Origin of the sequence: Mycobacterium sp. ACS4054 (genome assembly GCF_001667275.1) — a bacterium.
Taxonomy (GTDB): Bacteria; Actinomycetota; Actinomycetes; order Mycobacteriales; family Mycobacteriaceae; genus Mycobacterium.
On sequence record NZ_LZHV01000042.1, the window covers coordinates 1 to 57,671 of the forward strand.

Annotated in this window: 53 protein-coding genes and 1 pseudogene (1 of these 54 running past the window's edge); 16 read left to right on the forward strand and 38 right to left on the reverse strand. The window is 69.7% G+C overall.

Annotated features, from left to right (window positions below):
• Positions 1-172, forward strand: a pseudogene (locus A5730_RS11120) (6-phosphogluconolactonase); the annotation flags it as partial.
• Between the two features lie 26 nt (positions 173-198).
• Positions 199-597, forward strand: a complete 399-nt coding sequence (locus tag A5730_RS11125; protein WP_067899698.1) for an ATPase — start codon at positions 199-201, stop codon at positions 595-597.
• Positions 598-600: 3 nt separating this feature from the next.
• Here A5730_RS11125 and A5730_RS11130 read toward each other — a convergent pair whose 3' ends face one another.
• From A5730_RS11130 to A5730_RS11180, 11 genes are all read right to left on the reverse strand, one after another.
• A complete protein-coding gene (locus A5730_RS11130) occupies positions 601-1,413 on the reverse strand; it encodes a DUF1206 domain-containing protein (protein WP_067899701.1) in 813 nt (270 codons plus the stop codon).
• 16 nt (positions 1,414-1,429) lie between these two features.
• The gene (ppc, locus tag A5730_RS11135) at positions 1,430-4,237 is read right to left on the reverse strand and encodes a phosphoenolpyruvate carboxylase (RefSeq protein WP_067899704.1); all 2,808 of its coding nucleotides are present in this window, start codon (positions 4,235-4,237) and stop codon (positions 1,430-1,432) included.
• A gap of 45 nt (positions 4,238-4,282) precedes the next feature.
• Positions 4,283-4,516, reverse strand: a complete 234-nt coding sequence (secG, locus tag A5730_RS11140; protein ID WP_040624202.1) for a preprotein translocase subunit SecG — start codon at positions 4,514-4,516, stop codon at positions 4,283-4,285.
• 50 nt (positions 4,517-4,566) lie between these two features.
• Entirely contained in the window at positions 4,567-6,006 is a 1,440-nt protein-coding gene (locus tag A5730_RS11145; RefSeq protein WP_067899709.1) for an MFS transporter, read from the reverse strand.
• Entirely contained in the window at positions 6,003-6,569 is a 567-nt protein-coding gene (locus tag A5730_RS11150) for a PadR family transcriptional regulator (RefSeq protein WP_067899712.1), read from the reverse strand. The genes A5730_RS11145 and A5730_RS11150 overlap by 4 nt, the downstream gene beginning before the upstream one ends.
• A 74-nt stretch (positions 6,570-6,643) precedes the next feature.
• Complete coding sequence (gene tpiA, locus A5730_RS11155; protein WP_067899714.1) at positions 6,644-7,429, reverse strand: triose-phosphate isomerase; 786 nt, start codon at positions 7,427-7,429, stop codon at positions 6,644-6,646.
• Complete coding sequence (gene pgk, locus A5730_RS11160; protein ID WP_067899717.1) at positions 7,426-8,664, reverse strand: phosphoglycerate kinase; 1,239 nt, start codon at positions 8,662-8,664, stop codon at positions 7,426-7,428. Before pgk ends, tpiA begins: the two co-directional genes overlap by 4 nt.
• A gap of 2 nt (positions 8,665-8,666) precedes the next feature.
• Positions 8,667-9,686, reverse strand: coding sequence for a type I glyceraldehyde-3-phosphate dehydrogenase (gene gap, locus A5730_RS11165; RefSeq protein ID WP_067899720.1), 1,020 nt, complete (start codon positions 9,684-9,686; stop codon positions 8,667-8,669).
• Positions 9,687-9,798: 112 nt separating this feature from the next.
• Positions 9,799-11,226, reverse strand: coding sequence for an NAD(P)/FAD-dependent oxidoreductase (locus tag A5730_RS11170; RefSeq protein WP_067899725.1), 1,428 nt, complete (start codon positions 11,224-11,226; stop codon positions 9,799-9,801).
• The gene (locus A5730_RS11175) at positions 11,223-12,989 is read right to left on the reverse strand and encodes a DUF3556 domain-containing protein (protein WP_067899729.1); all 1,767 of its coding nucleotides are present in this window, start codon (positions 12,987-12,989) and stop codon (positions 11,223-11,225) included. The genes A5730_RS11170 and A5730_RS11175 overlap by 4 nt, the downstream gene beginning before the upstream one ends.
• Positions 12,990-13,140: 151 nt before the next feature.
• On the reverse strand, positions 13,141-13,593 hold the full coding sequence (locus A5730_RS11180; protein ID WP_067899733.1) for a hypothetical protein: 453 nt from the start codon (positions 13,591-13,593) through the stop codon (positions 13,141-13,143).
• 270 nt (positions 13,594-13,863) lie between these two features.
• Between A5730_RS11180 and A5730_RS11185 the strand changes: the two genes are divergently transcribed.
• The 4 genes from A5730_RS11185 (at position 13,864) to A5730_RS11200 (ending at position 18,505) form a co-directional block, all read left to right on the forward strand.
• Positions 13,864-14,604, forward strand: coding sequence for a lysophospholipid acyltransferase family protein (locus tag A5730_RS11185; protein ID WP_231994674.1), 741 nt, complete (start codon positions 13,864-13,866; stop codon positions 14,602-14,604).
• Positions 14,605-14,619: 15 nt separating this feature from the next.
• The gene (gene fadD12 / locus A5730_RS11190; RefSeq protein WP_156745770.1) at positions 14,620-16,227 is read left to right on the forward strand and encodes an acyl-CoA ligase FadD12; all 1,608 of its coding nucleotides are present in this window, start codon (positions 14,620-14,622) and stop codon (positions 16,225-16,227) included.
• A complete protein-coding gene (locus tag A5730_RS11195) occupies positions 16,227-17,498 on the forward strand; it encodes an alpha/beta hydrolase (protein ID WP_067899742.1) in 1,272 nt (423 codons plus the stop codon). The genes fadD12 and A5730_RS11195 overlap by 1 nt, the downstream gene beginning before the upstream one ends.
• 155 nt (positions 17,499-17,653) lie before the next feature.
• A complete protein-coding gene (locus A5730_RS11200) occupies positions 17,654-18,505 on the forward strand; it encodes a DUF559 domain-containing protein (RefSeq protein WP_067899745.1) in 852 nt (283 codons plus the stop codon).
• Positions 18,506-18,559: 54 nt separating this feature from the next.
• Here A5730_RS11200 and A5730_RS11205 read toward each other — a convergent pair whose 3' ends face one another.
• The 9 genes from A5730_RS11205 to uvrC form a co-directional block, all read right to left on the reverse strand.
• Positions 18,560-19,951, reverse strand: coding sequence for a wax ester/triacylglycerol synthase family O-acyltransferase (locus A5730_RS11205; protein ID WP_067899747.1), 1,392 nt, complete (start codon positions 19,949-19,951; stop codon positions 18,560-18,562).
• Between the two features lie 252 nt (positions 19,952-20,203).
• The gene (locus tag A5730_RS11210; RefSeq protein WP_231994670.1) at positions 20,204-21,235 is read right to left on the reverse strand and encodes a PPE family protein; all 1,032 of its coding nucleotides are present in this window, start codon (positions 21,233-21,235) and stop codon (positions 20,204-20,206) included.
• Positions 21,236-21,265: 30 nt separating this feature from the next.
• Entirely contained in the window at positions 21,266-21,610 is a 345-nt protein-coding gene (locus A5730_RS11215) for a DUF732 domain-containing protein (protein ID WP_067899751.1), read from the reverse strand.
• 36 nt (positions 21,611-21,646) lie between these two features.
• Positions 21,647-23,008 carry a PPE family protein gene (locus A5730_RS11220; RefSeq protein WP_067899754.1) on the reverse strand — a complete coding sequence of 454 codons (1,362 nt, stop codon included), beginning with the start codon at positions 23,006-23,008 and terminating at the stop codon, positions 21,647-21,649.
• 13 nt (positions 23,009-23,021) lie between these two features.
• Positions 23,022-24,287, reverse strand: coding sequence for a PPE family protein (locus A5730_RS11225; protein WP_067899965.1), 1,266 nt, complete (start codon positions 24,285-24,287; stop codon positions 23,022-23,024).
• Between the two features lie 870 nt (positions 24,288-25,157).
• On the reverse strand, positions 25,158-26,135 hold the full coding sequence (gene whiA / locus A5730_RS11230) for a DNA-binding protein WhiA (protein ID WP_102419857.1): 978 nt from the start codon (positions 26,133-26,135) through the stop codon (positions 25,158-25,160).
• On the reverse strand, positions 26,132-27,220 hold the full coding sequence (gene yvcK, locus A5730_RS11235; RefSeq protein ID WP_067899757.1) for a uridine diphosphate-N-acetylglucosamine-binding protein YvcK: 1,089 nt from the start codon (positions 27,218-27,220) through the stop codon (positions 26,132-26,134). The genes whiA and yvcK overlap by 4 nt, the downstream gene beginning before the upstream one ends.
• Positions 27,217-28,143 (reverse strand): RNase adapter RapZ, encoded by a 927-nt coding sequence (gene rapZ, locus A5730_RS11240; RefSeq protein ID WP_067899762.1) that lies wholly within the window; start codon positions 28,141-28,143, stop codon positions 27,217-27,219. Before rapZ ends, yvcK begins: the two co-directional genes overlap by 4 nt.
• A complete protein-coding gene (gene uvrC, locus A5730_RS11245; protein WP_067899765.1) occupies positions 28,133-30,082 on the reverse strand; it encodes an excinuclease ABC subunit UvrC in 1,950 nt (649 codons plus the stop codon). The genes rapZ and uvrC overlap by 11 nt, the downstream gene beginning before the upstream one ends.
• A 271-nt stretch (positions 30,083-30,353) precedes the next feature.
• Here uvrC and A5730_RS11250 point away from each other — a divergent pair, with 271 nt between their 5' ends.
• Positions 30,354-30,692 (forward strand): hemophore-related protein, encoded by a 339-nt coding sequence (locus A5730_RS11250; RefSeq protein WP_055403747.1) that lies wholly within the window; start codon positions 30,354-30,356, stop codon positions 30,690-30,692.
• 45 nt (positions 30,693-30,737) lie between these two features.
• On the opposite strand, the gene A5730_RS11255 is transcribed toward A5730_RS11250, so the two are convergent.
• Genes A5730_RS11255 through A5730_RS11265 form a run of 3 tightly spaced genes read right to left on the reverse strand, consistent with a single transcriptional unit; the run spans position 30,738 to position 33,005 of the window.
• Positions 30,738-31,199, reverse strand: coding sequence for a PH domain-containing protein (locus tag A5730_RS11255; RefSeq protein WP_067899768.1), 462 nt, complete (start codon positions 31,197-31,199; stop codon positions 30,738-30,740).
• Positions 31,196-31,678 (reverse strand): 6,7-dimethyl-8-ribityllumazine synthase, encoded by a 483-nt coding sequence (gene ribH / locus A5730_RS11260; RefSeq protein ID WP_055403745.1) that lies wholly within the window; start codon positions 31,676-31,678, stop codon positions 31,196-31,198. Before ribH ends, A5730_RS11255 begins: the two co-directional genes overlap by 4 nt.
• Before the next feature lie 49 nt (positions 31,679-31,727).
• Positions 31,728-33,005, reverse strand: a complete 1,278-nt coding sequence (locus A5730_RS11265; protein WP_055403744.1) for a bifunctional 3,4-dihydroxy-2-butanone-4-phosphate synthase/GTP cyclohydrolase II — start codon at positions 33,003-33,005, stop codon at positions 31,728-31,730.
• 198 nt (positions 33,006-33,203) lie between these two features.
• On the opposite strand from A5730_RS11265, the gene A5730_RS24680 reads away from it, so the two are divergent.
• Positions 33,204-33,479, forward strand: coding sequence for a hypothetical protein (locus A5730_RS24680; protein WP_231994671.1), 276 nt, complete (start codon positions 33,204-33,206; stop codon positions 33,477-33,479).
• A 26-nt stretch (positions 33,480-33,505) separates the two neighbouring features.
• On the opposite strand, the gene A5730_RS11270 is transcribed toward A5730_RS24680, so the two are convergent.
• Complete coding sequence (locus A5730_RS11270) at positions 33,506-34,096, reverse strand: riboflavin synthase (protein ID WP_067899771.1); 591 nt, start codon at positions 34,094-34,096, stop codon at positions 33,506-33,508.
• Positions 34,097-34,225: 129 nt separating this feature from the next.
• Here A5730_RS11270 and A5730_RS11275 point away from each other — a divergent pair, with 129 nt between their 5' ends.
• Positions 34,226-34,933 carry an LppX_LprAFG lipoprotein gene (locus A5730_RS11275; protein ID WP_067899775.1) on the forward strand — a complete coding sequence of 236 codons (708 nt, stop codon included), beginning with the start codon at positions 34,226-34,228 and terminating at the stop codon, positions 34,931-34,933.
• Entirely contained in the window at positions 34,930-36,486 is a 1,557-nt protein-coding gene (locus A5730_RS11280) for an MFS transporter (protein ID WP_067899780.1), read from the forward strand. The genes A5730_RS11275 and A5730_RS11280 overlap by 4 nt, the downstream gene beginning before the upstream one ends.
• A gap of 3 nt (positions 36,487-36,489) precedes the next feature.
• Here A5730_RS11280 and ribD read toward each other — a convergent pair whose 3' ends face one another.
• The 4 genes from ribD to fmt all read right to left on the reverse strand — a co-directional run bounded on the left by ribD (position 36,490) and on the right by fmt (position 40,581).
• Entirely contained in the window at positions 36,490-37,512 is a 1,023-nt protein-coding gene (gene ribD / locus A5730_RS11285; protein WP_067899783.1) for a bifunctional diaminohydroxyphosphoribosylaminopyrimidine deaminase/5-amino-6-(5-phosphoribosylamino)uracil reductase RibD, read from the reverse strand.
• Positions 37,509-38,198, reverse strand: a complete 690-nt coding sequence (rpe, locus tag A5730_RS11290) for a ribulose-phosphate 3-epimerase (protein ID WP_067899785.1) — start codon at positions 38,196-38,198, stop codon at positions 37,509-37,511. Before rpe ends, ribD begins: the two co-directional genes overlap by 4 nt.
• Positions 38,199-38,263: 65 nt before the next feature.
• Entirely contained in the window at positions 38,264-39,652 is a 1,389-nt protein-coding gene (locus tag A5730_RS11295; RefSeq protein WP_067899788.1) for an RsmB/NOP family class I SAM-dependent RNA methyltransferase, read from the reverse strand.
• The gene (gene fmt / locus A5730_RS11300) at positions 39,649-40,581 is read right to left on the reverse strand and encodes a methionyl-tRNA formyltransferase (protein ID WP_067899968.1); all 933 of its coding nucleotides are present in this window, start codon (positions 40,579-40,581) and stop codon (positions 39,649-39,651) included. The genes A5730_RS11295 and fmt overlap by 4 nt, the downstream gene beginning before the upstream one ends.
• 170 nt (positions 40,582-40,751) lie before the next feature.
• Between fmt and A5730_RS11305 the strand changes: the two genes are divergently transcribed.
• A complete protein-coding gene (locus A5730_RS11305; protein ID WP_067899791.1) occupies positions 40,752-41,564 on the forward strand; it encodes a class I SAM-dependent methyltransferase in 813 nt (270 codons plus the stop codon).
• Between the two features lie 6 nt (positions 41,565-41,570).
• On the opposite strand, the gene A5730_RS11310 is transcribed toward A5730_RS11305, so the two are convergent.
• The 3 genes from A5730_RS11310 to A5730_RS11320 form a co-directional block, all read right to left on the reverse strand.
• Complete coding sequence (locus A5730_RS11310; protein WP_067899793.1) at positions 41,571-42,059, reverse strand: MarR family winged helix-turn-helix transcriptional regulator; 489 nt, start codon at positions 42,057-42,059, stop codon at positions 41,571-41,573.
• A 127-nt stretch (positions 42,060-42,186) separates the two neighbouring features.
• Entirely contained in the window at positions 42,187-44,187 is a 2,001-nt protein-coding gene (locus A5730_RS11315; protein WP_231994672.1) for a primosomal protein N', read from the reverse strand.
• Between the two features lie 61 nt (positions 44,188-44,248).
• Entirely contained in the window at positions 44,249-44,983 is a 735-nt protein-coding gene (locus A5730_RS11320) for a lysoplasmalogenase (protein WP_067899797.1), read from the reverse strand.
• On the opposite strand from A5730_RS11320, the gene A5730_RS11325 reads away from it, so the two are divergent.
• The 4 genes from A5730_RS11325 to A5730_RS11340 all read left to right on the forward strand — a co-directional run bounded on the left by A5730_RS11325 (position 44,982) and on the right by A5730_RS11340 (position 49,073).
• Entirely contained in the window at positions 44,982-45,944 is a 963-nt protein-coding gene (locus A5730_RS11325; RefSeq protein WP_067899801.1) for an alpha/beta hydrolase, read from the forward strand. The two genes, A5730_RS11320 and A5730_RS11325, sit on opposite strands and share 2 nt — an antisense overlap.
• A gap of 22 nt (positions 45,945-45,966) precedes the next feature.
• The gene (locus A5730_RS11330) at positions 45,967-46,932 is read left to right on the forward strand and encodes an alpha/beta hydrolase (protein WP_067899804.1); all 966 of its coding nucleotides are present in this window, start codon (positions 45,967-45,969) and stop codon (positions 46,930-46,932) included.
• Between the two features lie 10 nt (positions 46,933-46,942).
• The gene (locus A5730_RS11335) at positions 46,943-48,427 is read left to right on the forward strand and encodes an NAD(P)/FAD-dependent oxidoreductase (protein ID WP_067899807.1); all 1,485 of its coding nucleotides are present in this window, start codon (positions 46,943-46,945) and stop codon (positions 48,425-48,427) included.
• A gap of 73 nt (positions 48,428-48,500) precedes the next feature.
• Positions 48,501-49,073 carry a pyridoxamine 5'-phosphate oxidase family protein gene (locus tag A5730_RS11340; protein ID WP_067899810.1) on the forward strand — a complete coding sequence of 191 codons (573 nt, stop codon included), beginning with the start codon at positions 48,501-48,503 and terminating at the stop codon, positions 49,071-49,073.
• Here A5730_RS11340 and metK read toward each other — a convergent pair.
• From metK to mihF, 5 genes are all read right to left on the reverse strand, one after another.
• On the reverse strand, positions 49,057-50,268 hold the full coding sequence (metK, locus tag A5730_RS11345; RefSeq protein ID WP_067899813.1) for a methionine adenosyltransferase: 1,212 nt from the start codon (positions 50,266-50,268) through the stop codon (positions 49,057-49,059). The two genes, A5730_RS11340 and metK, sit on opposite strands and share 17 nt — an antisense overlap.
• A gap of 97 nt (positions 50,269-50,365) precedes the next feature.
• On the reverse strand, positions 50,366-51,613 hold the full coding sequence (coaBC, locus tag A5730_RS11350; protein WP_067899816.1) for a bifunctional phosphopantothenoylcysteine decarboxylase/phosphopantothenate--cysteine ligase CoaBC: 1,248 nt from the start codon (positions 51,611-51,613) through the stop codon (positions 50,366-50,368).
• 21 nt (positions 51,614-51,634) lie between these two features.
• The gene (gene rpoZ / locus A5730_RS11355) at positions 51,635-51,961 is read right to left on the reverse strand and encodes a DNA-directed RNA polymerase subunit omega (RefSeq protein ID WP_055403752.1); all 327 of its coding nucleotides are present in this window, start codon (positions 51,959-51,961) and stop codon (positions 51,635-51,637) included.
• A gap of 54 nt (positions 51,962-52,015) precedes the next feature.
• Entirely contained in the window at positions 52,016-52,681 is a 666-nt protein-coding gene (gene gmk / locus A5730_RS11360; protein WP_082946800.1) for a guanylate kinase, read from the reverse strand.
• A 49-nt stretch (positions 52,682-52,730) separates the two neighbouring features.
• Complete coding sequence (mihF, locus tag A5730_RS11365; protein WP_007171927.1) at positions 52,731-53,045, reverse strand: integration host factor, actinobacterial type; 315 nt, start codon at positions 53,043-53,045, stop codon at positions 52,731-52,733.
• A 467-nt stretch (positions 53,046-53,512) separates the two neighbouring features.
• On the opposite strand from mihF, the gene A5730_RS11370 reads away from it, so the two are divergent.
• A complete protein-coding gene (locus A5730_RS11370) occupies positions 53,513-53,935 on the forward strand; it encodes a molybdopterin-binding protein (RefSeq protein ID WP_055403728.1) in 423 nt (140 codons plus the stop codon).
• Positions 53,936-53,962: 27 nt separating this feature from the next.
• Here A5730_RS11370 and pyrF read toward each other — a convergent pair whose 3' ends face one another.
• Positions 53,963-54,790 carry an orotidine-5'-phosphate decarboxylase gene (gene pyrF / locus A5730_RS11375; protein ID WP_067899823.1) on the reverse strand — a complete coding sequence of 276 codons (828 nt, stop codon included), beginning with the start codon at positions 54,788-54,790 and terminating at the stop codon, positions 53,963-53,965.
• Positions 54,787-57,671, reverse strand: partial view of a carbamoyl-phosphate synthase large subunit gene (carB, locus tag A5730_RS11380; RefSeq protein WP_067899826.1) — the 3' portion only. The gene runs 481 nt beyond the window's last position; the window shows 2,885 of its 3,366 coding nt (coding positions 482-3,366); its start codon lies beyond the right edge, outside the window — the gene reads right to left on this strand; its stop codon occupies positions 54,787-54,789. Before carB ends, pyrF begins: the two co-directional genes overlap by 4 nt.

Here is a 57,671-nt window from a genome sequence, read left to right on the forward strand (position 1 = left end):
GTTGGTCTGGCTGATGGTGTCCGGCGGTTCGAAGGCCGACGCGGTGGCGGCCGCCATCGGCGGCGCCGCGCCGGTTTCGGTGCCGGCCGCCGGGGCGATCGGCACCGAAACCACGCTCTGGCTGCTCGACGAGGAGGCCGCGGCCAAACTCCCCTCGGGTCAGCGAAGCTAGTTATTAGCCGGTAGGTCCGGGTAATAATGACGGTCATGGCAGACAGAACCGTGCGCGGTGGGCAAGAGCGAAGCCGGATCAAGACCCTCACCCAGGCTGCGTTGAACGCCGACAAGACGGTGGAGCAGGTCGAAGACGTCCTGGACGGCCTCAGCAGGACCATGAAAGAGCTGAACACCTCCCTGTCCAACCTGAACGCCACGGTCGAGCGCATGGAGAGCGGCCTGGATCACCTGGACGGCACCCTGTCCAGCCTGGACGACCTGGCACGGCGACTCATCGTCCTGGTCGAACCGGTGGAGACGATCGTCGGGCGCATCGACGACATGGTGAAGGTCGGCGAGGTGATGATGACGCCGCTGTCCATGACCGAACACGCGGTGCGCGGCGTGGTGGACCGGTTGCGCAACCGCGCGGTGGAATAGCGCCTACATCTTGGTCGACCGGGCCATCACGAAGCTGTACAGCCCGTAGATGATGATCCCCAGCCCGGCGGCGATCAGCAGCGCGGCCCCGAAGTGTTGGGCCCCAAGCGTCTTCAGCGCGCCGTCGAGCCCCGTGGCCTTCTTCGGCTCCGAGCGGCAGGCGGCGACGATCACCAGCGCGCCCGTCAGGGTGATCACGATGCCCTTGCCGATGTAGCCGGCCACGCCGAGCCGCCGCACGAAGTCGCCCGACTTGCCGCGCAGGTCGTCGACGAAGTTGCGGCTGGCGCCCTTGTGGATGTGGTAGCAGCCGACCACGACGATGATCGCGCCGGCCGCGACGAGCGCGAGCGTACCGGCGGTTGTTCCCATCAGCCGGGCGCTGATGCTCGAATTCTGTTGATCAGCGGGCCTTCCCGCGCCGCGGGCGAAGCCGAACGCCGAGTACGCGAACGCGAGGTACACCGCCGCCAGTCCGAGGGCCTTCGCCCGCGAGGACGCATCCGACGACGCGCCCTCCGTCTTGCGGTCGCTCGATCGGCCGAGGACCGTTTCGACGAGCCGCCACAGGCCCATCGCCAAGAGGGCGGCGGTGGCGATCCAGAGCGCCAACGGCCCACCCGGTTTGGCCGCCAACGTCGCCAGGGCGCCGGTCTGATCGGCGGTGCCGCCGTCGCCGCACGCGACCCGGATCGCGAGATAGCCGACGATCAGGTGCAGGACGCCGTTGACGACGTACCCGACGCGGGCGAGCCGTTCGAAGACGCCGTTCTGCGCCAACTCGGCCGCGGTGACCGGTGAGGCGCTGTCCGACATGGCTTACGGATGCCCATCACCCGCTGTTCCGTAACGCGCTGGCCAACCCGTTCATCGTCAGCAGGATGCCGCGCTGCACCAACTCGTCGTCGTCGCCGGAGCGGAAGCGGCGCAGCAACTCCACTTGCAGGTGGTTCAGCGGCTCGAGGTAGGGAAAGCGGTTGAACACCGACCGCGCCAGCGCGGGGTTGTCGGCGAGCAGGTCGTCCTGACCGGTGATGAGCTTGTGCATCGCGATGGTCCGCCGGTGCTCGTCGACGATCTTGTCGAACACCCGATCGCGCAGTTCCTCGTCGGAAACCAGCTGCGCGTACCGGGCCGCCAGCCCGAGGTCGCTCTTGGCCAGCACCTGCGCCATGTTGGACAGCACGCTGCGAAAGAACGGCCAGCGCTCGTACAGGTCGTGCAGGATCGCCACCCGCTCGTCTTCGCTTTCCGGGCCCGCCCCGATCCACTGCTCGAACGCGGTCCCGGTGCCGTACCAGCCGGGCAGCATGACCCGGGACTGGCTCCAGGCCAGCACCCAGGGGATGGCCCGCAGGTCCGAGATCGACGACGTCGGCTTGCGCGATGTCGGGCGGCTGCCGATGTTCAGCGAACCGATCTCGCTGACCGGCGTGGAGGCCATGAAGTAGTCGACGAAACCCGGTGTCTCGTGCACCAATTCGGCGTAGGCCCGCTGCGCCAGGGTGGCCACCTCGTCGAGCACCGCGTAGGCGGGCTCCGCGGCGTCGCCCAGGCCCTCGACGTCGAGCAGCGTCGACTCCAGCGTGGCGGCGACCAGGCTCTCCAGGTTGCGCCGCGCCGCTTGCGGTTCGGCGTACTTGGCGGCGATCACCTCGCCCTGCTCGGTGAGCCGCAGCGAGCCGTTCACCGCGCCCGGCGGCTGCGCCAAAATCGCTTGATAACTCGGCCCGCCGCCGCGGCCGACGGTGCCGCCGCGACCGTGGAAGAGCCGCAACCGAATTCCGGCCGTGCGGGCCACCTCGACCAGGGACAGCTCGGCGCGGTAGACCGCCCAGCTGGAGGCCAGGTAACCGCCGTCCTTGTTCGAGTCGGAGTAGCCCAGCATCACCTCCTGCCGCCCGTCCTGCGCGTCGACGACCGCCCGGTACAGCGGCAGGTCCAGCATCGCCTGCAGGATCGCCGCGCCGTTGTGCAGATCGTCGATCGTCTCGAACAGCGGCGAGATGGCCACCGGGCAATACGGTTCCGCCCTGGAGGCATCCAGCAACCCGCCCTCTTTCAGCAGGATCGCCACCTCCAAGACATCCGACACGGAGCGGCACATGGAGATGACGTAGTTCGGGACGGCGGCCGGGCCGTAGCGCCCGACGGCGTAGGCCGCGGCGTCGACGACCTCGAGCTCCTTGCGGGCCAGCTCGGACAGTTGCCCGCGGTCACCGACCAGCGGGCGGCGGGTGCCCAGTTCGCCCGCCAGCAGGGCGACGCGCTCGTCCTCGGGCAGCGAGGCGTAGTCCGGATGCACCCCGGCCCACGCCAGCAGCTCCCCCACCACCTCCTCGTGGACGTCGGAGTTCTGCCGCATGTCGAGCCCGGATAGGTGAAAGCCGAAGACGCTCACGCCTTCTCGCAGCAGGGCCAGCCGGTCGTCGGCCAGCAGCGCGCTGCCGTGGGCGCGCAGCGAGGAGTCGATGGTGTTTAGATCCGCCTGCAGCTCGCCCGGGGCGGAATACGGTGGCAGGCCGAGGTCGAGCTCGTGCTGCGGTTGGCGGTCCAGGATCTCGGCGGCCGTGGCGGTGAGCCGGGCGCGGATCACCCGTACCGCCCGCCGGTACGGCTCGTCGGCGCGGACCTTCTCCTGGCAACCCTCCGCCAGTTCGGCCAGCCCGGGGGTGACCGGCACGAGGCGCGCCGACATCGACAGATCCTGCTCGAGGGCGGTGAGCTCGGCCAGGTAGTGCGACAGCGCGGTGAACGCAGCGCTGCCGGTGGCCTGGCGCACCACGTCGCCCGTCACGTTCGGGTTGCCGTCGCGGTCGCCGCCGATCCAGGAACCGGGCGCCACGATCGGGGCGGCGAGCAGGTCGGTTTCGGGCCAGCGCGCCCGCAACGCGTCGCGCACCTCGGCGTTGACCTGCGGGATGACCTGGAAGAACGCGGCGGCGTAGTACCGCAGCCCCACCTCGATCTCGTCGGTGATCTGCAGCCGGGACAACCGGATCAGCGCGGTCTGCCACAGCGTGAGCACCTGGCGGCGCAGCTCGCGCTCGATGTTGCGGCCGTCGTCGGTTTCGGTGTGCCCTTCGGCGTGCAACCGCATCAGGGTGGTGATCCGGTGCTGGGTGACGAAGACGGTCCGCCGCCGGGTTTCGGTGGGGTGCGCGGTGATCACCGGGGAGATCAGCGCGCCGCGCAGCGCCTCGGCGACGGTGGCCGAATCGAGTTCGGCGCCATCGAGTTTCGCGTAGGTCGCGGCCAGGCTGCTGTCCTGCGGGGGCTCGCCGGCACCGACGTGGATGGCGCGGCGGCGCTCCCGGTGGATGTCCTCGGCCACGTTGGCCAGCAACGCGAAGTGGCTGAACGCGCGGATGACCGGGATCGCCCGGTGAATGTCGATGCCGTCGAACATGCGCGCCAGCTCGGCGCGGTCGATCTCCGAGCGGCGCACCCGAAACGATTCCACCCGGGCGCGTTCCACGAGGTCGAAGACCTCGTCGCCGTTCTGCTCGCGGACGGTGTCGCCGAGGATGGCGCCCAACAACCGGATGTCGGCGCGCATCGGCTCGGTCGCCTCGCGACCGACCAGCGTCCGTTGCACGGCGCCGATCGGTTCCAGCGCGATGTCGGAAACGTCAACCATGAAACCCAGTATCGGTGCGGATCACGCGGTCCGCCCGCCGACGGGTCACCGGTACTTGATCAGCAGGGCCACCCCGATGATGGAGACCAGCCAGATGCCGGTGATGAACAGCGTCAACCGGTCCAGGTTCTTCTCCACCACCGTCGAGCCGGAGAGGCTGGACTGCACACCGCCACCGAACAGCGTCGACAGGCCGCCACCCTTGGCGCGGTGCAGCAGCACCAGCAGGACCACCAGCACGCTGGTGACCACGAGGGTGATCTGCAGGGCCAACTCCATGACGTGCAAGCCTACCGGTTGGCGCGCCGCCGGCCGTAACCGACGCCCGGCTAGCGGCCCCAAGTCCGCCGCGGCAGCGCGAAGACCAGCGCGAAGGCCGCGACGCCGAGGCCGGCGCTGGCGGCCATCGCCAGCGTCGCGCTGTGCGCGAAGGCCGCCGCCAGTGCCGCCGGGCCGGGCCGGTCGACATGCAGCGTGCCGAACAGCACGGTGCCGATGATCGCGATCCCGATCGCGCTACCGATCCGCTGCGCGGTGCCGATCACACCGCTGGCCGCGCCGGCATCTTCCGCGTCGACGGTCGCGACGATGAAGTCGACGTTGGGCGCGATGAACAAGCCGCTGCCCACGCCGGCGATCAGGAGCGGGGCGGCCAGTTGCCAACCGCTGTACGCGGTGTACGGCGTCACGGCGAGCACCACCCAGATCGCGGTGATGCCGACGGCCACCATCCCCAACCCCACCACCAGCACGGTCCGGCCGAAGCGTGCCGCCAGGGTGTCGCTTTGTGAGGCGCCGCCGACCAACCCGACCGCGAACGGGGTCACCAACAGACCGGATTGCAGCGCGGTGTGGCCAAGCCCCGCCTGCCACAACAGCGCGATGGTGAAGAAGATGCTGGTGAACGCCGCGAAGTACACCAGCGCGAGCAGCACGCCGCCGGTGAAGGACGCGTGCGCGAACAGTCGCGGCGGCACCAGCGGGTTGCCCCCACTCGCCTCGACGTGGCGCTCCCACCGGGCGAACACCGCGAGCAACGCCGCGGCGCCGGCCATCGAGGCGTACGTCCACAGCGGCCAGCCGTCTTGCTGGCCCTGGATCAACGGGACCAGCAACGCGACCAGCGCCGCGGACAGCAGGATCAGGCCGGCCCAGTCGGCCGACGTCGCCGCGCGTTCGCTTCCCGCCGGCAGGAGGATGGCCGCGGCGACGACCGCGAGCACGCCCAGCGGCACGTTGACGTCGAACACCAACCGCCACCCCGGGTCCGGCCCGAAGGCCTGGATGATCAGCCCCCCGACCAGCGGGCCGAGCGCCACGGAGAAACCGATGGTCGACCCCATGATCGCCAGGGCCCGCGCCCGTTTGCGGTCGGTGAACATCAGCTGGATCAACGCGGTGACCGACGTGAAGAAGATGCCACCGCCGAGTCCCTGAACGGCCCGCGCACAGACCAGGCCGGTCTGGCCGTGCGCCAGTCCGCACGCCAGGCTCGCGGCGGTGAACAACGACAGGCCCACGACGAAGACCCATTTGTGCCCGAACCGGTCCCCCACCCTGCCGGCGGGGATCAGAGCCAACCCGAAAGCCAGCGCATAGCCCGAAACTATCCACGACAGCGTGGCGTTCGACGCCGCCAGGCCGGTGCGAATGGCCGGGAGGGCGACGTTGACGATGGTGGTATCCAGCAATGCCATGAAGGCGCCGACCAGCAGCACCGCCAGGGCGAACCAGTTGCGGCGTTGCGTACCAATGGTTTTCGTGGTCATTCTTGCTCCCCTCCCGCGCGCTGACTGGTGACTATCGCGGGCAGTGCCGCGGAAAGCTCTTCATGCCAACCGATTTCGGCGCGCAGCCGGTCGGCCCGGTGCTTCATGACCAGCTTCTCGGCCACGGTGAGGTAGCGGTCGATCGCGGCGGCATGGGCTTCCCACTCGGTGAGCATGGCGTTCAGCGACGTGATCCGGGCCGCGATCGTCGCCGGCAGGTCACCGAGGTGGTCGGGCTGCAACCGGGTGATCGCCAGGTCGAACGGGTCCGGTTTGATGACGATCTCGCGGAGGGCGCGCAGCCGCAGACCGCCCAGGGCCTCGCGGCCGGCATCGGTGATCGCCCAGATCTGCCGTTGCGGATACGCGCCGGACCGCTCGATGCGAACCTCCTCGATGAGGTCCTCGGCGGCCAGCCGCTTGATCGCCCCGTACAGGGCGCCGACGGTGATGTCCGTCCACAGGGCAACGTGCTCTTCCTCGGCGAGCAGGCGGAGCTGGTGTCCGTGCATCGGGCCACGCTCCTCGAGACCCGCCAGGATGAAGATCCGTATCGATGACACGCAACTACTCTCGCACGAGTACTCGCCCGTAGTCCAGCGGCAATGCAGACCCAGCAGGGTTCAGCCGGCCCGGCCTATGGCAGGGGACCACCGGCGGCGATCGCCGCCAGCGTCGCGAACTGCTCGCCGTCGAGGGACGCGCCGCCGACCAGTGCCCCGTCGATGTCGTCGCGGGCAATCAGGTCGCCGATGTTCTTGGCGTTCACCGAGCCGCCGTAGAGCACCCGCACGGTGTCGGCCACCCCCGGCGACGCGAGGGAGGCCAACCCGTTGCGGATCGCCGCGCACACCTCCTGGGCGTCGGCGGCGCTGGCCACCCGCCCCGTGCCGATGGCCCACACCGGCTCGTAGGCGACGACGACCTTGCCGATCTGCTCGGCCGATAGCCCGGCCAGGGAGCCGCGCAGCTGCTCCTCGCAGTGCGCGACGTGGCCGCCGGCCTCGCGGACGTCCAGGTGTTCGCCGATGCAGACGATCGGGGTCAGTTCGTGCTTGAGCGCCGCGGCGGCCTTGGCCGCCACCAGCGCGTCGTCCTCGCCGTGGTAAGTGCGCCGCTCGGAGTGCCCGACCACGACGAAGGTGCAGCCCAGCTTGGCGAGGAAGGCGCCGCTGACGTCACCGGTATAGGCGCCCGAGTCGTGCTGGGACAGGTCCTGGCCGCCGTAGGTCAGCCGCAACTTGTCGCCGTCGACCAGGGTCTGCACGCTGCGCAGGTCCGTGAAGGGCGGCAGGACGGTGACGTCGACCTTGTCGTAGTACTTGTCCGGCAGCGCGAACGCGATCTTCTGCACCAGCGCGATCGCCTCGAAGTGATTGAGGTTCATCTTCCAGTTGCCGGCGATCAGCGGCTTGCGGCTCACGCGTCTCCTCCACTTGGTTGCGGCTCCCCGAGCACCTCGATGCCCGGCAGCGTCTTGCCCTCCAGGTATTCCAGGGACGCGCCACCGCCGGTCGAGATGTGCGAGAAATCGGCCTCCGGGATGCCCAGGGCGCGCACCGCGGCGGCCGAGTCGCCGCCGCCCACCACGCTGAACGCGCCCATCACGGTGGCCGCGGCGATGGCCTCGGCGACCCCCCGGGTGCCCGTGGCGAACGCCGGGAACTCGAACACGCCCATGGGGCCGTTCCAGAACACCGTGCGGGCGTTGGACAGCAGGGCCGCGAAGCGCTTCACCGATTCCGGCCCGATGTCCAGCCCGATCACGTCGTCACCGATGGCGTCGGCGGCCACCGTCTGCGGCGGCGAGTCCGCCGCGAACCGCTCGGCCACCACCACGTCCCTGGGCAGCCGCAGCACGTCGACGTAGGTGTCCAGCAGCCGGCGGCAGGTGTCCACCATCTCTTCTTCGAGCAGCGACTTACCCACCGAAAACCCTTGTGCGGCAAGGAATGTGAAGCACATGCCGCCGCCGATCACGATGCTGTCGGCCTTGGTCGCCAACGATTCGATGACGCCGAGCTTGTCGGACACCTTCGACCCGCCGAGCACGACGGCGTACGGCCGCTCGGTGGAGCTGGTCAGCTGCTCCAACACCGCGATCTCCTCGGCCACCAGGGTGCCGGCGTAGTGCGGCAGCAGCGTGGCGACGTCGTACACCGAGGCCTGCTTGCGATGCACCACCCCGAAGCCGTCGGAGACGAAAGCCCCTCCGGGCGAGACCAATTCGGCGAGCTCGCGGGCGAGCGCGAGCCGCTCCCCGTCGTCCTTGCTGGTCTCGCGGGGATCGAAGCGGATGTTCTCCAGCAGCAGCACGTCGCCGTCCGTCAGCCCCTCGGCCCGGGCCAGCGCGTCACCACCCACGACGTCACCGGCCAACTGCACGTGCCGGCCGAGGTGCTCGCCGAGCGCGGCGGCGACCGGCGCCAGCGACAGCTTCGGGTCGGGGCCGCCCTTCGGGCGACCGAGGTGCGCGGCGACCACGACCTTGGCGCCGGCGTCGACAAGCGCCTGCAGCGTCGGCACCGACGCGGTGATCCGACCCGGGTCGGTGATGGCGCCCTCCTCATCGAGCGGCACGTTCAGGTCGGAGCGCACCAGCACGCCGCGACCCGAGACGCCTTCGGCGAGAAGGTCTTTCAGGTTCGGAATGCCCACGACTACAGCGACTTGCCGACCAGCGCGACGAGGTCGATGAGGCGGTTGGAGTAGCCCCATTCGTTGTCGTACCAGGACACCACCTTGGCCTGGTTGTCGATCACCTTGGTCAGCCCGGAGTCGAAGATCGAGCTGTGTGGATCGGTGACGATGTCGCTGGAGACGATCGGCGCGTCGTAGTACTTCAGGATGCCCTTCAACCGGCCCTCGGCGGCGGCCTTGAACGCCGCGTTGATCTCGTCGGCGCTGGCCGACTTGGCCAGTTCGACGGTCAGGTCGGTGACCGAACCGGTGGGGATCGGCACCCGCAACGCGTAACCGTCGAGCTTGCCTTTCAGCTCGGGCATCACCAGCCCGATCGCCTTGGCGGCGCCGGTGGAGGTCGGCACGATGTTCAGCGCGGCCGCGCGGGCGCGACGCAGGTCCTTGTGCGGGCCGTCCTGCAGGTTCTGGTCCTGGGTGTAGGCGTGGATCGTGGTCATCAGCCCCTTGACGATCCCGAACTCGTCCTGGAGCACCCGGGTGACCGGCGCCAGGCAGTTCGTGGTGCACGACGCGTTGGAGATGATGTTCTGGCTGCCGTCGTACTTGTCGTCGTTGACGCCGAGCACGATGGTGATGTCCTCGTCGGTGGCGGGCGCGGAGATGATCACCTTCTTGGCGCCGGCGTCCAGGTGGCCCCTGGCCTTGGCCGCGTTGGTGAAGATGCCGGTGGACTCGACGACGACGTCGACGCCGAGGTCGCCCCAGGGCAGCGCCGCCGGGCCTTCCTTCACCTCGAGCGCCTTGATCTTCTTGCTGCCCACGACGATGGTGTCGTCCCCCTCGAGGCTGACGTCATACGGCAGGCGGCCCAGAATGGAGTCGAATTTCAGCAGGTGCGCCAGGGTGGCGTTGTCGGTGAGGTCGTTGACCGCGATCACCTCGATATCAGCGGTGCCCTGCTCCTGTTGAGCCAGTAAGGCCCGGTAGAAGTTCCGCCCGATTCGACCGAAGCCGTTGATGCCTACTCGGACCGTCACTTGTCTCTCCCTGTCTTGTGATGTCTCTAGAGTCCGCTGATTACGCGCTCGCGATCAGCCTAGATGAGTAACATGCACGGTCGCCGCCCCGGTTCCCGCGGCGAATGTGACGTCAGCCGCGGCGCGGTTTCTTCAGCCACTTCAGCGCCGACTCGGCGGCGTGGTAGCCGCACAGCCCGTGGATGCCGGCCCCCGGCGGCGTCGACTGGGAACACAGGTAGACGCCCGGGACGCCCGTCGCGTAGGGATCGACCGCGATCCGGGGCCGGAAGATGACCTGCAGCCCGTCGTTGGCGCCGCCGATGATGTCACCGCCGATGAAGTTGGCGTTGTACGCCTGCAGTTCGGCGGTCGACTTGCTGACCGTCGCCAGCACGCGCTCGGAGAAGCCGGGCGCGAACCGCTCGATCTGGCCGACGACGGCGGCGGTGGCGTCGCCGTCGTAGCCGAACGGCACGTGGGCGTACGCCCAGATCGGGTTGACGTTGCCGGCCGAGCGCGACGGGTCGGCCAGGTATTGCTGGCCGAGGAGCACGAAGGGCCGGTCGGCCATCTTGCCCTGCGCGCGTTGGCGTTCGGTGTCGGCCATCTCGGCGAAGGTGCCGCCGAGGTGCACGGTGCCGGCCCGCGCGCAGTCGGGGTTCGTCCACGGGATGTCGCCCTCGATCGCGAAGTCGACCTTGAACGCCGAGGAGCCCTCGCGGTAGCGCCGGTACGACCGCCGGATCCGGCCCGGCATCGCGTCGCCGTAGAGGGCGAGCGCGGCGGCCGGGCTGAGGTCGAGCATGACGATGTCCGCGTCCGGGACGTCTTTGCGGCTGGTGACCGTCACCCCGGTGGCCACCGAGCCGCCGTGCTCCTTCAGCGCGGCGGCCAGCGCCCGGCTGATGGACCCGGACCCCCCTTGCGCGACGGGCCAGCCGTAGCGGTGCCCGCTGGCCAGGATCATCAGCCCGAGGGAAGCGGTGAGCGGGCGGTCCAGCCGCGTGTAGACGTGCGCGGCGGCGCCGCCGAACAACGCGCGGACCGGCTCGGTGCGAAACCAGCGGGCCATCGTGGTGGCCGGCAGCAGCGCCCGGGGCCCGAAGGCGGCCAGCCGAATCGGGTGGCGCGGGATGCCCAGCACCGGACCGAGCAGGTCCTCGGCCAGCTCGTCGAACCCCGCCGCCAGGTCCCCGATCGCCCGCCGCCAGCGGGCGGCGTCCGGGCCCATGCGGGCCACCGTCTCGTCGATCGACCGGTAGAGCACGCCGGCGCTGCCGTCGTCAAGCGGGTGCGCGCAGTCGACCTCCGGCCAATTCCACCGCAGCCCGTGCCGCTGCAGGTCGATCTCCTTCCACAACGGCGAGCCGACGCCCAGCGGGTGAAACGCCGAGCAGTGGTCGTGGATCACCCCGGGCAGCGTCAATTCGCCGGAGCGGGCTCCCCCGCCGACGGTGTCGCGCGCCTCGAGCACCTGGACGTCGACGCCGTTGCGGGCGAGCTGGATCGCCGCGGCCAGGCCGTTGGGGCCGGCGCCGACGACCACCGCCTTTGTCACGACTCTCCGTGCACGACGGGTTGCGTGGTGAGGTGGACCGGAAACTCGTCGCCCGGCTCGGGCCACGGCTGGCGCGACGCCATGTCCTCGATGGTGACGTAGCCCGCCTCGATCAAGCCGGTCTTGGCATCGAGGATGCGGTACCACTGCTTTTGGATGTGAATCGGTTGGCCCTCCAGGACGATGACGCGAAGGTCGCCGTCTTTGAGATTGCAGCGCCGCTGTACCGCCTCAAGCAGCTGCTCGTTGTGCAGGTGGCCTTCACCAAAGTTCCACCCGACGAGGGGTCCGGCGACGACCTCGCCTTCGCGCACCTTGTAGTCGGCCTCGTTGGCCCCTCCCCCCAACGCCCGCGGCAACAGGCCGTTGAGCGCCCGGCCGTGAATATGCATCGCGCGGAACGCCGCCACCTTGTCCGCCATGACTTCTGCGGTCTCGGGGTCGTAAAGCCGGGCCAGCTGGTTGACGACGAGGGCAGAGCTCTTGACGACCTCGGCGTCGACCTTTTCCTCCACGCCCGGCCCGAAGCACCACAGGCTGGTGGCCCAGTTACCGGCGTAGTAGCGCATCGCGGGTAGGAACGAAATCTTCTCGGGGAACATGTTTCCCACGATCACGATGACCACCACGATGGCCAGCAGGGCGAGCAGCAGCGGCGACCGCAGGTCGGTGGCGCGGATCCCGCCGTAGTGCCCGAACAGATAGAACAGCGAGAAGATGAAGAACACGTTCCACTCCAACGGAACCCCCATCGGGAGGTTGGAAATGATGTTGAGGTGGAAGATCACCATGAACCCGATCAGGAACCACCGCCACGGTTGATCGCCGGCGACGAACACCAGAACCGTCGGGACGATGAATTCCGCAGTGGTGCCCCCGACGTGGGCCATCAGTTTCGGCAACACGGTCGGCCGCAGGTCGTTGACGTGGTCCCGGTAGAGCAGGTGCTTGATCGGGGTGAACAGTTTGGGCCGCAGCAGTGCGTTGTTGCTCGTCATCACGGCCACGACATACGGGAAATGGTGGTTGAGCTTGGACGTCGCCGCGCCCCACCACAACAACAGCATGATGAGCTTGTAGGCCGCGATCTGGTCGGTGAACGGGAAGAAGAACACAAACAGCTTGAGCCAGTAGTGCTCGCCGCGCGCGGCCAGGAAAATGGTCTTGTCGCGCAGACCCAGCAGGGCCAGCGCGAAGATCGTCGGGATGACGCGGACGGGGTCGATCAGGCCAACGTCGCCGGCCGCGGTGACCGGCCCGCCCTGGCCGGGCGACAGCAGCGCCCACACCCCGCCGGCCAAAACGATTGCGTACAGCGCGACGTCGACGACGGTGCGGTTGTCACCGGCGGTGAACGGCACCTTTGTCGGCCACGCCGGCAGCCGAATCGTGTTGGGCCGCAGCCAGTACAAGATCCCGCCGATGGGCGGCATGAACCGTCCGGTCAGCGGGCCGGACCCACAACCCAGGCCCAGCACCTCGAACAACAGCGTGTAGACGATGACCTTCTGGTAGACGATCGGCTGCGTCCACCAGTCGGCGATGCGGCCGAGCCCGCCGAGGCCCGGGGTCAGCGAGATGATCGCGGCGGCGACGGCGATGTACAGGGCGATCTTGATCAGGTACAGCAGATACACGGCATACGGTGTCCCGAAGCCGTGCTCCGCCCAGTGCCGCGTCACGACCTGCAGCCGGGTGGCCCGGGGCAGAGTGGGCCACGTCTGGCGATCGACGTCGGGAAGCTCCGGGGTCATGAATCCCATGGGCGGCCTCGTTCGGTGTCGGAAGAAACCAGTTCGACCCTCAAATGTATCGGCACCGCGATCCAGTGTCACCGATTCCGCGCCACCCGGCTCCCCGCCGGTGGTATCGGCGACGAAAACCGTTGTGATTCAGGCGAATACGAGGGCGCTGCTAGCGAGCCGTGGGGCGCGGCCGCGCGGAATGGGCGGGCGGCTCGCCGGGGGCCCGGCGGGCGAATCGGCGACGCAGGTTCTCCAGCATCGCGTCGAGATTGTCCCGATCCTGTTCCTCGATTCGCGCCATGCGCCGAAGGTTGCAGACGGCATCGGCGTCACCGGCGACTTGCGCGGACGCGATCGCCTTCTGATAGTCGTCGATCCGCTGTTCGATGAGCCCGCGATTCTGGGAGAGCAGCCGGACGAAGTAGTCCGCCTGGCGCTGATCCGCCGCGTCCGCCCCGGCCGCGTCGACGTCGACGGCGGGCGCGGGCGGCTGGCTCGCCTGGGCCGGTTCGGACCGGACCACGCTGGCGTGCAGCCGGCGGGCGCGCCGGTCACGAGGCGCGATTTTGCGTGCGGGGCCCGATCGGGCGCTCAGCTCGGGGGACAAACCGGCAACGTCCATCGGGTTCCCCGCTTCTCGATATCTCACTGAGGGCGTCGTAACAATAGCGCCCGCACCGGGGCGACACCATATCAATGGACGCGATCGATGGACGCGGAAAGAAATAAGCACCATGACGGCGGCCGCGCAGCGCTCGCTACCATCAACTCGGCGCGGCCTTGAAAACCTCGAGCGGCCTCGCGGGAGCGTCAAGGGAGGAACGTGACCGACAACGATCACCGCGACGGCGGCGACATCGGCAAATTCGACCCCGTCCTGACCCAGCGCCTGATGGGCGTGATGCGCCCGGCGCTGAAGGTCTACTTCCGGTCCGAGGTGCACGGCCTGGGTTCGTTCCCGCCGGGCGGGGCGCTGGTCGTCGGCAATCACTCCGGCGGCATGTTCCCAATGGACGTCCCGATCTTCACCGTGCACTTCTATGAAAAGTTCGGCTACGACCGGCCCGTGTACACGCTGAGCCACGACATCCTGATGACCGGCCCCACCGGGGACTTCTTCCGGCGCACCGGGTACATCCGGGCGAACCGGGAGAACGCGGCCCAGGCCCTGCGGTCCGGCGGGGTGGTGATCGTCTTCCCCGGCGGCGACTACGACGCGTACCGGCCGACGCTGTCGGAGAACGTCATCGACTTCGACGGCCGCAAGGGATACGTCAGGACGGCGATCGAGGCCGGCGTCCCCATCGTGCCCGCGGTGTCCATCGGCGGGCAGGAGACGCAGCTCTACCTGTCGCGCGGGACCTGGCTGGCCGAGCGGCTGGGGGTGAAGCGCCTGCTGCGCAGCGCCATCCTGCCGCTGTCGTTCGGCTTCCCCTTCGGGTTCAGCGCCGTGATTCCGCCCAACCTGCCGCTGCCCACCAAGATCGTCACGCAGGTGCTGAAGCCGATCGACATCGCCGCGCAATTCGGCGACGACCCCGACGTCGACGAGGTCGACGAGCATGTCCGATCGGTGATGCAGCAGGCCCTCAAGGAGCTGGCCGCCAAGCGACGCTTCCCGATCCTGGGCTGAGCCGTGGCCTCCCCGTTGAATCAAGCCTTCGGCGTCATCACCACCCTGCGGCGCGCGGGCATGATCGCGCCGATGCGGCCCGACCGCTACCTGAAGATCGCCGCGGCCATGCGCCGCGAGGGCATGGGGATGACCGTCGGTTTCGCCAGTGCGGCGCAACGCTGCCCGGACCGGCCCGGCCTGATCGACGAACTGGGCACGCTGACCTGGCGCCAGCTCGACGAGCGGATCAACGCGCTCGCCGCGGCGCTGCAGAAACTGCCCGCCGGCCGGCCCCGGGTCGTCGGGATCATGTGCCGCAACCACCGCGGCTTCGTCGAGGCGGTGGTGGCCACCAACCGGATCGGGTCCGACGTGGTGTTGCTCAACACGTCATTCGCCGGACCGGCGCTCGCCGAGGTCGTAAACCGCGAGGGTGTGGACGCCGTCATCTACGACGAGGAGTTCACCGAGACCGTGGACCGCGCGCTGGCCGACAAACCCGAGGCCACCCGCATCGTGGCCTGGACCGACGGGCAGCACGAGCTCACCGTCGAGCGGCTGATCGCCGCGCACAGCGGCCAGCAGCCCGAGCGCGCCGGGCGCAAAGGCAGGATGATCCTGCTGACCTCCGGCACCACCGGAACGCCCAAGGGCGCCAACCAAACTGGCGGCAACGCGGGCATCGGCACGCTCAAGGCCATCCTGGACCGCACGCCGTGGCGGGCCGAGGAGACGGTTGTGGTCGTGGCGCCGATGTTCCACGCCTGGGGTTTCTCGCAGTTGATCTTCGCGGCGTCGATGGCGTGCACGGTGGTCACCCGGCGCAAGTTCGATCCGGAGGCGACGCTGGACCTCATCGACCGGCACCGGGCGACCGGCCTGGCGGTGGTGCCGGTGATGTTCGACCGCATCATGGAGTTGCCGCCCGAGGTGCGCAAGCGGTACAGCTGCAAGACATTGCGATTCGCGGCGGCATCCGGCTCGCGCATGCGGCCCGACGTCGTCACCGCGTTCATGGACGAATTCGGCGACGTGATCTACAACAACTACAACGCCACCGAGGCCGGCATGATCGCCACCGCCACCCCGGAGGATCTGCGGGCGGCGCCCGACACCGCGGGCCGGCCGGCGGGCGGGACCGAAATCCGCATCCTCGATCCGGATTTCAACGAATTGCCCACCGGTGAGGTCGGCACCATCTACGTCCGCAACGACACCCAGTTCGAGGGTTACACCTCGGGCTCCACCAAGGACTTTCACGCCGGCTTCATGTCGTCGGGCGACGTCGGCTATCTGGACGAGGCCGGCCGGTTGTTCGTGGTCGGGCGCGACGACGAGATGATCGTCTCCGGCGGGGAGAACGTCTACCCGATCGAGGTGGAGAAGACACTGGCGGCGCACGACGACGTGGCCGAGGCGGCGGTGATCGGCGTCGACGACGAGCAGTACGGCCAGCGCCTGGCGGCGTTCGTGGTGCTGAGCCCGGGCGCCCAGGCCACGGTCGAGACCCTCAAGCAACACGTCCGGGACAACCTGGCCAACTACAAGGTCCCCCGCGAAATCGCCATCCTCGACGAACTTCCCCGCAGCAGCACCGGAAAGATCGTGCGCAGCGACCTGCAGTCCCGGGTAACCGGCTGATGCGCCGCCTTTCGCAACTGCGGCGTCCCCGGCCGCTGGCGCGCGCCGCCCTGGAATTGGCCAACGCCGCCAACGGATTACGTCCGCTGGCCCGCAAGGGCTATAGCACCGTGCTCGTCTTCTGGTTCGGCTGGCCGACCTCGGAGGTGCCGGGCGTTTACTTCTCCGTCTCGCTGGTGGACGCGCTGCGGCGCTGGCGGCGCGGCCATTTCGAGGGGCGGCGCGGCAAGGCGGCGCTGGCGCTGACCGCCGCGTCGTGGGCGATCCTGGGGGTGATCCGCTACCGCGCCGTCACCACCCCCGGGCCGGTGCTGGAGGCGGGGCTGCGCGAGCAACTCGGACACGACTACGAGGAGGCCCTGGGCAAGCTGCCGCACACCAAGCCCACCCGCAGCGGGCGGCGCAGCCTGCCGCTGGGCAACACCGTGGCGCGTCGGCGCTACGTCGAGAAGACCAACGTGGTGTCCTACGGCCCCAACGGCCGCGCCAACCTCGCCGACATCTGGCGCCGCCGCGACCTGCCGCGCGACGCGAAGGCGCCGGTGCTGCTGCAGGTGCCGGGCGGCGCCTGGATGATCGGGATGCGCCGGCCGCAGGCCTACCCGCTGATGAGCCACTTGGCCGCGCGCGGCTGGGTGTGTGTGTCGATCGGCTATCGGGTCTCCCCCCGCCACACCTGGCCGGATCACATCGTCGACGTCAAACGGGCGCTGGCGTGGGTCAAGGAGAACATCGCCGACTACGGCGGCGACCCCGACTTCGTCGCGGTCACCGGCGGCTCCGCGGGCGGGCACCTGTGCGCGCTGGCGGCGCTGACCCCGAACGATCCGAAGTTCCAACCGGGCTTCGAGGAAGCCGACACGTCGGTGGTGGCCGCGGTCCCGATCTACGGCCGCTACGACTGGTTCTCCACCGAGGGCGAGGGCCGGCCCGAGTTCGTCTCGTTGCTCGAAAAGTTCGTCGTCAAGCGGCCATTCGACGAACACCGCGACGTCTACGTCGACGCGTCACCGATCCGGCGGCTACACGCCGACGCGCCGCCCTTCTTCGTGTTGCACGGCAGCGACGATTCGCTCATCCCCGTCGGCGAGGCCAAGGAGTTCATCGAGGAACTGCGCGCGGTGTCGAAATCCCCGGTCGCCTACGCCGAATTGCCCAGCGCACAACACGCTTTCGACATCTTCAGCTCACCCCGCGCGCATCGGTCGGCGGAGGCCGTCGCGCGCTTCCTGTCCTGGGTGTACGCGACCAACCCGCCCGAGCGCGACTAAGTGCGGCTCGTCCTCCTTGCGCCTCCCCTTTGGCCCGAGCGTCACACTAGCGTGGCTCGGGGCCGCGAGCGTCACGTTAGCGTGACGCACCGGGGGTGTGGATAGTCGCGCCGCACTGAGCTGACGTTCGAGGCGGTTTGTGGGACGCTGCCGCGATGGCGGAGCCATTCATCGGCAGTGAGGCGGTCGCGGCCGGAGCGCTCGTCAAGAGCGCGTTGCGAACGCGCTATCGGAAGCTGTTCCGCGACGTGTATGTCGATCCCGGTGCCGAGCTCACCCCGCTGATGCGAGCCCGCGCGGCATGGCTGTGGTCGCGTCGGCGAGGCGTTGTCGCGGGGTTGTCGGCGGCCGCCGTTCATGGTGCGCACTGGGTGGACCCAGCGGCACCGCTGGAAGTTCTGCACAGCAACAGAAACCCGTTGCCGGGATTACGGGTTCACAGTGACCGCTTCGACGACGACGAAGTCGTCCTCATCGATGGTGTTCCGGTGACGACGCCGGCCCGTACGGGTGTCGACCTGGGATGCTGGCATCCGATAAACGATGCGGTGGCCGCGCTCGACGACCTGCTTCGCGCGACCGACTGCAAGGTGTCCGAGGTTCAGTTGCTCGCCGAACGGTATCCGGGCCGCCGCGGCATCCAGTCGGCGCGTGACGCAATCGGTCTCGCGGATGCGGGGGCACAGTCGCCGAAGGAAACGTGGTTGCGCCTGGCGCTGATCCGGGCCGGGCTGCCCCGACCGCAAACGCAGATCCCGGTCAGCGACGAATTCGGTGACCTGACTTACTACCTCGACATGGGTTGGGAGGAACTCAAAGTCGCGGCTGAGTATGACGGTGAGCAGCATCGTCGGGATCGCTGGCAGTACACGTGGGACATCAGGCGGCTTGAAACGCTCGAGCGCCTGGGCTGGATCGTCATTCGAGTGGTGGTGGGCGACCGCCCCGGCGACATCGTCAGCCGGGTGAGGGCCGCCCTGGCCAGGCGGGCAGTCACGCTAGCGTGACGCTCGCCTGCGGCGGTCACGCTGGCGTGGCGCTCGCGTCAGGGGGCCGCCCGCTCACTCCCGCGCGGCGGCCTTCTCCAATTCGGTGAGCGCCGGCTCGATGCGGTCGGCCATGTCGTCGATGTCGTTGGCCACCTCGGGCGTCGTGACGAAACCGAAGTCCAGATAGTCGGTGTAGGAGAAGCAGGTGATGTTCAGGGCGACGTCCATGACGGGCGGCCCGAGCGGCACCAGCGAATCCAGCCGCGCGCCCGCCATGAACAACGGGAACGGCGGGCCCGGCACATTGGAGACAACCAGGTTGATGGGGGCCAGGTTTCGCGACAGCCCGCTGGCCGTGTAGGCCCGCGCGGCCAGCCCCAGCAGCCCGGGCGGTGTGGTCTCGGTCAGCCCCATGATCTGGTGCGCCGAAAGGGCTTTGGCCATCAGCTTGGCGTTCTGCGTGCTCTCGTGGATGGCCCGCAACCGCTCGGCGGGATCCTCGACGTCGGTCGCGAGCGATACGGTCATCGAGCTCACCTGATTGCCGACGTCGTCCTTGTTGTCGTCGGTGCGGGTGGAGACGGGAATCTGGGCGATGAGCGGTTTGGCGGGCAACTCGCCGCGCTTCTGCAGGTACTCGCGGGCGGCGCCGGCCACCAGCGCCAGCACGACGTCGTTGAGCTTGACGCCGTAGGCGTCCTTGACGGCCTTGGCCCGCGCGAGTTCGACGCGGCAGCCGGTGATTCGGCGGTGCGGCGAGACGGGCGCGTTGAACCGGGTCTTGGGCGCCTCGAAGTAGCGCGGCGGCCGGCCGCTGCTCACCCCCAGCGCGGCGATCTGCTGGCGCACGGTCTGCTCCACCAGCCGGGCGATGCGGAAGGGCGTCTTGACGCCGACGTTGATGAGGGCCCCCACCGCCCGCCGTTCGATGCCCGGAATCTTCGATCCCACCAGCGATCCCACCGTTTCGTGTTGCGGCGGGCGCGGTTCCGGCGTGACGTCCAACAGGATTTCACCCAGGCCGGCGCCGGAGACGCCGTCGACGATGGCGTGGTGCATCTTGGTCAGCGACGCGACCCGGCCGCCCTCGACGCCCTCGATCACCCACATCTCCCACAGCGGCCGGGCGCGGTCCAGCTTGTAGGACATCAACCGGCCGACCAGCTCCTCGAGCTCGCGGCGGCCGCCCGGCGCCGGGACGGCGATGTGCCGGATGTGGAAATCGACGTCCAGCTCCTCGTCTTCGACGAACCACGGCCGGTCCAAACCCAGCGGTGCACCGGTGACCCGCCACCGCAACTGCGGCAACTCCGGCAGCCGCTCGATGATCAGTTCGCGGAGCCGCTCGAAGCTGTACTCCGACGCGTCCTTCGGGTCGCAAATCGCCAGCGCGCCCACATGCATGTGCCAGCCCGAAGTCTCGGCCGACCAAAACGCCGCATCAACACTCGAAAGCCGTTTCATCCCCCGACCGTAGCCCTCCCACCCCCATCGGGACCAGCAATGGCAAACAAACTACCCGCCGGCTTGGTCGAGAAAATATTTGCGCCGCCGTCAGCTCCGTGCGACTACCCCTGATGGCCGCCCGGGGCCGCCCCGGTGGACCCCATAGCGCGGGGTGGGACGCATACGCCGCGTCCGCGCGCGGCGCCGGGATGTGACACCCTCTAACCGGAACGCTTGTGCCGCAATCCATCCGCTGTGAAAGCGGATACGTCACTGGGTTCGATCGACGGGATCCGCTTGTGGACTCGGCCGTGCCGGCGCTGGCGTTGATCGAGTCCACGCCCGAGGAACCGACAAGGCCCCGATTGCCGCGGCGCAACCGACGCTCGCCCGGGGCCCCGCGGCAACGGTGCGATCCCCGGTGGGCCGCCGCGGCCCCACGACCGTGGCCCTGTTCAACGCGGCGGCCTTGTTGAGTGAATTCAGGTGGCTGAGCGCGACGTCCAGTGGCGCCGACAATGAACTCAGCCTGGACAGCGGGGCGGCCGTCGGCAATAGGGACACGTCGAAGGTGTCCAGCTTAGAGGTGGACAGCGTATCGAGCGCCTCGGCGATGGTCGAAATCACTTGACGGCCAGTCATTATGACTTCCGGCGCCACCATCAGACGCCATTTGCGGGACGGTTCGGTGACCGACGCACCGTTTCGGGCGTGCTCGCGGAGTCGGATGGGGGGCGGCGAACTGAACGGCGTCAGCTTCCGGGTGGCCGCCGCCGCGCGGGCGTAGGCGTACATGGCGCCGGCGTTTTGGGCCCACATCCGTTCGTAGGCCGCTTCGACGTCGGCGATAGCCGGACTGATCTGGGCAAGGCAGTTCGTCGTGGCCAACCAATCTCGCTGCAGCCGATTGGCCTCGATAACCCGAGGCACCACCACCGCCGCAAACGTCGAACCGTAGGCGCCCGCAGCCGCCGTGGCCTGGACGGCCGTCTGCCGTGCCTGTTCGGCGGTGGCGTCGAGCCAGTCCAGATAGTCGGCGTGGGCCGAAGCGCTCGGCTCGGTCAGCTCGCCGAACACCGCCCGGTAGTTCCGCGCCAGGTCACCGAGTTGAACGCCCAGCACATCCCACGCCGTGGCCGCGTCCATCATCGACTGAGCGCCGGGCCCCGAATGCATTCGCCGAGAATGCATTTCCGGCGGCACGGCACCGAAATCCATCGTTGGTCCCAGGTCGACGGGGAACGGATCGTACTGCAACATTTGGCGTTTCTCTGTGGAGGGACAGGCGTGAGCGGTGAGCATTCGCGGATTGTGCCGCGCTTCTTGGCGGTTTCAGCCTTTGCTTGCCGACGCGTCGAGTTGTCGTGGGCAATACGACTTGGCCGATATCGTCGCGAACTGGGCGGCACCGTTGGTGGTCAGTCCGGGGTTGTTGTCTCGGAGGTCGTTGAGCAACTGGAGGCCGGATACGCCGCGAGAGATCAAGCCGCACACCGCCTTTCCGGCGGCGACGGCCTGGTCCGGGTCCGCAAAACTGATTCCCACCCGGTGGAGGTCAGCGATGAAGACCTCGTTGTTCTCGTCGGTCGCCGCTTCGTCCTCCCCGGGGATGGCGTGCGCAGGCGCCGCGGCGGCGATGCCCAGCGACACACCGAGAAGCGCCAACAGCAGTTTCATGCGTCCTCCTTCGATTTACGGGCTAAATCCCCTGTGCTACACCGATTTTGATTCGGGCGCCCCGACGGCGACCTCCTCGCCGTCGGTCACGTGCACGGCGTGCACACCAGGTGTCGTTCTGAGCCTGGCGACCAGGTCATCGAGGCCAGCCTCGTCGACGTTCCAGTGCTGCACCTGGTCGGGCATCTCCTGCAGTTGGGCGATGATGCGGTCGAGCTTCACCGGCGCGGTGCGCCGCTCACCGGTGCCGATGCGGGCCTGCTGGATGCCGGTGGAGGTGACCGCGCGCGCCGCCGGGCCGCCGAGCGCGCCACCCGCCAAGCTGCCCAACGTCGCCTCGTTGACCGGGCCCGAGAAATCCGTCGCCGCGGCCGCGGCCACGCTGGTGCCCGGGAGCGAGGCCAGCCGGATTGCCGGGGCGGCGGTCGCCCAGCCGGGTGGAACCGAAAGCCTGCCCACCGTCGGCGCGGTCCCCAATACGGCCGACACGGGCTTGGCCGCGATGCCGGCGGCGGCGTGCCCCGGCGACGCCAGGCCCGCGCCCAGCGAGGTCTTCGCCATCGCGGCGCTCCACGGTGCGTAGATGAAGAAGTTCTTCCACTGCGAGACGCCCAGGCTGATGCTGGCATTGGTGACGTTGGTCCACGTCGCCTGAGTGCCGATCTGGGAAATGCTGGAATACAACGCTTCCCACAAGGGCGCCACGTCCGGGCTCCCCGTGACTCCCCCGATCAACTGCTGCCAGAACTGGGTGTATTGGCTGGTGAGTGAGGTGAGGAAGTCCTCTATCTGTTTCAGCCAGGCCGACAACGACGGCGGCTCTGCCGCGGCCGCCGCGGCGGCCTGGGCCACCGGTCCCGCGTCGTTGGTGGTGACCGGCGCCTCCTCGAAGGCGGTCAACTCACCGGCCGACTCCGACGCGCCGGCGTAACTGAACATCGCGGCGACATCTTGGGCCCACATCTGGGCGTACTCGTCTTCGGTCGCCGCGATCGCGGCGTCGTTTTGCCCCAGGAGATTCGTCTCCAACAGCGCGGCCAACTGGATGCGGTTCTCCCCGACTAGCTGCGGCGGCACGGTGGCCGCCAGGGCGGCCTCGTACGCCGCGGCCGCGGCCCGGGCCTGGGTGGCGGTCTGCTCGGCTTGACCCGCGGCGGTCGACATCCAAGCCAGATACGGTGCTACCGCCGCGGCCATCGCCTCAGACGACGGACCCTGCCACGACTGGCCGACCAGGTCCGAAATCACCGTGCCGTAAGCGGCCGCGGTGGAGTGCAACTCGGCGGCCAGCGTCTCCCAGGCCGCGGCGGCGGCGAGCATCGGCCCCGCGCCCGGGCCCGCGTAGATCTGGGTGGAGATCACCTCCGGTGGGAGCGTTGCGAAATCGCTGAAAACCATTGCCGCACCTTTCTTATTTGGCGTTCGGCGGGATCACGATGACCGTGGACGTGGTCGCGAGGTCGTCGACGGCCACGGCACCGGGCACTCGAAGGGTCGACCCGGCGACCGCGCGGGTGGCACTCGCGCCGACGGCGCGTCCGGCCAGGCTGGACAGGGCCGTCGGACCGAACATGCCCTGTTGGCCATTCACGGCCATCGCGGGAGCGGCTTGCACCGTCGTCTCCGGCAGCTCGGTGGCCACCGTTCGGATAGCGGGAACGGCAGAAGCCCAATTCGCCGGCACCGACAACGACCCGACCAGTCCGGCCCGACCCGTTGCGGCCGAAACCGTGCCCGCACTCGACAGCGCGGTCGCGCCGCTCAACAGGTCGCTGCGCAGCAGCGGTGCCAACACCCCGGTGAGCGCCTTGGGGTGCAACAGGGGGCCGATGCCCTGGATGCCCGTCCCCACGCTCGGGATGCTGAGGGCGATCTGGTACCAGTTCTTCGCCAGGTTCGCCACCCCCAGCGGGGTGTACGGCCCCGAGATCGTGCTCATGACGCTGTTGAATGTCTTCAGGATCCCGGTGATGTCCTTCAGTCCCAGCGGCAAGCCGGCCGCCGCCGTCGGCGCCGCAGTCGCGTTTGCCGCCAGGGTCTGCAGGCCGGCCGGGGCCTGCGAAACCGATTCCGACAGTGTGGATTCCAGCCGGGAGGCGGTCGCGGACTGGAGCGCCGAGGCCACCGCCGCCGACTGGTCGGCCTCCCCACTGCCGTCGGTGGTCGTGGGCGGCGCCGTGAACGGGGTCAGCCGGGTCGCCACCGCCGAGGCGGCGGCGTAGGTGTACATCGCGGCGGCGTCTTGCGCCCACATCTCGGCGTAGTCGGCCTCGGTGGCCGCGATGGCCGCCGTGTTCTGCCCCAACACGTTCGTCGCAATCAGCGAAGCCAGCAACGCTCGATTGGCCGCGATCACCGGCGGCGGGACCGTGGCCGCGAAAACGGCTTCATAGGCGGCCGCCGCCGCCGTTGCCTGGGCGGCGGTCTGCTCGGCCTGGCCGGCCGTGCCGTCCAGCCATGCGATGTAGGGCGCCGCCGCGGCCGCCATCGCTGCGGACGAGGGCCCATGCCAGACGCTTCTCAGCTCCGCGATCGCAGCACCGTAAGACGCCGACGCCGAATGCAATTCGGCCGCCAAGCCGTTCCAGCCGGCCGCAGCCGCGAGCAACGGCGCCGGCCCCGGCCCTGAATAGATCAGGCCGGAGTTGATCTCCGGCGGTAACAACCCGAAATCCATGCCTTCCTCCGCCTCCGGCCATGTCCCCACCGCGGCCCTGTGCTTCGCGCGCCGACCAGCCGAACGCGAACGACATCGAGCCCCTACGTGCCGCCGACAAAACGAGGAATCCGAGTTTGCTAGCCGACGGGCATCTCTCCTGCAGACAGGACACTAGCCAGCCGCGACCAGAAAGCGTTTGGCCAAGCACGGCGTGGGTCGGTGCCGCCTGGGCACTCCCCGGCGCGGGCTGCACGCCCTCGGCACCGAACAGAAAACCAGCCATAAACCGCTCTACCTGGCGCGAGTCCGAAAAGGCGACGGGGTGAACAGTGGATGAAAATACGACAATTGCGTCGCAAGGCCGGTTCCGCTGAATAAAAATCTCATGAGCGCATAAATTGCGATGGCGACGAATGAGGGCTTGGCCGAGAAGGCGATCGGAAAGGGTCGGCCGCCGTGCCTCGCGATGACCGAGCGCGAGATGTCTTGGCCAGGGTTGCATGCGCTCCGCTTAGCCGCCTGGAGCACCGATCGGCTGCAAGCGATACGCCGAAACTCATACAGCCTTCAAAGAAATTATGTGCTCCCTATGAATCGCCTACTCGAAAAGTCGCGTATCGAGACGAGCTTTCGCGGGACGGCGGGCGGTTTTGCTGGCAATATTTCCGCTTTGCACTTTCAGGGCGAAGCCGCCGCCATTTTGCGTTACCCATATTTATTTCAAATAATTCATACGATTCATAGAATTCGCAATCGCGTGGGATGGGCGAGGACTGGGGCGACTACGCGCAGCGCGTATGGAACGTCCGGCAAGCCGCGCCGGGCGAGAGTTGCTGAGCGCTCGGGTTTGCCAGGACCCGTGCGACGCGTTCGCGGTGCGCGACGAGGCTAAGCGTCTTCCAGCAGATCCGGTGTGACCGCCGATTCGGTGTCCGGGATGCCCTCGATCTTGGCCTTGCGGTCGGCCATCGACAGCAGCCGGCGAATGCGGCCCGCCACAGCATCTTTCGTCATCGGCGGGTCGGCGAGCCGCCCGAGCTCCTCCAGCGAGGCCTGCCGGTGCTCGACGCGCAGCTTGCCGGCCGAGGCCAAATGGTCGGGAACGGTGTCGCCGAGGATCTCCAGCGCGCGTTCCACCCGGGCGGCCGCGGCGACCGCGGCCCGCGCCGAGCGGCGCAGGTTGGCGTCGTCGAAGTTGGCGAGCCGATTGGCCGTCGCCCGCACCTCGCGGCGCATCCGGCGCTCCTCCCAGATCAGCCGAGTGTCCTGCGCGCCCATCCGGGTCAGCAGGGCGCCGATGGCCTCGCCGTCGCGCACCACCACCCGGTCGGCGCCGCGCACTTCGCGGGCCTTGGCGCTGACGCCGAGCCGGCGCGCCGCGCCCACCAACGCCAGCGCGGCCTCCGGCCCGGGGCAGCTGACCTCCAGGGCCGACGACCGTCCCGGCTCGGTGAGCGACCCGTGCGCCAGGAAGGCTCCGCGCCAGGCGGCCTCGGCGTCGGCGATGCTGCCGCCCACGACCTGGGCGGGCAGGCCGCGCACCGGCCGGCCGCGGTTGTCGAGCAGGCCGGTCTGGCGGGCCAGCGCTTCACCGTCGTTGGCCACCCGCAGCACGTAACGGGTGGTCTTGCGAATCCCGCTGGCCGACAACACATGCACGACGGCGTTGTAGCCGTAGAGCTCGAAGATGTCCTTGCGCAGCCGCCGCGCGACGTTGCCGAGGTCCACCTCGGCCTCCACGACCACCCGACCGCCGACGATGTGTAATCCGCCGGCGAACCTCAGCAGCGACGTGACCTCGGCGCGGCGCGCGCTGACCGACTTCACGACCAGGCGGCTGAGCTCGTCCTTGACTTCGGTCGTCATCGCCACGCGTCGTCACCCCTTGGTCCGCTGCCGGCCGGTCCTCTTGCACCGGTCTGTGGGCTTGCACCGTCGACCCGAATGTCCGCGGTGGCCGTGACCGGAGGCGCTCCCGGGCCGTTGCGGGCCGCCCGGACCCCGTCCAGGGCCGCCGCAAGCTTGCCTGGATCATGTAAAGGTGTACCAGGTCGGGCCACGTCGACGAAGTGGACCTCGGCCGAAAGCAGCGTGGCCGTGCGGCGCAGCTGCTCCCGCTCCCGCTCACTGGGCACCCGCTCGGCGTCGATGATGATGTCGTGCACGGTGAACCCCGGGGCGTGCTGGGCCAACACGTGCAGATGACGCTCGACGGAAAAGCCGGCCGTCTCCCCCGGCTCGGCCACCAGATTGAGCACCAGGGCGCGCCGCGCGGTGGTGGCCCGCAGCGCCGCAGCCAACCCCGGCACCAGCACATGCGGGATCACGCTGGTGAACCAGGAGCCCGGACCGAGCACCACCAGGTCGGCGGCCATGATCGCGTCGACGGCCTGCCGGGTCGCCGGCGGATCGGATGGCAGCAGCCGCACCCGGCGCACCTTGCCCGGCGTGCTGGCGATCGCCACCTGGCCGCAAATGAGCCGGAACATCCGTGGATCTGACTCCAGGCCGGACACGTCGGCCTCGATCTGCAGCGCGATCGGGCACATCGGCAGCACCCGGCCCTTGACGCCCAGGATGCGGCCCAGCTCGTCGAGGGCGGCCACCGGGTCGGCGAGCACCTCCGATAGCCCGGCGAGCATCAGGTTGCCGATCGGATGCCCGGCCAGCGCCCCGTTGCCGCCGAACCGGTGCTGCAGGATGGTCGCCCACAACCGTCCGTGCGGGCTGTCGGATGCCAAGGCCGCCAACGCCATTCGTAGGTCGCCCGGGGGCACCACGTCCAATTCGCTGCGCAGCCGCCCGGAGGAACCGCCGTCGTCGGCGACGGTCACCACGGCGGTGACGTGCGGAGTCAGCCGGCGCGCCGCCGACAGCGTGGCGTACAGGCCGTGGCCGCCGCCCAGCGCGACGATGCTGTTGTTGGTCGAGGGATCCGTCGGCGCGCTCATTCGCGACCCAAATCCCGGTGCAGCACCCGCACCGACAGTTGGGCATCGGCCGTCTGGGCCTTCAACTGCCGCATCAGCGCCTCGGCGATCGCCACGCTGCGGTGCTTACCCCCGGTGCACCCGATCGCAACCGTCATGTAGCGCTTGCCCTCCCGGCGGTAGCCGTCGACCACCAGCGAGAGCAACCGGTGGTAGGCGTCGAGAAAGTCCGCGGCGCCGGGCTGGCTCAGCACGTATTCGCTGACCGCCGGGTCCTGTCCGGTGAGGGGACGCAGCTCGTCGACCCAGTGCGGGTTGGGCAGGAACCGCACGTCCATCACCATGTCGGCGTCCATCGGCAGGCCGTACTTGAAGCCGAACGATTCGAGGGTGATGCTGATCGACGTGCTGGCGTCGCCGCCGAACGCGCGCTCGATGCTCTCCCGCAGTCCCCGCACCGACAGCGTCGAGGTGTCGATGATGAGGTCGGCCGTCGCGCGCACCGGGGCCAGCATCCGGCGCTCGGCGGCGATCCCCTCGGCCAGGGTCGCCTCGCCCTGCAGCGGGTGGCTGCGGCGGTTCTGCTCGTAGCGGCGCACCAGCATGTCGTCGGACGCCTCCATGAACACCACCCGCGGCGCGATGTTGCGGGTGGCCAGCTCGGTGCGCACCGAATCGAGATCGCCGGTGAAGCCGCGCGAGCGGACGTCCATCACCACCGCCAGGCGGGTGATGCGCGACCCCGCGTCCATGCCGAGATCCACCATCCGCGTGATCAGCTGGGGCGGCAGGTTGTCGGCGACGTACCAGCCCAGGTCCTCGAGCACCTTGGCCGCAGTACCCCGGCCGGCGCCCGACAACCCGGTCACCAGGACGACGTCGATGCCGGCCCCACCCTCCGGGCGGGCCTCGGCCGGGTTGCCCTTTGCCACGTCACCCGTCATTCGGCTGCTCCGGGCCGCTCGGGCGCAACGCCTCCAGGACGGCGGTGGCGGTGGCCACTCCGATTCCGGGAACGGCCGTGATCTGGTCGACGGTGGCCTCCTTGAGGCGGGCTATGGATCCGAAATGGGTCACCAGCGCCTTGCGGCGATGTTCCCCTAATCCTGGCACCGAATCCAGCGCCGAGGCGGTCATTCGCTTCGATCGCTTGCTGCGATGGTAGGTGATGGCGAACCGGTGCGCCTCGTCGCGAATGCGCTGCAGCAGGTAGAGCCCCTCGCTGTTGCGCGGCATGATGACGGGATCGGGCTCGGAGGGGACCCAGATCTCTTCCAGCCGCTTGGCCAGGCCGATCACCGCGACGTCGGTGATGCCGAGGTCGTCGAGCACGGCGCTGGCCGCGTTGACCTGTGGGGCGCCGCCGTCGACGACGTAGAGGTTGGGCGGGTAGGCGAACCGGCGCGACTTCCCTTCGGGCGACAGCATATTCGTATCGTTCTGTTCGTTCAGGTGCCGCGCGAACCGGCGGCGGGTCACCTCGGCGATGGAGGCGACGTCGTCGGAGCGGCCCTGCCCGGCGGCTTCACGGATGCCGAAGTGGCGGTAGTCCGACTTGCGCGGCAGGCCGTCTTCGAACACCACCAGCGAGCCCACCACGTCGGTGCCCTGCACGTGGCTGATGTCGACGCATTCGATGCGCAGCGGCGCGTCGGCCAGCCCAAGGGCTTCCTGAATGTTCTGCAGCGCAGCCGATCTGGCGTTGAAGTCGCCGGCCCGCTTCAGCTTGTGTTGCTGCAGCGCCTCTTTGGCGTTGCGTTGCACCGTTTCGGCCAGCGCCCGCTTGTCGCCGCGTCGCGGCACCCGCAGCGCGACCCGGGAACCGCGCAGGCCCGACAGCCAGCTGGTCAATTCCTCGGAGTTGGACGGCAGGCAGGGCACCAGCACCTCGCGGGGAACGGGGTTGACGGATTCGTCGGCCGAGCCGCCCAACTCCGCCTGCTCGCCGTAGAACTGCGTCAGGAATTGCTCGACCAGCTGCTCCTCCCCGGAATCGCCTGGGTCCGCGGACTTTTCGACGATCCAGCCACGCTGGCCGCGCACCCGGCCGCCGCGGACGTGGAACACCTGCACCGCCGCCTCGAGTTCGTCGTCGGCGAAGGCGACCACGTCGGCGTCGGTGCCGTCGCCGAGCACCACGGCCTGCTTCTCCATGGCGCGCTTCAGCGCGGACAGGTCGTCGCGCAGCCGCGCGGCCCGTTCGAAGTCGAGCCGCTCGGCCGCGGCGTTCATCTGCTGTTCCAGCTCGCGGGCGAAGCGGTCGGTCTTGCCGGAGAGGAAGTCGCAGAAGTCGTCGACGATTTGGCGGTGCTGCTCGGCGCTGACCCTGCCGACGCAGGGCGCCGAACACTTGTCGATGTAGCCGAGCAGGCACGGGCGGTCGATCTGCTTGTGCCGCTTGAACACACCGGCCGAACAGGTGCGGGCCGGGAACACCCGGGTCAGCAGGTCCAGGGTTTCCCGGATGGCCCACGCGTGCGAGTACGGCCCGAAGTAGCGCACACCCTTGCGGCGCGGGCCGCGATAGACCATCAGCCGGGGAAACTCTTCGTTCAGGGTGACGGCCAGCACCGGGTAGGACTTGTCGTCGCGGTAGCGGACGTTGAAGCGCGGATCGAACTCTTTGATCCAGTTGTATTCGAGCTGCAGCGCCTCGACTTCGGTGTTGACCACCGTCCACTCGACCTTGGCGGCGGTGGTCACCATCTGCCGGGTGCGCGGATGCAGGGCGGAGACGTCCTGGAAGTAGGACGTCAGCCTGCTGCGCAGGCTCTTGGCCTTGCCGACGTAGATGACCCGCCCGTGCACGTCCCGGAATCGGTAGACGCCCGGCTCGACCGGGATGGACCCGGGCGGGGGGCGATACGTGGCGGGATCTGGCACCCATCCAGGCTAGTAGCCGCCGGCGCGATGCCGGTCCGTCGGGAGCACCGTGCGGCGGCGCCGGATCCGGCGCCCTGGTGGGGGCGGCCCTGTAACGCATTCGCGCGGTCGCGCGACGAATTAGGTAGGCCGCCGACCGATCCGCCATTTTTCCGAAATTGCCGATGACCTCGGGTTATGACGACCAGGCGCCGGTGTGGACGGTTTGTTCTGGCTACCAAGGGGGTAGCTGGACGTACAGTGGGTGGCAATCGATGGAGGGAGTCCACAGATGTTCAAGCGCTCGTTGACCAGGCTCGCGATCGGGGTTGGCGGTCTGGCATTGGCGTCGACCGCCGCGGCCGGGGTCGCATCCGCTGCCCCCGATTACGGCCCCATGATCAATACGACCTGCAGCTACGACCAGGCGATGCGGGCGGTGCACGCGGAAAACCCGATGGCCGCTCAGTACCTCGACCAGTCGCCGCCGAACCAGCAGTTCTTGCAGCAGTACCTGGCGTCGACGCCGGATCAGCGGGTGAACCTGCTGCACGCCATCGAGCACAACCAGGGCGCGCAGCAGGCTTTGCCGATCTTCCAGCAGATGATGACCGACTGTAAGAACTTCTGACCCGTCCACCTCAAAGGGCTATCCGCGCTCGCGCGGATAGCCCTTTCAGTGGGTGTGCAGGTCGGGCCGGTACCGCGCCAGCAACGACCGCACGGTGTCCATGGCGCTGACCGCGCGCTCCTTGTCGACGGCCTGGATGGCCATCACCGGGATGTATTCGTCGTCGGGTAGGTCGATGCGCGCCCAGCGATTACCCACCGGGAACGAGACGCCCGCCACGTCCGGCCATTCGATCAGCTTGTCGCCCAACAGGTTGCGCACCGAGATCCCCGCCGCCCCGACCCTTAGCCGGGGCCGGGCGAACAGCAACACCACCCCGGCCAGCACCAGACCCAGCAGCGCCATCGCCACTTGGTCGCTGGTCTGAAAAACCACCCCGGTGGAGCCGGTTTTGAGCAGGAAGCCGATCGCGACATGCACCGCGATCAGGATGACCGCCGCGCCGTAAACGAATAACGGCGTGCGGTGTGGACGCAATTCGACGTCCCAGCGCTCGGGGTCGGTCACGACCGAGCGCGCAGGTCACGCAGCGTGAGGGCGGTCTGCAGGGCCGCTGCGGTCGCCTGGGCGCCTTTGTCCTCGGCCGATTCCGGAAGGCCGGCCCGATCCAGGGCCTGCTGCTCGGTGTCGGTCGTCAGCACCCCGTTGGCCACCGGCGTCGACGCGTCCAACGAAACCCGGGTCAACCCCTGCGTCACCGCGTCGCACACATAGTCGAAATGCGGTGTCTGACCGCGGATCACCACGCCCAGGGCGACCACGGCGTCGTGATTGCGGGCCAATTCCTGTGACACGACGGGGATTTCGATCGCACCGATTACCCGGACCACCGTCGGGTCGTCGATGCCCGATTCGGAGGCCACCTTGCGCGCGCCGGCCAGCAGCGCATCGCAGATCTCGGCGTGCCAGGTGCTCGCGACGATGGCCAGCCGCAGACCCGACGCGTCCAGCGGTGGAAACTCCGGCACGCCCGCCGCTGGGCTCATCGGCGCCACTCCTCCTCATCGCTTCGCTCTGCATCGTCGACGGCGCGGCTCACAAAGCACCGCCGAATTCTCCTGGCAAATGGACGGATTCGTGGAAATCGTCCAGGCCGGCCAGGTCGTGGCCCATCTTGTCGCGCTTGGTCATCAGGTAGCGGATGTTCTCCGCGTTGGCGCGCACAGGCAGCGGCACCCGCTCGATGATGTGCAGCCCGTAGCCGTCCAGCCCGACCCGCTTGGCCGGGTTGTTGGTCAGCAGCCGCATCGAGCGGACCCCGAGGTCGACCAGGATCTGCGCCCCGATTCCGTAATCCCTTGCGTCGGCAGGCAACCCGAGTTTGAGGTTGGCGTCGACGGTGTCCTCGCCGGCGTCCTGCAGCTGGTAGGCCTGCAGCTTGTGCATCAGGCCGATGCCGCGGCCCTCGTGGCCGCGCATGTAGAGCACGACGCCGCGCCCTTCGCGCGCGACCATCGCCATCGCCGCGTCCAGTTGGGGTCCGCAATCGCAGCGGCGGGAACCGAACACGTCACCGGTCAGGCATTCGGAGTGCACCCGGACCAACACGTCGTCGCCGTCGGCGTTCGGCCCGGCGATCTCGCCGCGCACCAGCGCGACGTGTTCGACGTCCTCGTAGATGCTCGCGTAGCCGATCGCGCGAAACTCGCCGTGCCGGGTCGGAATCCGGGCCTCGGCGATGCGCTCGATGTGCTTCTCGTGCTTGCGCCGCCACTCGATCAGGTCGGCGATGGTGATCAGCGCGAGATCGTGCTCGTCGGCGAAGACCCGCAGTTCGTCGGTCTGCGCCATCGAGCCCTCGTCCTTCTGGCTGACGATTTCGCAGATCGCGCCCGCCGGTTGCAGGCCCGCCATCCGGGCCAGGTCGACGGCGGCCTCGGTGTGGCCGGGTCGGCGCAGCACGCCGCCGTCCTTGGCGCGCAATGGAACCACATGACCCGGACGGGTGAAATCGTTGGCGACGCTGGCGGGATCGGCAAGCAGGCGCATCGTCGTCGCCCGGTCCGAGGCCGAGATTCCGGTGCCCACGCCGTTTCTCGCGTCCACGGTGACGGTGTAGGCGGTTCCGTGCTTGTCCTGGTTCACCGCGTACATCGGCAGCAGCCCAAGCCGGTCGCAGATCGCGCCGTCCAACGGCACGCACAGGTACCCCGAGGTGTAGCGCACCATGAACGCCACCAACTCCGGCGTCGCCTTTTCCGCGGCGAAGATGAGGTCGCCCTCGTTCTCGCGGTCCTCGTCGTCGATGACGACCACGGCCTTGCCCGCCGCAATGTCGGCAACCGCCCTCTCGACGGAGTCCAACCTCGTCATCGTCGTTACCTTGCTGTCTCAGGGGTTCCGGGAGCCCAAGTGTTGCATTCAGTATGAACCACCGGGCGTGCCCGGTTATTGCGATGCTGTTCACAAGGCGGTCGCCCGCGCCCCCCGCTCCTGGTGCGCCGCAGCAATAGCCCCTTCGGCTGTGCGAAACGGCTCCCGATCGGCCGGCAGCAATCTACGCTGACCGGCATGAGAATCGCATCGAGACTGGCGGTACCGGCCCTGACCTCGATATTCGCGGCCGGACTTGTAGCGGGTATCGCCTGCCCGCAACGGGCGACGGCGGACGCGTGCGCCGACGTCGGCGGTCGGCATGTGAGCGTCGGTGGCTGCACCGACCCGGGGCGCTGGGGTAACTGGGTCCTTCCGGCCGGTGCGACGACCGTCCCGCCGCCCGACGCACCACCGCCGTGCTACACCCCGTCCGGGGAGCCGTACTGGACGCCCCCGGGCGAACCCTGCTGACCCAAAGCACTGGTTACACCGCGGGGCTAGCGCTCCATCAGCCGCTCGACGTACTTGGCGATCACGTCGACCTCGAGGTTGACGTGCGTGCCGACCGGGGCGCGACCCAGGGTGGTCACCTCCCGGGTGGTGGGGATCAGCGAAACCTCGAACCAGTCGGCGCCGAGCCCCGAGACCGTCAGCGAGATGCCGTCGACGGTGATCGACCCCTTCTCGACGACGTAGCGGGCCACCGCCGAGGGGATCTGGATCCGCACCACTTCCCAGTGCTCGGACGGCGTCCGGGCGACGACCTGGCCGGTCCCGTCCACGTGCCCCTGCACGATGTGCCCGCCGAGCCGGCTGTTGACCGCCGCGGCGCGCTCCAGGTTCACCGGGCTGCCCACCTCTAAGGCGCCCAGGTTGGACCGGTTGAGGCTCTCGGCCATCACGTCGGCGGTGAACTGTCCGTCGGGCAGCAGCTCCGCCACGGTCAGGCAGACGCCGTTGACGGCGATCGAATCGCCGTGCCCGGCATCGGAGGTGACGACCGGCCCGCGGATGGTCAGCCGCGCGGCGTCGGCCAGCACCTCGCGGCCCGTCACCTCTCCGAGTTCCTCGACAATTCCGGTGAACATGCCATCAGGTTAATCGGACGCCCAAACGCGGCGGCCGCGCTGGTGAGCAGGCGAAAGCGCCATCGCCGGGCGACCATTGCGCCCCCGCGTCTCGAAAGCCGCTCGGGGGCACCCTCTACGATGCAAGGTATGCAGACCCGCCGCCGTATATCGGCCGTCATCGCATCCCTGACCCTCGCCACCGCCTTGATCGCCGGCTGCTCGTCGGGCTCAAAGCAGAGCGGCGCCCCGCTTCCCGACGCCACGACCCTGGTCAAGCAGTCGGCCGACGCCACCAAGAATGTGAAGAGCGTGCACCTGGTGCTGAGCATTCAGGGCAAGATCCAGGGGCTGCCCATCAAGACGCTCACGGGTGACCTCACCACGGCGCCGGCCACCGCCGCGTCGGGCAACGCCACCATCACCCTGGGCGGCTCCGACATCGACGCCAACTTCGTGGTGGTCGACGGCACCCTGTACGCCACGCTGACGCCGAACAAGTGGAGCGACTTCGGCAAGGCCTCCGACATCTACGACGTGTCGGTGTTGCTGAACCCGGACACCGGGCTGGCCAACGCGCTGACGAACTTCAGCAACGCCAAGGCCGAGGGCCGCGAGACCATCAACGGCCAGAACACCATTCGCGTCAGCGGGAACGTGTCGGCGGACGCGGTGAACAAGATCATGCCGCAGTTCAACGCGACGCAGCCGGTGCCGAGCACGGTCTGGATTCAGGAGACCGGTGACCACCAGCTGGTCCAGGCCAACATGCAGAAGAGCTCCGGCAACTCCATCCAGGTGACGCTGTCCAACTGGGGCGAGCAGGTCCAGGTCACCAAGCCGCCGGTGAGTTCATGAGTTCGCAGACCGGACGCCGCGTCGCGATCAGCGCCGGCAGTCTGGCGGTCCTGCTCGGTGCGCTGGACGCCTATGTCGTCGTGACGATCATGCGCGACATCATGAGCGACGTTCACATCCCGATCAACCAGCTGCAGCGCATCACCTGGATCATCACTATGTATCTGCTCGGGTACATCGCCGCCATGCCGCTGCTGGGGCGCGCGTCCGACCGGTTCGGCCGCAAGCTGGTGTTGCAGGTCAGCCTCGCGCTCTTCATGGTCGGGTCGGTGGTGACCGCGCTGGCCGGGCACTGGGGCGATTTCCACCTGCTGATCGGCGGGCGCACCATCCAGGGTGTGGCCAGTGGCGCCCTGCTGCCGGTCACCCTCGCGCTGGGCGCCGACCTGTGGGCGCAGCGCAACCGCGCAGGCGTGCTGGGCGGCATCGGCGCCGCGCAGGAACTCGGCAGCGTGCTGGGCCCGCTGTACGGGATCTTCATCGTGTACCTGTTCCACGACTGGCGCTACGTGTTCTGGATCAACGTCCCGCTGACCCTGATCGCGATGGCGATGATCCAGTTCAGCCTGCCGTCGCACGAAAAGGTCGAGAACCCCGAGCGGGTCGACCTGGTCGGCGGCGTGCTGCTGGCGGTCGCCCTGGGCCTTGCGGTCATCGGCCTGTACAACCCGCAGCCCGACGGCAAACAGATCCTGCCGAGCTACGGCCTGCCGCTGGTCATCGGGGCGGTCGTGGTCGCGGTGGCGTTTTTGCTGTGGGAACGGTTCTCCCGCACCCGGCTGATCGAGCCGGCCGGGGTGCACTTCCGCCCGTTCCTGGCGGCGCTGGGCGCCTCGCTGGCCGCGGGCGCGGCGCTGATGGTGACGCTGGTCGACGTGGAGCTGTTCGGCCAGGGCGTGCTGCAGATGGACCAGACGCAGGCCGCCGGGCTGCTGTTGTGGTTCCTGATCGCGCTGCCGATCGGGGCGGTGCTGGGCGGCTGGATCGCCACCCGGGTGGGTGACCGCGCCATGACCTTCGTGGGGCTGATGATCGCGGCCTACGGGTACTGGCTGATTCACTACTGGCGTCAGGACGTGTTGAGCCAGAAGCACGACATCTTCGGGATCGTCCAACTGCCCGTTTTGCACGCCGACCTGTTGGTCGCCGGTGTGGGCCTCGGCCTGGTGATCGGGCCGCTGACCTCCGCGGCGCTGCGGGTGGTTCCCTCGGCCCAGCACGGCATCGCGTCGGCGGCGGTGGTGGTGGCCCGGATGACGGGCATGCTGATCGGTGTGGCCGCGCTGAGCGCGTGGGGCCTGTACCGGTTCAACCAGATCGTGGCGGGGTTGACGGCGGCGATACCGCCCAACGCCTCCCTGCTGGAGCGGATCGCCGCTCAGGGGACGATGTACCTCAAGGCGTTCGCCATGATGTACGGCGACATCTTCAGCGCCACCGTCGTCATCTGCATCGTGGGAGCACTGCTGGGCCTGCTGATCGGTGGCCGCAAGGAACACGCCGAAGAGCCCGAAGTTGCTGAGCCGCAAGCGGTTTCGTTGGGCGAGCGTTAGCCGCTAGTCGCCCCACGGCACCAGGCTGAGCAGCAAATCCGGCCCGACCCGCTCTATTCCGTCGAAGTGCCAGCGCAGGGCCCGGGTGATGGTGGGCACCCCGACGTCGTGGACGGCGGAGATCGGGCCGCCCAGCAGCATCGGCGCGACATAGGCCAGGATGCGGTTGATCGCCCCGGCGCGCAGGAAGGCGCCGGCGAGGGTGGGACCGCCCTCCAGCAGGACGTCGGTGCGATCCGAGAGCGCCTTGATCACCTCCATCGGATTGTGCGTGCGAATCACCATGGTCCGCGAATCGTCGTTGAGAACCTTTGCCTCCGGCGGTATTTCGCGCATCCCCACCACCACGCGCAGCGGTTGCCGGTCGGCCAGCGAGCCGTCGGGCAACCGGGCGGTCAGCGCGGGATCGTCGGCCAGCACGGTGCCGGTGCCGACCATGATCGCGTCGGCGATCGCGCGGCGGCGATGCACGTCCAGGCGCGAGGCCTCACTGGAGATCCATTGGCTGGTGCCGTCGGCCGCGGCGCTGCGGCCGTCGACGCTGCTGGCGTACTTCCAGGTCACGTGCGGCAACCCGGTCCGCTGCTTGTGCAGCCACTCCCGCAACGGCCCGCCGGCCACTTCGTCGGCCAGGACGCCGGGCGTCACCCGCACGCCCGCCTCCGTCAGCCGGGCCGCCCCGCCGGCAGCGGTCGGGTTCGGGTCGGCGACGCCGTACACCACCGCACCGACTTTCGCGTCCAACAGGGCGTCCACGCAGGGCGGGGTCCTGCCGTAGTGGTTGCAGGGCTCGAGGGTGACCACCGCCGTCCCGCCGGTCGCCAGGTCACCGGCCCGCCGCAACGCCAGCACCTCGGCGTGGTCGCCGCCCGCGGGTTCCGTGCCGCCGACGCCGACGACCACACCGTCGGCGTCCAGGATCACCGCGCCCACCGGCGGGTTCGGGTAGGTGGTGCCCTTGACCTGATTGGACTGCCCGATCGCCAGGCGCATGGCCGCGTCGAGGCTGTCCACGGGCTGATTCATCGGCGCAGGTGCGGTGACGCGGCGGCCGCCTGCCGCCGCAGCGCCTCGATGGCGGCCTCCGGGTCCTCCGCGCCGTAAACGGCAGACCCGGCGACGAAGCAGTCGACGCCGGCCTCGGCGGCTTGCTCGATGGTCTCGTCGTTGATGCCGCCGTCGATCTCCACCAGGATCGTCAGCTCCCCCGCGTCGATCAGCTTGCGCGCGGTGCGGACCTTGCTCAGCACCTCTGGGATGAAGCTCTGCCCGCCGAAGCCGGGTTCGACCGACATGATCAGCAGGGTGTCAAACTGGGGCAGGATCTCCAGGTACGGCTCGAGCGGGGTGCCCGGCTTGACGCTGATGCCCGCTTTGGCGCCCGCGGCGCGGATGTCGCGCGCCACCCCGATCGGGTTGTCGGTGGCCTCGGCGTGGAAGGTGACGTTGTAGGCGCCGGCCTCGGCGTAGCCGGGTGCCCAGCGGTCGGGGTCTTCGATCATCAGATGGCAGTCCATCGGGATGCTCGTGGTGGCCAGCAGGCTCTCGACCACCGGCAGGCCGATGGTCAGGTTCGGCACGAAGTGGTTGTCCATCACATCGACGTGCAGCCAGTCCGCGCCCACCACCGCGGCCGCCTCGTCGGCGAGCCGCGCGAAATCGGCGGACAGGATGGACGGCGCGATCAGGGGCCTACCGGTGTTGTCAGGCATGTGCGCCACACTACTGAGCCTCGGCGGCGGCTTCACGCGGGCAAGCGGCGCGTCACCGTGCGCCCCTACGCCGGTTCGCGGCGCAGCGCCGCGGCGAACATCGCGTCGGTGCCGTGCCGGTGCGGCCACAGCTGCACGTGCGGCCCGTCCCCCAGCCCGGTGACCGGATCGAACAGCGGCCGGGTGTCCAGCGCGCTCACCGGGTGTCGGCGCAGCGCGTCGGCGACCACCCCGACGGTTTCGGCCAGGTGGGGCGAACAGGTCGCGTAGAGCACCACCCCGCCCGGCCGGGTCAGCGCGATTGCGGCGCCCAGCAGCTCGCGCTGCAGCTTCGTGAGCGCCGGCACGTCGGCCGGCCGGCGCCGCCAGCGCGCCTCGGGCCGCCGCCGCAGCGCGCCCAGCCCGGTGCAGGGCGCGTCGACGAGCACCCGGTCGAAGGTCGGCTCGAGCCCGCTCTGCCGCCCGTCGACCCGCAGCACGTCGACCGGCAGTCCCCGGGTGTTCTCGGCAACCAGATCGGCGCGGCGCGGGGCCGGTTCCACCGCCGTGACGCGCGCACCCGATGCGGCCCCGAGCGCGGCCAGCAGCGCGGTCTTACCGCCCGGTCCGGCGCACAGGTCCAGCCACCGCCCGGCGTCGTTTTCGACGCTCGCCAGGGTCAGCGCCCGCGCCACCAACTGGCTGCCCTCGTCCTGGACCAGGGCGGCGCCGTCGCGCACCGGCGCCAGCCGGCCGGGGTCACCGCCCGGCAGGTACACGGCATACGGCGAAAACCGGCCAACCGTGCCCTCGACCGCATCGGCCAGTTCCTTCGCGGTGAGCACTCCGGGCCGGGCGGCCAGGTGCACGACGGGCCGCTCGTCGTCGCTGGCCAGCACCGCGTCGAGCTCGGCCGCGTCCGCCCCCAGCGCATCGGCGAAGGCCTGGGCGATCCAGCGCGGGTGCGCGTGCACGAAGGCGGCGTGCCCGACCGGATCCCGCGACGGGTCGGGCGCCAGCTCCGCGACCCAGGACTTCTCTTCCCGGGCGGCGATGGCCCGCAGCACCCCGTTGACGAAACCCGCTCGCGCCGAATCGAATTCGATCCCGGCCTGCTCCACTGTGGTGGACACCGCCGCGTAGGTGTCGACGCGGGTGCGCAGCAGCTGGTAGGCGCCGAGCCGCAACAGGTCGAGCAGCACCGGGTCGATGGTGTCCGGGGAGCGGCCCGCGGCGGCGCCGATGACCGCGTCGAGCAGGCCGCGGGTGCGGCAGGTTCCGTAGGTCAGCTCGGTGGCGAACGCGGCGTCCCGGCCGCTGATCCCCCGTTCGCGCAGCAGCGCGGGCAGCGCCAGGTTCGCGTAGGCGTCCCGCTCGCTGACCGCCCGCAGCACGCCGAACGCGGCGGCGCGCGCGGGGTCCAGCGGCCGGCGCCGCCTGCCGCGCCCGCGGTCCGGTGGGCGGGGCCGGCTCATGTCGCCCGCGTCGCGGGGTCGAGACGCGCGCCGCGGGCCCAGTCGACGGCGTTCATGAGTTTCTTTCCGGGCGGCTGTATCTGGCCCAGCCGCACGGCTTGTGAGCCGGTGCCGATCCACACGTTCTTGCGATCGACGTGAATTGCGCCGGGCGCCAACGCCTCTGGGGCATCGGCGTCGATGAACACCGGGCCGAGCTTGATGCGCAGGTCGCCGATCAGCGTCCAGGCGCCGGGATTGGGTGTGACGGAGCGGATCCGGCGCTCCACGACGTGCGCCGGCAAGTCCCACTGCACCCGGGCCTGCTCGACGGTGATCTTCGGCGCGATGCTGACCCCGTCGGCGGGTTGCGGTCGCGGCGTCAACGTTCCATCGGCGATGCCGTCCATGGTCGTCGACAGCAACACCGCACCCGAAACGGCCAGGCGCTCAAGCAGTTCCCCCGCGGTGTCGGTCGGTCGGACGGTCTCGGTGACCACCCCGTAGACCGGGCCCGAGTCCAGGCTGGGCTCGATCCGGAACGTCGTCGCCCCGGTGATGGTGTCCCCGGCCGCGATCGCCGCCTGCACCGGCGCCGCCCCGCGCCAGGCGGGCAGCAGCGAGAAGTGCAGGTTGATCCACCCGTGCGGGGGCACGCCGAGCAGGCCGTCGCGCAGCAACGCGCCATAGGCCACGACCGCGCAGCAGTCCGGCGCCAGTTCCGACAGTTCGGCGACGAACTCGTCCGAGTTCGGCCGCGCCGGCCGCAGCAGCGGGATGCCCCGGTCGAGCGCTTCGCGGGCCACCGACGACGGCTGCGGCTTGCCGTGCCGGCCGACGGCGGCGTCGGGCCGGGTCAGCACGGCGATCACCTCGTGACGGGGCGAATCGATGAGCTGGCGCAGCGCGGGCAGCGCGGGTTCGGGGGTGCCGGCGAAGACGAGGCGCACCGCCACAGTCTAGAAAGCCGCACCCTCCGCCCGACTTTGACTTGCGTGAGTACATTATTTCTGATGCATACTGTTTCTAGCGGTTAGCTTCTATCCCGGCCGGCCGCACTGCCGTGCTAGGGACAACGACGTCGAGTGGGCAGCCCGTTCCTTACCCTCAAGGAGGCCTGATGACTCTCGACACCACGATCAGCGACGCCGCCCCCCATCGCGCGGTGTGGGCGCTCGGCGACTACGCCCTGATGGCCGAGGAGGTGATGGCCCCGCTGGGCCCCGTCCTGGTCAAGGCCACCGGCATCGGACCGGGCATGCGGGTGCTCGACGTCGCGGCCGGCTCCGGCAACATCACGCTGCCGGCCGCCGCGACGGGCGCGGCCGTCGTTTCCAGCGACCTCACCCCCGAGCTGCTGCAGCGGTCGCGGGCCCGGGCCGCCGCGCACGGGTTGACCATCGACTATCGGGAAGCCAACGCGCACGCCCTGCCCTTCGGCGACGGCGAGTTCGACGTCGTCATCTCCGCGATCGGCGTGCAGTTCGCGCCGCAGCAGCAGCGGGCCGCCGACGAACTGGTTCGGGTCTGCCGGCCGGGCGGGACGATCGGCGTGATCAGCTGGACCCCGGAGGGGTTTTTCGGGCGGATGCTCGCCACCATTCGGCCCTACCGGCCCAGCCTCTCGCAGGCCGTACCGCCGGCCGCGTTGTGGGGGCGCGAGGGCTACGTCACCGGACTGCTCGGCGATCGGGTGGGCCGGCTGACGGCGGTGCGGGGCCTGCTGGAAGTGAACCGGTTCGACACCGCGGAGGCGGTGCACGCGTACTTCAAAAACCACTACGGCCCGACGATCGAGGCGTATGCGAACATCGGCCACAACGGCGTGCTGGCGGCCGAGCTCGACGCCCAACTCGTCGAACTCGCGCAGCAATACCTCACCAATGGCGCCATGGAGTGGGAGTACCTGTTGGTCACCGCCGAGAAGCGCTGAGCGACCCTACAAATCGATGTCGGCGTCCATGTGCACGTCGGGCTCTCCGCCGGCGGCGGTGAACGAGGTCAGGGCCCGCACCAGGCCGTGGCGCTCCGCCGGCGGCATCTTCTCGACGATGGTCGCGATCTCGTTGCGGCGGTACGAGGTGACCTGACGCACGACCTCCCGCCCCCGCTTCGTCAGCGCGGCGAGCAGCTCGCGCCGCGACGTGGGGTGCGGGAGGCGGTCGATCAGTCCGGCCGCGACGAGCCGGTCGACCATCCGCCCGGTGGCCGACGGTTGCACTCCGAGCAGACCGGCCAGCGTCGCCAGGTTGACCGGGCCGCGATTGGACAGGATCACCAGCGTGCGGAATTGCGAGATCGTGATGGTCTCGTCGACCTGGCCGATCGAGCGCGCCGAGATGGCAACCAGCAAGCGGGAAGCCGTCAGCAAAGCGTCGGTGATTGCATCGAGCGACTCGTCCGCCGTGGTCGCGTTCTCCGCTGCCATCTCGCCCCTCTCCGGATCGTCTCCGGTCTCTCGGTGGCTAAAGAAGTGGAAGTGTAACAACCTTCCAATATCGTAGTCAGGCACTATTTCCGACGCATACTATCCCCTTTGGCAAAATTTGGGGAGGTCATCCGATGTGCAACGGGTCGATCTGCACCCGCACCGGCTCGTGGGCCTGGCGCGCGGACAGCACGCTCACGCCGCGGCGCAGCGACGCGGCCAGCGCCAGGCCCTGCTCCCGGCGGGCCCGGACCAGCATCCGCGTCACCGGCACCCCGGGTGGGGTGCCTGCCGGGCGGCGCACGCCCGCCGGCAAATCGACCGGCCCCAGCACGTCGGCCCCGTCCGGCAACCCGGCCTCGTCCAGCAGCGCCGCCACCGCTTCCGCGGCACCGTCGAGGGCCGCGATGTGCACGCTCGGCGGCAGGCCCACTTCGGTCCGGGCCGCCAGGTCGGACTCGGCGTGCCCCACCGGATCCCAGCGGATCAGCGATTGCACTGTGGGAATTGAAGATTCGGCCACCACCAGCACCACGCCGCCGTCCCCGCGGGCACGCACCAGCGCCGCGGCGCTCATCCAGCGCCACAGCGCGTCCTCGGCGGCGCGCAGGTCCTGGCGGCCCAGCAACGCCCAGGTATCCAACAGCAACGCCGCCCCGTAGCCGCCGGACGCGGCGGGCTCGGCGCCCGGGGTGGCCACCACCAGGGCCGGGCCGGCGGCGACCTCGGGAACGACGCCGTCCCCCGACGAGGTGATCACGGCGGTTCCGGGAAATGCGCGCCCGAGCTCTTCGGCCGTGCGGCGCGCCCCGACGACCACCGCGCGGACGGCGTCCGACCCGCAGCGCGCGCAGCGCCGCGTCGGGTCGATGCGCCCGCACCACCGGCAGACCAGCGCCTGGCCGCCCTCCTGCAACGACAGGGGGCCGGTGCAGTGCCGGCACCGCGCGATGGTGCGGCAGCGCGCGCAGGCCAGCGACGGGACGTAGCCGCGCCGTGGCACCTGCACCAGCACCGGCGACCCCGCCTCCAGCGACGATCGGGCGGCGCGCAGGGCGATGGACGGAATGCGCGCGGTGCGCGCGGCCGGGTCGCGTTCGTCGGCGTAGCCGGTGTCGTCGAGGGCGACCACCCGCGGTGTGCGCGCCCGCACCACGGCCCGGGGCGCGACGATGTCGTGCGCCCAGCCGCTGCGCACCAGCGCCTGCGCCTCGGCGGTGCGCGCGTAGCCCCCGATCAGCGCCGCGCACCGCGCCTGATGCGCGCGCAGCATCGCCACCTCCCGGGCGTGCGGGTAGGGGGCGCGCGGCTCGGCCAGGGTGTCGTCGGCGTCGGCCCACACCATGACCAGGCCAAGGTCGCTCAGCGGCGCGAAAACCGCACTGCGCGTGCCGATTACCAGCCGCGCGTGGCCGCGCAGCGCGGCGAGCCACCGCCGGTAGCGGGCGGCCGGGCCCAGCCCGGCCGAAAGCGCCACCACGGCGGCCTGTTCGACGCGCGCGGTCGCGGCGCCCCTCAGCGTGTCCAGATCGCGCTGGTCGGGCACGATCGCCAGCACCGACCGGCCGGCGCGGATGGTCTGGGCGGCGGCCTCGGCGAAGCGGTCCGCCCAGGACTCCCCCGGCAACGCCTGCCAGACCGCCCGCGCGGCGCGGGATTCGGCCAGCGCGTCCAGGAACTGCCCGCCGCGGCCGTACGCCTCCCACGCCGACGGGTCGACGGGCGCGGGCACCTCCGGTCGCGGGGCCTCCGCGGCTTCCCGCTCCACTCGGGCGTGCCGGGCGGGCACCGCCAGACGGAGCACGTCCGGTCGGGTTCCGGCGTAGCGGGCCGCCACCGCATCGACCAACCGGCGGATCTCGGGGGTCAGCACCGGTTCGGCCGACACGACGCGGTCCAGCCAACCCAGCTTGCCGGGGTGGTCGGTGTCGTTGCGGCGCTCCAGCACGAACGCGTCGACCAGCCGGCCGTGAAACCGCACCCGCACCCGCACCCCCGGCTGAGCGTCGTCGGACTGCTCCGCCGACACCAGGTAGTCGAACTCGCGGTCCAGGTGCGGCACCGACAGCATCGGCAGCACCCGGGCGATGGGTTCGACCTCAACGGGCGTGCGCGGCCCGCCGCTCACGGCGCCCTCCACAATCGAAATAAGTTGTCGCCCAACGCCTTTACCGTCCGGCCCGGAACGGTCAGCCCTCGGCCGGCGCCGGGTCGCCGGCGTCGGCCGGCGCCTCACGGCCGAAGAAGAAGCCCGCCGTCATGAGGATCAGCGCCGCGGCGTACGACCACCAAATCGGCACCGCCAGTGCCTCGTTGCCCAGGATGAAGCGGCCGATGGCGATCAGCGAATCGGACGCCGCGAAACACACCGCCCCCACCGCCGTCCAGATCGTCGGCAGCTGCGCCAACAGGGCGGCGCACACCATCGCGGTCAGCACCAGGATGTACGCCGTCACCGGGAGGGCCAGTTTGCCCAGGTGCGGCCAGAACCACGCCAGCAGCGCGATGGTGGCCAGGCACATGGCGACCACGGCGGCGATGCGCAGCCTCGACGGGCGCCTGGCCACCAGCGGCAGCAGCGCGCCCAGGAAACACAAGTGGGCCAACAGGAATGCGGCCAGGCCCACGACGAAGGACTGGGTCCACCACGGAATCGCCAGCGCCCAGTCGCCGACGGCCGACAGCAGCAGCGCCGGCATCAGCCACCGCCGCTCGCGGACAACGGCGTGGCCCACCGCGGCGGCCGTCAGCAACAACGCCATCGAGGCCTTGAACAGCGGCTGCAGCACCCAATGCCCGGTCAACTCGGTTCCCGGCGGCGAGCCCAGCGCCAACACCGTCAGGTAGACGCCGTAGGCCAGCGCCGCCCAGCCGGCCACCACCCAGCCGCCGAGCACCAGACGAGATGCGTACGGTACCTCCATGCCAAGCTTGGACAACACAGCCGACGAAAAGCCCGCGATCGACCCCATCCTGCAGAAGGTACTGGATGCGGTTCCCTTCCGGCTATCCACCGACGACGGCGTTGACGCGGCGCGGCAGCGCTTCCGCGACCTGCCCCGCCGGCCGCTGCACCCCGAGCTGCGCGTCGAGGACCGGGCCATCCCCGGCCCGGCGGGGCCGGTCGGCGTCCGGATCTATTGGCCGCCAATCGAATCCGAGAGCACCGTGGCGCCCATCGTGCTGTATTTCCACGGCGGTGGCTTCGTCGTGGGCGACCTCGACAGCTACGACGGCACGGCTCGCCAGCACGCGGTCGGCGCCGACGCCATCGTGGTGAGTGTCGACTACCGGCTGGCCCCCGAGCACCCCTACCCCGCCGCGGTCGAAGACGCTTGGGCCGCAACGCTTTGGGCCGCCGAGCACGCCGCCGAGCTGGGCGGTGACCCGAACCGGCTGGCCGTCGCCGGGGATTCGGCCGGTGGAACCATCAGCGCCGTGATGGCGCAGCGGGCGCGCGATCACGGCGCACCGTCGGTCCTGTTCCAGCTGTTGTGGTATCCCTCCACGATGTGGGACTCCTCGCTGCCGTCCTTCACCGAAAACGCCGGCGCGCCGATCCTCGACGTCAGGGCCGTCGCGGAGTTCTCGCGTTGGTACGCGGGCGAAGTCGACCTGTCGGCCCCGCCGCCGGGCATGGCGCCGGGGCGGGCGGCCGACCTGTCCGGGCTCGCGCCCGCCTACATCGCCGTCGCCGGTTACGACCCGCTGCGCGACGACGGCATCCGCTACGGCGAACTGCTCGGCGCCGCAGGCGTGCCCGTCGAGGTGCACAACGCCGAGACCCTGGTGCACGGCTACCTCGGCTACGGCGGCGTGGTGCCCGCGGCCACCGCGGCGATGGAGCGCGGCCTGACCGCCCTGCGAACCGGCCTGCGCGGGTGAATGCCGGGCGTACGGTGAAGCCATGACGGAGCCCACCTTCGCCCGCGCGGGCATCGACCCGACGTTCAAGGCGTTGCTCGACGCCTTCCCGCTGACGTTCCGAGCGTCCGACGGCGTGGAGGTCGCGCGCCGCCGGATGCGCATGCTCCAGGTGCCGCCCGAAATGCTGCCCGACCTGCGGATCGAGGACCGCACGATCGACTACGGCGAGCACTCCGACATTCCCGTGCGCATCTACTGGCCGCCCCTGGAACCGGCGGATTCGCTGCCGGTCGTCGTCTACTACCACGGCGGCGGGTTCTGCCTCGGCGGCCTGGACACCCACGACCCCGTCGCCCGCTCGCACGCCGTCGGCGCCGAGGCCATCGTGGTGTCGGTCGACTACCGGCTGGCACCCGAACATCCGTTCCCCGCCGGGGTCGACGACGCCTGGGCGGCGTTGCGCTGGGTCGCCGAGAACGCGGCCGAGCTGGGCGGTGACCCCGACCGGATCGCGGTGGCCGGCGACTCGGCCGGCGGGAACCTGGCCGCGGTGATGGCCCACCTGGCCAACGAGAACGCCGGGCCCGCGCTGAGCTTCCAGCTGCTGTGGTACCCCGTCGTCACCGCCGACCTGTCGCTGCCGTCGTTCACCGAGAACGCCAACGCGCCCATCCTGGACCGCGACGTGATCGACGCCTTCCTGTCCTGGTACCTGCCGCACATCGACATCAGCGACCCCACGACGCTGCCCGTCACCCTCGCCCCGGCGAATGCGACGCAGATGTCCGGCTTGCCGCCCGCGTTCATCGGGACCGCCGAACACGATCCGTTGCGCGACGACGGGGCCCGCTACGCCGAGCTGCTCAACGCGGCCGGCGTGCCGGCCGAATTGAGCAACGAGCCCACCCTCGTCCACGGCTACGCCAGCTTCGCGCTGGTGATCCCCGCGGCCGGTGACGCCACCGACCGCGGGCTGGCCGCACTGAAGAAGGCGCTACACCCCTAGGCGGGCACCGATGAACAGCACTCCCGATTACCACACCCTGATCGTGGGCGCCGGTTTCTCCGGGATCGGCGCCGCCATCAAGCTCGACCGCGCCGGACTGCCCGACTACCTCGTCGTCGAGGCCGGTGACGGGGTGGGCGGGACGTGGCACTGGAACACGTATCCCGGTATCGCCGTTGACATCCCGTCGTTCTCCTACCAGTTCTCCTTCGAGCAGAGCCCGGACTGGTCGCGCACGTACGCCCGGGGCCGTGAGCTCAAGGCGTACGCCGAGCACTGCGTCGACAAATACGGCATCGGGTCGCGAATCCGGTTGAACACCAAGGTGCAATCGGCCGAGTTCGACGACGAGCAGTGCCTGTGGCGGGTGCAGACCGACCCGGGGGGCACGGTCACCGCCCGGTTCCTGATCAGCGCGTGCGGCGTGCTCACCGTGCCCAACCTGCCCGACATCGACGGGGTGGACACCTTCGGCGGGGTGACGATGCACACGGCCCGCTGGGATCACGACCAGGACCTGAGCGGCAAGCGCGTCGCGATCATCGGCACCGGCGCCTCGGCCGTCCAGGTCATTCCCGAGATCGCGCCGATTGTCTCCCAGCTCACCGTTTTTCAGCGCACCCCGATCTGGTGCTTCCCCAAGCTGGACGTCGCGTTGCCCGCCCCGGCCCGCTGGGCGATGCGGATTCCCGGCGGCAAGATTCTGCAACGGCTGCTCAGCCAGGCCTTCGTCGAAGTCACCTTCCCGATCTCCGCGCACTACTTCACCGTCCTGCCGCTGGCCAAGAGGATGGAATCGGCCGGGCTGGCCTACCTACGCAAACAGGTTCACGACCCGGCGGTGCGCGACCAGCTCACGCCGCGCTACGCGGTCGGCTGCAAACGCCCCGGTTTTCACAACGAGTACCTGGCCACGTTCAACCGGGACAACGTGCGACTGGTGACCGAGCCGATCGACAAGGTCACCCCCGGCGCGGTGGCCACCACCGACGGCGAACACCACGAGATAGACGTGCTGATCCTGGCCACCGGGTTCAAAGTGATGGATCCCGACGACGTCCCGACATTCGCGGTCACCGGCAGCGGAGGCAAGTCGCTGAGCCGGTTCTGGGACGAACACCGGTTGCAGGCCTACGAGGGCGTGAGCGTCCCCGATTTCCCCAACCTGTTCACCGTGTTCGGGCCGTACGGCTACGTGGGCTCGTCGTATTTCGCGCTGATCGAGACGCAGACCCACCACATCGTGCGATGCCTGAAACGGGCGCGGCGCGAAGGCGCGACGCGGGTCGAGGTCACCGAGGAGGCCAACGACCGGTATTTCGCCGAGATGCTGCGCCGACGGCACCGGCAGATCTTCTGGCAGGACAGTTGCCGGCTGGCCAACAGCTACTACTTCGACAAGAACGGCGACGTGCCGCTGCGCCCCACCACTACCGTCGAGGCCTACTGGCGCAGTCGGCGCTTCGACCTCGACGACTACGAATTCACCGGCTGAGCGCGCTCGCCGGCCCTGGCCGCGGTGAAAAACCCGGTGCTGGCTGTCGGTGCCCGACGCTAGGCTTTCACGCGTGGCCAAGGAGTTTGCGCGTCTCGACGAGTCGCTGGAGCAGTTCATCAGCGACCAGGCGATGTTCTTCGTCGCCACCGCGCCCTCCGAGGGAGGCCGAATCAACCTGTCCCCCAAGGGATACCGGGACACCTTCGCGGTGCTCGACGACCACACCGTGGCCTATCTGGACCTGTTCGGCAGTGGCGTGGAAACCATTGCCCACTTGCGGGACAACGGCCGGATCACGATCATGTTCTGCTCGTTCAGCCGCAACTCGCGCATCCTGCGGCTGTTCGGCACCGGACGGGTGGTCCGACCCGACGACGCCGATTTCGGCGATCTCGTAGCGCATTTCGGGAAGCCGCATGCCGGCGTCCGCGCCGTCATCGTCGTCGACCTCGAGCGCATCGCCGACGCCTGTGGTTTCGCGGTGCCGTACTACGAGCTGGTCGACGAACGGCCGGTGCTCGACGACTACCACAACAAGGCGCCCGCCGAGGCGTACGTCCGCCTCACCCAGCGCAACCGGCGAAGCATCGACGGATTGCCGGCGCTGGACGCCGACCACCCGCCGCCTAGATCGCGCGCTTGAGCTCGTCGACCATGTTGAGCTGCTCCCACGGCAGCTCGATGTCGGTGCGGCCGAAGTGCCCGTAGGCGGCGGTCTGCGCGTAGATCGGGCGCAGCAGGTCCAGGTCGCGGATGATCGCGCCGGGGCGCAGGTCGAACACCTCGGGCACGATCTTCTCGATCTTGACCGGGTCGACGGTCGCGGTGCCGAACGTCTCGATGAACAGGCCGACCGGGGCGGCCTTGCCGATCGCGTAGGCCACCTGCACCTCGACCCGCTCCGCCAGCCCGGCGGCGACGATGTTCTTGGCCACCCAGCGCATCGCGTACGCCGCGGACCGGTCCACCTTGGACGGATCCTTGCCGGAGAACGCGCCGCCGCCGTGGCGGGCCCAGCCGCCGTAGGTGTCGACGATGATCTTGCGGCCGGTCAGGCCCGCGTCGCCCATCGGGCCGCCGAGGACGAACTTGCCGGTGGGGTTGACCAGCACCCGGGTGCCCGACGCGTCGAGGGTGTCGTGCGCCAGCTCGTTCAGCACGGTTTGCAGGACGTGCTCGCGGATGTCGGGGTCGAGCTTCTTCTCCAGGTCGATGCCGTCGGCGTGCTGCGTCGAGACGACCACCGTGTCGAGGCGCACCGGGACGTCGTCCTCGTAGGCGATGGTGACCTGCGTCTTGCCGTCCGGGCGCAGATATTCCAGCGTGCCGTTCTTGCGCACCTCGGTCAGCTTGCGCGACAGCCGGTGGGCCAGCGCGATCGGCAGCGGCATCAGCTCGGGGGTGTCGTTGATCGCGTAGCCGAACATCAGGCCCTGGTCGCCGGCGCCCTGCGAGTCCAGCGGGTCCGCGGCGCCCTCGACGCGCGCCTCGTGGGCGGTGTCGACGCCCTGGGCGATGTCGGGCGACTGGGCGCCGATGCCGATGTTCACCCCGCACGACGCCCCGTCGAAGCCCTTGTCCGACGAGTCGTAGCCGATGTCGAGGATCCGCGCGCGGACGGTGTTGGTGATGTCGGCGAACGCCTCCTTGGCCGACGTGGTCACCTCACCGACGACGTGCACCTGGCCGGTGGTGACCAGCGTCTCGACCGCAACACGTGAGCGGGGGTCCTGCGCCAGCAGGGCGTCGAGGACCGAGTCGCTGATCGCGTCACAGATCTTGTCGGGATGTCCCTCAGTCACCGACTCACTGGTAAACAGGCGACCCTTTTCGCTCACAATCTCAATCCTTCCGAATAGTTAGTAAACCGAATTATATCGGCTGGCATCGGGCCGGCCGGCACCTGGCCTGGCGCCTCAGGCGAACCGAACCGTCTTATCCGCCGCCGTGCAGGAACGTGGCGATCGCATCCACGATACGACTGGCCATCAGCGTCTTGGAGCCGTGCTGCAGCGCGGACTCGGTGCCGTCGGACGCGAGCAGCCAGCCGTCGTTGCTGTCCACCTCGAACGCCCTGCCGTCGCCCACCGCGTTCACCACCAACAGATCGCAGCCCTTGCGGCGCAGCTTGGACCGCGCGTGGAAGAGCACGTCACCGTTGGCGTCGCCCGTTTCCGCGGCGAACCCGACGATGGCCCGCATGTTGGGCAGCTCGCCGCTGGCACGCGCCCGCACCGCGCCGGCGAGCACGTCGTCGTTGCGGACCAGCTCGATCGTGGGCGGGCTGTCCTGATCGTCCGGGCCCTTTTTGATCTTGGCGGCCGAAACCTGCGCGGGCCGGAAGTCGGCGACGGCCGCGGCCATCACCAGCACGTCCGCGGCGGGGGCGTGCTTGGCCACCGCGTCGCCGAGTTGCTCGGCCGAGCTGACGTGGACGACCTCGACCCCGGCCGGGTCGATCAGCCCCGCGGTGTGCCCGGCGATCAGCGTGACCTCGGCGCCGCGCTGCGCGGCGACCCGCGCCACCGCGTAGCCCTGCTTGCCGGAGCTGCGGTTGCCGATGAAGCGCACCGGGTCGATCGGTTCGCGGGTGCCGCCCGCGGTCACCAGCATCTTGCAGCCGGCGAGGTCGTAGGGCAGCGCGTCGTGGCGTTCCAGCAGCAGCTGGGCCAGCGTGGTGATCTCCTCGGCCTCGGGCAGCCGGCCGGAGCCGCTGTCGGCGCCGGTGAGCCGGCCGAACGCCGGTTCCAGCACCACCGCCCCGCGGCGCCGCAGGGTGGCCACGTTGTCGACGGTGGCCGGGTGCAACCACATCTCGGTGTGCATCGCCGGCGCGAACATCACCGGGCACCTGGCCGTGAGCAGGGTCGCGGTCAGCAGGTCGTCGGCGCGGCCGTGCACCGCGCGCGCGAGCAGGTCCGCGGTGGCCGGCGCCACCACGACCAGGTCGGCCTTCTGGCCCAGTTGGACATGCGGCACCTCGGGGACGTTCGCGAAAACGTCGGTGTGCACGGGCTGGCCGGAGAGCGCCTCGAACGTGGCGGCCCCGACGAAGCGCAGCGCCGACTCGGTGGGGATGACGCGAACCAGATGACCGGCCTCGGAGAGTTGACGAACGACCGTGCACGCCTTGTAAGCGGCGATGCCACCGGAGACGCCGACGACAATCCGTTTGCGGTCCACAGTTGGCCCGGCCCTGCCCTGTTACTCGCCCTCGGTGTGCTCGAGCAGGTCGGCGTGGATCTCCCGCAGCGCGATCGACAGCGGCTTCTCCTGAAGCCCCGGCTCGACAAGCGGCCCAACGTATTCGAGGATGCCCTCGCCGAGCTGGTTGTAGTAGTCGTTGATCTGGCGGGCGCGCTTGGCGGCGTAGATCACCAGGGCGTACTTGCTCGACACGCGGTCGAGCAGTTCGTCGATGGGCGGGTTGGTGATGCCCAGCGGGGTGTCGTAGGCGCCCTGCCCCCCGGCCGACGGGTCGAACCGATCGGGGACGGCGGCCAAGGCCGCGTCAGACTGCGGAATAGTCACGTAGGTCAATCTCCTGGCGGATTAAAGCGGCTGGTACCGCTGGCAATTCGATGCTCAATCTCGATTGGATCTGGTCCGGCTCCTGGTCTGGCCAGGCGGGTCGTGCCGACCCGGCGCAGTTCCCACCAGCAAGGATACCAATTCGGCGCACGCAGACTCCAATTGACTGTTGACGACGACCTCGTCGAAGTCGTCCTGGGCCGCCATTTCGATCCGGGCGGTCTCGAGCCGGCGCCGCATGGCCTCCGGCGTTTCGGTGCCGCGGCCGACGAGCCTGGCCTCGAGATCCTGCCAGCTGGGCGGGGCCAGGAACACGGTGACGGCCTCCGGCATCGCCTTCTTGACGGCCCTGGCGCCGGCCAGGTCCACCTCGATGAGCACGGGGATTCCGGCTGCCGTCGCGGTCCGCACCGGCTCGGCCAGGGTGCCCGAACGGTGCAGCCCGCCGTGGATGTCGGCCCACTCCAGCAGTGCGCCGTCGTCGATGAGTTGCTGGAAGCGGGCGGGGCTGACGAAGTGGTAGTCGACGCCGTCGACCTCGCCCGGCCGCGGCGCCCGCGTCGTGGCCGAGACGGAAAAATGCAGGTCAGGAACCCGCTCGCGCAGGCATCTGACCACCGTTGACTTGCCGACCGCGGAGGGACCGGACAGCACGACCACACGTCCCGGTGGTGCGGGACGCGTCCCGTGCTCGACGTCCGGTCCCCCGCCGGCGCTCACAGGCGCTCCTGGGCCGGTACGCCCACAGGGCGGGTTGGCCGAGGCCGGGCTAGGAGCCGAACTTTTCCAGCAGGGCCTTGCGCTGGCGGTCGCCGAGGCCCCGCAGGCGGCGGGTGGGGGCGATCTCCAGCTCGGTCATGATTTCCTGCGCTTTGACCTTGCCCACCTTGGGCAACGCCTCAAGCAGCGCGGAAACCTTCATCTTGCCCAGGACTTCGTCGGTCTCGGCGTCCTTGAGCACCTGCGTGAGGTTGGTGCCGCCGCGCTTCAGCCGGTCCTTGAGCTCTGCTCGTGCTCGACGTGCGGCAGCCGCCTTCTCCAACGCGGCCGCGCGCTGCTCGTCGGTCAACTGGGGAAGGGCCACGATTCCTCCGTATCTGATCAATCAATCTCAATCGATCGCTTTGTGTCTCTGCCTGCTACTTCAGCCAGCGGAGACGACCGTACTCAGGCCTCCTGACGAAATCTAACCCGGCCCCCTGGTTCCGGGGACAAACTCCCAGCATGAGCCCGGCGGGTGGCCCGAAAAACCGGTCGCCGTGGCCGCCCCCACGGCCGCCGCACCGCGGCCGGCTAGGACGGCCAACCGGCCTCTCAGGAGGGCGACTAAAGCGCTCTGACCAGCGGTTTTCATGGACTGCGCGGTGCCCGAGGGCAGGCGGGAGGCGCCGGCCGATGGCGGCCGCCGCGGCCCGAAACGCGTCATGCGGGCGATCTCGCATTTTTCGTCGCGTGTCGCGCGTGTCGCGCCCGCGTGGCCGCGCGGGCGCGATTCACGCGCCGATTGCTGGTACGAGCCCCGGCCGATACGCAGGGAGTTACCATCTAGCCGTGTCGAACCTGCGGATCCGTCAGGCCGCTGAGCTGCTCGGAGTCAGCGACGACACGGTCCGGCGATGGATCAACCAAGGCTCCCTGGCGGTCAGCCACGACGCGGCCGGCCGCAAAGTCATCGCCAGCGAGGATCTGGCCCGCTTTTCGCGCAGCAACGCCCCGGCCCCGCCCCCGGATCCGCTCAGCATCGGCAGCTCGGCCCGCAACCGGTTCGTCGGGCTGGTCACCCAGGTGACCAGCGACAAGGTGATGACCCAGGTGGAGATGCAGTGCGGCCCCTTCACCGTGGTGTCGCTGATGAGCACCGAGGCCGCCGAGGAGCTGCAGTTGCGCCCCGGCAGCGTCGCCGTGGCCGTCGTCAAGGCCACCACCGTGATCGTGGAAACCGCGCGCCCCAGCACGTCGCTAGCGTCGGACTGACGCGCACGTAGGGGCCGTTACGGGCGCCTACGAGGCGCCCAGGTAGGCGACGGCGTCCAGCATCCGCTCGCCGGCCGCCCGCAGTTCGGGCACGCCCGGCCCCGTGCGCAGCACCTCGCGGGCCACCGCGGGCAGCAGCTGGCCCGGATCCGCCCCGCCCAGCCCGGCGAGCGCCTCGGGCCGTCCGCCCTGCACGCCCAGGCCCGGCACCAGCACCGGTCCGCCCAGCGCGCTGAGGTCGGGGGCCTGAAGCACCGTCGCGCCGACCACCACGCCGACGTAGCCGGGCCCGTGCGGCGTGGCGGACTTGTTCACCACCGCCGCCTGGTCGACGACCAGCTGAGCCACCGTGCGGCCGTCGAAGGCGGCGCGCTGCACGGTCGCGCCCTCGGGGTTGGACGTGGCGGCCAGCACGAACACGCCCCGGTCGTGCGCTGCGGCCGCCTCCAGCAGCGGGCGCAGCGAGCCGAACCCCAGATACGGCGAGGCCGTCACCGCGTCGGCGGCCAGCGGCGAGTCCCCCGCCCAGGCGGCGGCGTAGGCGGCCATCGTCGTGCCGATGTCACCGCGCTTGGCGTCGGCCAAAACCAGCACCCCCGCCGCGCGCAGGGCCGCGATGGTGCGTTCCAGCACCGCGAACCCGGCGGCGCCGTAGGGCTCGAAGAACGCGACCTGGGGCTTGACGACGGCGAACCCGGCGAACGCCTCGACGCAGATGTCGCAGAACGCCGCCACCCCGTCGGCCGTGGCCGGCAGGTCCCAGGCGCGCAGCAGCTCGGGGTGCGGATCGATGCCCACACACAGCGGCCCGCGTTGCGCCTTCGCCTCGGCCAGCCGCAGCCCGAACCCGGTCACCGGTCGCCTTGCCCGGGCGCGGCGCCCTGGCCCATCAGGCTGTGCAGCTCCTGCAGGGACCGCACGCCGATATCGCCGCGGATGCCCGCCTCGATGCCCTGGATGGCGGCCGAGGCGCCCTGCACCGTCGTGACGCAGGGAATGTTCACCGAGACCGCGGCGGAGCGGATCTCGTAGCCGTCGATGCGCGGACCGGAGTTGCCGTAGGGCGTGTTGATCACCATGTCGACCTCGCCGGCCTTGATCGCGTCCACGGCGGACATCGCGGGTCGCCCGTCGCCCGGCGGCTCGAAGTGCTTGCGGACCTCGTCGCACGGAATCCCGTTGCGCCGCAACATCTCCGCCGTGCCGTCGGTGGCCAGCACCCGGAAGCCCAGGTCGGCCAGGCGCTTGACCGGGAACACCAGCGACCGCTTGTCCCGGTTGGCGACCGAGACGAAGATGGTGCCCTCGGCGGGCAGCGACCCGTAGGCGGCGGTCTGGCTCTTGGCGAAGGCGCTGCCGAAGTCGCGGTCGATGCCCATCACCTCGCCGGTCGATTTCATCTCCGGACCCAGCAGCGAATCGATCGCGGCCCCGTCGGTGCGCCGGAAGCGGTGGAACGGCAGCACGGCCTCCTTGACCGCGATCGGGGCGTTCTGGGCCGCGTGGGCGCCGTCCCCGGCGGCCGCCAGCATGCCCTCGGCGCGCAGCTGGGGAATGTTGGCGCCCAACATGATCCGGGCGCACGCCTTGGCCAGCGGGATCGCGGTGGCCTTGGACACGAAGGGAACCGTTCGGCTCGCTCGCGGGTTGGCCTCCAGGACGTAGAGCACGTCGTCCTTGAGGGCGTACTGCACGTTGAGCAGCCCGATCACGCCGATGCCGTGGGCGATGGCCTCGGTGGCGCGGCGCACCTTCTCGATGTCGCTGCGGCCCAACGTGACCGGCGGCAGCGCACACGCCGAGTCACCGGAATGGATGCCCGCTTCCTCGATGTGCTCCATGATGCCGCCGATGTAGACCTCGCTGCCGTCGCACAACGCGTCGACGTCGATCTCCACCGCGTCCTCGAGGAAGCGGTCGACCAGCACCGGGTGTTCGGGCGACAGTTCGGTGGCCCGGGTGATGTAGCCCTCCAGCGTCTCCTCGTCGTAGACGATCTCCATGCCGCGGCCGCCCAGCACGTACGACGGCCGCACCAGCACCGGGTAGCCGATGTCCTCGGCGATCCGGCGGGCCTGCGCGAAAGTCGTTGCCATGCCGTACTTCGGCGCCGGTAACCCGGCGCCGGTCAGCACGTCGCCGAAGGCCCCGCGGTCCTCGGCCAGATCGATCGCGTCCGGCGGGGTGCCCACGATCGGGACCCCGGCGTCGGCCAGGCGCTGCGCCAGCCCGAGCGGGGTCTGCCCGCCCAGTTGCACGATGACCCCGACCACCCCGGGCCCCGCCCCGGCCGACTGCTGTTCGGCGTGGAAGACCTCGAGGACGTCCTCGAAGGTCAGCGGCTCGAAGTACAGCCGGTCGGCGGTGTCGTAGTCGGTGGACACCGTCTCCGGGTTGCAGTTGACCATCACGGTCTCAAAACCGGCCTGGCTCAACGTGGTTGCGGCGTGCACACAGCTGTAGTCGAATTCGATGCCCTGGCCGATCCGGTTGGGTCCCGACCCGAGGATCAGCACCTTGGGCCGCTCGGCCTGCGGCGCCACCTCCGTCTCGGCGGCGGGGTCGAGTTCGTAGCTGCTGTAGTGGTAGGGCGTCTTGGCCTCGAACTCGGCCGCGCAGGTGTCCACGGTCTTGTACACCGGGTGGATGCCAAGGCGCTCGCGCAGCGAGCGCACGCCGTTCTCCCCCGCCAATTCCGGCCGCAGCGCGGCGATCTGGCGGTCCGACAGCCCGCTGTGTTTGGCCCGCCGCAGCAGGTCGATGTCGAGCACCGGGGAGTCCACCAGCTCGGCGCGCAGCTTGCCCAGCTCGCCGATCTGGGCCAGGAACCACGGGTCGACGCCGCTGGCCTCGGCGACCTGCTCGATCGACGCGCCCAGCCGCAGCGCCAGCTCGATGTCGTAGAGCCGGCCCTCGGTCGGGGTGCGCAGCCGCCTCAGCACCTCGCCGACGTCCTCGTCCGGGTCGGGTTTGGTCCAAAAACCCGCGCGGGTGGTCTCCAGCGATCGCATCACCTTGCCGAGCGCCTCGATGAAGTTGCGGCCCAACGACATCGCCTCGCCGACGGACTTCATCGTGGTGGTCAGGGTGGGATCGGCCCCGGGGAACTTCTCGAACGCGAACCGCGGCGCCTTGACGACGACGTAGTCGAGGGTGGGTTCGAAGCAGGCCGGCGTTTCCTTGGTGATGTCGTTGACGATCTCGTCGAGGCTGTACCCGATGGCCAGTTTGGCGGCGATCTTGGCGATCGGGAAGCCGGTCGCCTTCGAGGCCAGCGCGCTGGACCGGGACACCCGCGGGTTCATCTCGATGACGATCAGCCGGCCGTCGGCCGGGTTGACCGCGAACTGGATGTTGCAGCCGCCGGTGTCCACGCCGACCTCGCGCAGGATCGCGATGCCCAGGTCGCGCATCCGCTGGTATTCGCGGTCGGTGAGGGTCATGGCGGGGGCGACGGTGACCGAGTCGCCGGTGTGCACGCCCATCGGGTCGAAGTTCTCGATCGAGCACACCACGACCACGTTGTCGTTGCCGTCGCGCATCAGCTCGAGCTCGAATTCCTTCCAGCCGTAGATCGATTCCTCGATCAGCACGTTGGCGCTGGGGCTTTCGGCCAGGCCGGCGCCGGCCATCCGGTCGACCTCCTCGACGGACCGCGCCATGCCCGAGCCCAGCCCGCCCATGGTGAAGCTGGGCCGCACCACCACCGGCAGCCCGAGCTCCTCGACCGTCTCGC

Coding starts and splice junctions, on each gene's coding strand:
- A5730_RS11125 (WP_067899698.1), top strand. CDS start 199: ATGACGGTCATGGCAGACAGAACCGTGCGCGGTGGGCAAGAGCGAAGC.
- A5730_RS11130 (WP_067899701.1), bottom strand. CDS start 1,413: ATGTCGGACAGCGCCTCACCGGTCACCGCGGCCGAGTTGGCGCAGAAC.
- ppc (WP_067899704.1), bottom strand. CDS start 4,237: ATGGTTGACGTTTCCGACATCGCGCTGGAACCGATCGGCGCCGTGCAA.
- secG (WP_040624202.1), bottom strand. CDS start 4,516: ATGGAGTTGGCCCTGCAGATCACCCTCGTGGTCACCAGCGTGCTGGTG.
- A5730_RS11145 (WP_067899709.1), bottom strand. CDS start 6,006: ATGACCACGAAAACCATTGGTACGCAACGCCGCAACTGGTTCGCCCTG.
- A5730_RS11175 (WP_067899729.1), bottom strand. CDS start 12,989: ATGGGATTCATGACCCCGGAGCTTCCCGACGTCGATCGCCAGACGTGG.
- A5730_RS11180 (WP_067899733.1), bottom strand. CDS start 13,593: ATGGACGTTGCCGGTTTGTCCCCCGAGCTGAGCGCCCGATCGGGCCCC.
- A5730_RS11185 (WP_231994674.1), top strand. CDS start 13,864: ATGGGCGTGATGCGCCCGGCGCTGAAGGTCTACTTCCGGTCCGAGGTG.
- A5730_RS11195 (WP_067899742.1), top strand. CDS start 16,227: ATGCGCCGCCTTTCGCAACTGCGGCGTCCCCGGCCGCTGGCGCGCGCC.
- A5730_RS11200 (WP_067899745.1), top strand. CDS start 17,654: ATGGCGGAGCCATTCATCGGCAGTGAGGCGGTCGCGGCCGGAGCGCTC.
- A5730_RS11205 (WP_067899747.1), bottom strand. CDS start 19,951: ATGAAACGGCTTTCGAGTGTTGATGCGGCGTTTTGGTCGGCCGAGACT.
- A5730_RS11210 (WP_231994670.1), bottom strand. CDS start 21,235: ATGCTCACCGCTCACGCCTGTCCCTCCACAGAGAAACGCCAAATGTTG.
- A5730_RS11215 (WP_067899751.1), bottom strand. CDS start 21,610: ATGAAACTGCTGTTGGCGCTTCTCGGTGTGTCGCTGGGCATCGCCGCC.
- A5730_RS11220 (WP_067899754.1), bottom strand. CDS start 23,008: ATGGTTTTCAGCGATTTCGCAACGCTCCCACCGGAGGTGATCTCCACC.
- A5730_RS11225 (WP_067899965.1), bottom strand. CDS start 24,287: ATGGATTTCGGGTTGTTACCGCCGGAGATCAACTCCGGCCTGATCTAT.
- whiA (WP_102419857.1), bottom strand. CDS start 26,135: ATGACGACCGAAGTCAAGGACGAGCTCAGCCGCCTGGTCGTGAAGTCG.
- yvcK (WP_067899757.1), bottom strand. CDS start 27,220: ATGAGCGCGCCGACGGATCCCTCGACCAACAACAGCATCGTCGCGCTG.
- rapZ (WP_067899762.1), bottom strand. CDS start 28,143: ATGACGGGTGACGTGGCAAAGGGCAACCCGGCCGAGGCCCGCCCGGAG.
- A5730_RS11250 (WP_055403747.1), top strand. CDS start 30,354: ATGTTCAAGCGCTCGTTGACCAGGCTCGCGATCGGGGTTGGCGGTCTG.
- ribH (WP_055403745.1), bottom strand. CDS start 31,678: ATGAGCCCAGCGGCGGGCGTGCCGGAGTTTCCACCGCTGGACGCGTCG.
- A5730_RS11265 (WP_055403744.1), bottom strand. CDS start 33,005: ATGACGAGGTTGGACTCCGTCGAGAGGGCGGTTGCCGACATTGCGGCG.
- A5730_RS24680 (WP_231994671.1), top strand. CDS start 33,204: ATGAGAATCGCATCGAGACTGGCGGTACCGGCCCTGACCTCGATATTC.
- A5730_RS11270 (WP_067899771.1), bottom strand. CDS start 34,096: ATGTTCACCGGAATTGTCGAGGAACTCGGAGAGGTGACGGGCCGCGAG.
- A5730_RS11275 (WP_067899775.1), top strand. CDS start 34,226: ATGCAGACCCGCCGCCGTATATCGGCCGTCATCGCATCCCTGACCCTC.
- A5730_RS11280 (WP_067899780.1), top strand. CDS start 34,930: ATGAGTTCGCAGACCGGACGCCGCGTCGCGATCAGCGCCGGCAGTCTG.
- ribD (WP_067899783.1), bottom strand. CDS start 37,512: ATGAATCAGCCCGTGGACAGCCTCGACGCGGCCATGCGCCTGGCGATC.
- rpe (WP_067899785.1), bottom strand. CDS start 38,198: ATGCCTGACAACACCGGTAGGCCCCTGATCGCGCCGTCCATCCTGTCC.
- A5730_RS11295 (WP_067899788.1), bottom strand. CDS start 39,652: ATGAGCCGGCCCCGCCCACCGGACCGCGGGCGCGGCAGGCGGCGCCGG.
- A5730_RS11305 (WP_067899791.1), top strand. CDS start 40,752: ATGACTCTCGACACCACGATCAGCGACGCCGCCCCCCATCGCGCGGTG.
- A5730_RS11310 (WP_067899793.1), bottom strand. CDS start 42,059: ATGGCAGCGGAGAACGCGACCACGGCGGACGAGTCGCTCGATGCAATC.
- A5730_RS11325 (WP_067899801.1), top strand. CDS start 44,982: ATGCCAAGCTTGGACAACACAGCCGACGAAAAGCCCGCGATCGACCCC.
- A5730_RS11320 (WP_067899797.1), bottom strand. CDS start 44,983: ATGGAGGTACCGTACGCATCTCGTCTGGTGCTCGGCGGCTGGGTGGTG.
- A5730_RS11330 (WP_067899804.1), top strand. CDS start 45,967: ATGACGGAGCCCACCTTCGCCCGCGCGGGCATCGACCCGACGTTCAAG.
- A5730_RS11335 (WP_067899807.1), top strand. CDS start 46,943: ATGAACAGCACTCCCGATTACCACACCCTGATCGTGGGCGCCGGTTTC.